We start from the raw sequence: 57,520 nt of genomic DNA on the forward strand, positions 1-57,520 counted from the left end.
ATGACGCCCAAAACTGCGCACTTTCGCGCAACGGGTCGGGTCCAGCAGTTCGCCGTGGAAGTACAGGTGCACGCCCGGTGCCAGGCCATGGCCCAAAGCAACCAGCGCACCGCTGAGGTTTTCCCAGGCATCGCTGTCGGTCACGCCGGCCGGCAGCATCGAACCGGTAAAACACACGCGGGCATGCAGGCCGAGCAATTGAAAACTCATGGCCGCCGCGCTGTAGGCGAGGGTGTCGGTGCCGTGCAGGATCAGCACGCTGTCGCAGCCTTGCACGTCCACGGCATCGACCACCGCTTCACGCAGTTGCTGCCAGTAAGTCGGGGTCATGTTGGCACTGTCGATCAGTGGGCTCATCTCGCGAAAACGCCACTGCGGTACGACGAGTTCAGGCTGGCTGTGCAGGTAGTCGCGCATCCGCGCTTCGAAACCGGACGCCGGGGCCAGGCCATGGGCGCTGGCTTGCATGCCGATGGTGCCGCCGGTATAGAGCACCATGACGTGCTGGGCGGCAGGGTAGGTCGAGGAATTCATGGGGACTCTCCGAAGAACGATGACATTCCTAATGTGGGAGCGGGCTTGCTCGCGAAGGCGGTGTGTCAGTCAAATCAATGTCAACTGATACACCGCTTTCGCTAGCAAGCCCGCCCCCACAGGGTACTTCGCACTTTAACCGATCAGCGTTGCGCTGCGGGTACGCCTTGCGGCTCAGCTTCGGCCTTGGTGGCGGCTGCTGGCGGGTTGGCGGGCCAGGCTTGCAGGTCCAGGTCCAGATCCGGGAACTTGCTCGAATCGAACACCGGAGTCTTGATGCCGGCAGCGCGCTGGTCATCGTAGTCACGCAGGATGCGCATGCCGACCTTGAACAGCAGGAACAGCGCGATCAGGTTGACGAACGCCAGCATTGTCATGGTGATGTCCGCGAAGGCGAACACCGTGCCGAGGTTTTCGATGGCACCCCAGAAGATCAACACCAGTACCAGTGCGCGATAGCCGATCAGCGCTGCGCGGTTTTCACCGATCATGAAGCGCAGGTTGCTCTCGCCCAGATAGTAGTTGTAGAGGATCGAGGTGAACACGAACAACGACAGGGCCACGGAGATGAAACTGCGACCCCAGTCACCGACCACAGCGGCCAGGGAGTTTTGGGTCAGGGCAATGCCGTCGCCTTCGAAGCCCGGGGTGTAGAAGCCCGAGAGCAGGATCAGCAACGCGGTGCAGGTGCAGATCACGAAGGTGTCGAGGAACACGCTGAACGCCTGAACCACGCCTTGAGCAACCGGGTGCTCGACCGACGCTACGGCGGCTACGTTTGGCGCACTGCCCAGGCCGGCTTCGTTGGCGAACACGCCACGCTTCACGCCCATGACGATGGCGCTGCCGATCAGGCCGCCGAACGCCTGGTCCAGACCGAAGGCGCTTTTGACGATGGTCATCAGCATCGCTGGAACGTGGTCGAATTGCAGCACGATCACGTAAATGGTCACGCCGATGTACACCAGGGTTTTCACCGGCACCAGCAGGTCAGCGACCTTGGCGATGCGCTTGATGCCACCGATGAACACCAGGCCCAGCAACACGGCCAGGGCCGCGCCGGTGTACGTCGGATCAAGGTCGAAGGCGTTTTTCAGCGAGTGGGTCACGGCGTGGGATTGCAGGCCGTTGAAGGCGAAACCGAAGGTGATCAGCAGCAGGAACGCCATGATCATCCCCAACCAGCGTTTCTGCAGGCCGTGCTGGATGTAATAGGACGGGCCGCCACGGTAGGTGCCGTCGGAGTCGCAGCGCTTATAGAGTTGGCCGAGGGAACATTCGAAGAAGCTGCTGGACATGCCGACCAGCGCGGTCACCCACATCCAGAACACCGCACCTGGCCCGCCGAGCGTCACGGCGATGCCGACACCGGCGATGTTGCCTGCACCGACGCGGCCCGCAAGGCTGAGCATCAGGGCCTGGAACGAACTGAGTTGACCGGCGCTGCTTTTGAGGCTGTCGCGGAACACCGCGAACATATGGAAGAAGTGGCGCAATTGAACGAAACGCGAGCGGATCGTGAAGTAGCTACCGAGCCCGACAATGAGCACGATCAGTACTTTCCCTGAGAGGAAGTCGTTGATGACTTCGAGCATGGATTATTCCTCGCTGTTTTTTGTTTAAGCAAATGCTGGAGGGGGAGAAAAATCGCGTTACACCAGCGGGCGCGGGGCACTGCAGGTGAGGCGAGGGTTCTTCCCGGTTCCATATCGCGGGTTGTTATTAGGTCGGGTTTCGCATGGGTTTGGGCCTCGTTACCGACGACCGCTCACGCGAAGAGGGGCGGCACTATACCTATCAGTGCGTTGCCCGTCTGCACGATTGTGGTGCAAGCGATGAAACGAAGCTTTGAAACACCCGACGTTACCGGCGTCGGGTTTATGCAGAAGCTGCTTTGCTGTGGGAGCGGGCTTGCTCGCGAAAGCGGTGTATCAGTCACATCCATTTTGAATGTGCCGCCGCCTTCGCGAGCAAGCCCGCTCCCACATGTTTCAGCTTCCAGACATTCGGTGTGTTGCCGTCAAAGAGTTAAAAAAAAGGGCTTGGGGAATAAATCCCCAAGCCCTCAAAAGGTGAGAGGTGTCTAGTCCCTCGACCTGGTGAGCGTGTGCAGCGTTTGATCAGGCCTTCAGCGGGACCAGACGCGGAGCAATCATGTTTTCCGGGCGCAGGATGTCGGCGAGCATTTCGTCGTCGAGCAAGCCTTCTTCGCGCACCAGTTCCAGCACGCCGCGGCCGCTTTCAAGGGCGATACGGGCGATGCGGGTGGCGTTTTCATAGCCGATGTACGGGTTCAGCGCGGTGACCAGGCCGATCGAATGCTCGACCAGTTCGCGGCAGCGCTCTTCGTTGGCGGTGATGCCGACGATGCAGTGCTCGCGCAGCATGTCCATGGCGCGTTGCAGCAGGCGGATCGAGTCGAAGATCTTGAACGCGATCAGCGGCTCCATCACGTTCAGTTGCAATTGGCCGCCTTCGGCCGCGATGGTCAGGGCCAGGTCGTTGCCGATGATCTGGAACGCCACCTGGTTAACCGCTTCCGGGATCACCGGGTTGACCTTGCCAGGCATGATCGAGCTGCCTGGCTGGCGCGCCGGCAGGTTGATTTCATTGATGCCGGTACGTGGGCCGCTGGACAGCAGACGCAGGTCGTTGCAGATCTTCGACAGCTTGACTGCGGTGCGCTTGAGCATGCCGGAGAACAGCACGAAGGCGCCCATGTCGGAGGTGGCTTCGATCAGGTCGGCTGCCGGAACCAGCGGTTGACCGCTGATCAGGGCCAGACGCTGCACGGCCAGGTGCTGGTAACGCGGGTCGGCGTTGATGCCGGTGCCGATCGCGGTGCCGCCCAGGTTTACTTCGGTCAGCAGTTCCGGGGCCAGCGTCTTCAGACGGGCCAGGTCTTCGCCCAGAGTAGTGGCGAAGGCACGGAATTCCTGGCCGAGGGTCATCGGCACGGCGTCTTGCAATTGGGTACGGCCCATTTTCAGGACGTGGGCGAATTCCTGGCCTTTTGCGGCGAACGCCTGGATCAGGCTGTCGAGGCTGGCCAGCAGTGCGTCATGACCCAACAGCAGACCCAGGCGGATCGCGGTCGGGTAGGCGTCGTTGGTCGACTGCGCCATGTTCACGTCGTTGTTCGGGTGCAGGTATTGGTATTCGCCCTTCTGGTGACCCATGGCCTCCAGCGCGATGTTGGCGATGACTTCGTTGGCATTCATGTTGGTCGAAGTGCCAGCGCCGCCCTGAATCATGTCTACCACGAACTCTTCGTGGAAATCGCCGCGGATCAGTCGTGCACAGGCTTCGCTGATGGCAGCGTGCTTGGCTTCGCTCAGATGACCCAGCTCGCGGTTGGCGTCAGCGGCGGCTTGTTTAACCATGGCCAGGCCGACAACCAGCTTCGGGTAATGCGAAATCGGAACGCCGGAGAGACGGAAGTTGTTCACCGCTCGCAGGGTCTGGATGCCGTAATACGCTTGAGCGGGTACTTCGAGTACGCCAAGCAGGTCTTTTTCTGTGCGGAATGATGCAGCGGAGGACATGATAGAAATCATCTCGATATGGACCCGGTCTGTGCCGGAACGCTGCAAATGCTAGGCTTGTGAACAATTTTGGGCCAATGCTGTTAAGCGCTGGCCTATGCACATTCGGCATAATGCCCATGTGACGCCGCGTGTGCAGCGAGCGTGTGACCTAAATTGGTGCGTGTCCGGGAGGACGTGATGAATCTGGAAAGCAAATGGCTGGAGGACTTTAGTGCCCTGGCCGCCACCCGCAGCTTCTCCCAGGCTGCGGAACGCCGCTTCGTGACCCAGCCTGCGTTTAGCCGGCGAATCCGCAGCCTGGAAGCCGCGCTGGGGTTACAACTGGTCAACCGCTCACGCACGCCGGTGGAGCTGACGGCGGCGGGGCAGTTGTTCCTCGTGACTGCGCGCACGGTGGTTGAACAACTGGGTGAGGTGCTGCGCCATCTGCATCACCTGGAAGGCGGGCAGGGCGAGGTGATGCAGGTGGCGGCCGCTCACTCGTTGGCGCTGGGATTCTTTCCGCGCTGGATCGCGCAGTTGCGTAACGAAGGCTTGAACATTGCCACGCGGCTGGTGGCCACCAACGTCGGCGATGCCGTGCATGCCTTGCGCGAGGGCGGTTGCGATCTGATGCTGGCGTTCTATGATCCGGACGCGGCGATGCAAATGGACCCGGAAATCTTTCCGTCCCTGCACCTCGGCCAGACTGAAATGCTGCCGGTCTGCGCGGCAGACGCCGAGGGCAAGCCACTGTTCGACCTGGAAGGCGAGGGCAGTGTGCCGTTGCTCGCCTACAGCGCCGGGGCGTTTCTTGGCCGTTCGGTGAACCTGCTGCTGCGCCAGCGCGCCCTGCGTTTTACGACTATCTATGAGACCGCGATGGCCGACAGCCTGAAAAGCATGGCGCTGGAAGGATTGGGGATTGCCTGGGTGCCGCAACTGAGCGTGCGCGCCGAACTGGCTCGCGGTGAACTGGTGGTCTGTGGCGGCCCGCAGTGGCATGTGCCGCTGGAGATTCGTTTGTATCGCTGCGCGTTGGTGCGCAAGGCGAATGTGCGATTACTCTGGCGCAAGCTCGAAGGTGGCGCCGCGCAAGGCACCTGAGCACACCGACTAACCCTGGGAGCGGGCTTGCTCGCGAAGGCGGAGTGTCAGTCGACATTAATGTGCCTGACACACCGCCTTCGCGAGCAAGCCCGCTCCCACAGGGGATCGGTGTTGTTTTGACTGACTCGCAGGTCAATAAAACCGGCACTTTGCGCCGTATGACAGATGGTCGTTTCGGGGGCTGTTTATCTGCTTCATTGAGGTATACTGCGCGGCCTTCGGCCGGTTCGTCCGGCCATTTTTCGTACAATCAAGCCACGCAAATTTGCGTGGCTTGTTGTTTTTTGACGCGCCTGCGGGCGCCCAGAGAGAAGAGGCACGACGATGAGTGCACTGGTTGGCGTGATCATGGGCTCCAAGTCCGATTGGTCCACCCTTAGCCACACCGCCGATATGCTGGAAAAGCTCGGCATCCCTTACGAGGTGAAAGTGGTCTCTGCCCACCGCACCCCGGACCTGCTGTTCCAGTACGCCGAAGAGGCCGAGGCGCGTGGCATCGAGGTGATCATCGCCGGTGCCGGTGGCGCGGCCCACTTGCCAGGCATGTGTGCGGCCAAGACCCACTTGCCGGTACTGGGCGTTCCGGTGCAGTCGTCGATGTTGTCCGGCGTCGACTCCCTGCTGTCCATCGTGCAGATGCCCGCGGGCATTCCGGTTGCCACCCTGGCCATCGGCAAGGCAGGCGCGATCAACGCAGCCTTGCTGTCGGCGAGTATCCTGGGCGCCAAGCACCCGCAGTTCCACGCGGTGCTGAAAACTTTCCGTGCTGAGCAGACAGACAGCGTCCTGGACAATCCAGACCCACGCATCGCCTGAGGTTGTTGACGATGAAGATCGGTGTAATCGGTGGCGGCCAGTTGGGCCGCATGTTGGCGCTGGCGGGCACTCCGCTGGGCATGAACTTCGCTTTCCTGGACCCGGCGCCGGATGCCTGTGCAGCCGCTTTGGGCGAGCATCTGCGGGCCGATTACGGCGATCAGGATCACCTGCGCCAACTGGCCGATGAAGTTGATCTGGTGACCTTCGAGTTCGAAAGCGTCCCGGCCGAAACCGTGGCCTTCCTGTCGCAGTTCGTCCCGGTCTATCCGAGCGCCGAAGCCCTGCGCATCGCTCGCGATCGCTGGTTCGAGAAAAGCATGTTCAAGGACCTGGGGATTCCCACCCCGGCGTTCGCCGACATCCAGTCGCAAGCTGATCTGGACGCTGCCGTGGCTTCGATCGGTCTGCCAGCCGTGTTGAAAACCCGCACGCTGGGTTACGACGGCAAGGGCCAGAAAGTCCTGCGTAAACCGGAAGACGTGGTCGGCACCTTCGCCGAACTCGGCAGCGTGGCCTGCCTGCTGGAAGGCTTCGTGCCGTTCACCGGCGAAGTCTCGTTGATCGCCGTGCGTGCTCGCGATGGTGAAACGAAGTTTTATCCACTGGTTCACAACACCCACGACAGCGGCATCCTCAAGCTGTCCGTGGCCAGCACCGATCACCCGCTGCAAGCCCTGGCGCAAGATTATTCCAGCCGTGTGCTCAAGCAACTGGAGTACGTCGGCGTGATGGCGTTCGAGTTCTTCGAAGTCGACGGCGGCCTCAAGGCCAACGAAATCGCCCCACGTGTGCATAACTCCGGGCACTGGACCACCGAAGGCGCCGAGTGCAGCCAGTTCGAAAACCACCTGCGGGCCGTTGCCGGTCTGCCGCTGGGTTCGACGGCCAAGATTGGCGAGAGCGCGATGCTCAACTTCATCGGCGTTGTTCCGCCGGTAGAGAAAGTGATCGCCATCGACGACTGCCATTTGCACCACTACGGCAAGGCGTTCAAGGCTGGTCGCAAGGTCGGTCACGCCAACCTGCGCTGTGCAGATCGCGAGACCCTGGCGGCGCAGATCCTCAAGGTCGAAGCGTTGATCGCCGAATAGTTTCATCTGGCAGCGGCGGAACCTTCAGTGTCCGCCGTTCTCTGATGGCAGGATGCCAAAGTCTGTCTAGGCTTTGGCATAGCCACTTCAATCAGAGGGAAATGCCATGGGAATTATCGGAACCATCTTTATCGGCTTGATCGTCGGCCTGCTGGCGCGGTTCCTGAAACCGGGCGATGACAGCATGGGTTGGATCATGACCATCCTGCTCGGTATCGGCGGTTCGCTGGCAGCCACCTACGGCGGCCAGGCTCTGGGCATTTACCAGGCTGGCCAGGGCGCGGGCTTCATCGGTGCGCTGGTGGGTGCCGTTGTCTTGCTGGTGATCTACGGCCTGATCAAGCGCAACTGATTCAAAGCGACAAAGTCCTCTCTGCTGCGCAGGCAGAGGGGGCTAGAATGCTCGCCATTCCACAGAACCTTCCTTTGCCGAGCACCTCCATGCGCCGTCTTCTGCTGACTATCCTTTTATTGGGCTCGGGCCTTGCCCATGCCGGCGAGTTGCCGGAAACCGACTGGCTGGAGCTGATGCCCAAGTCGGACCAGAAAGCCCTCGAGGCCATGCCCGAAATCGACCACAACACCCCCGAAGGCGATGGCACCTTTACTTCAAAGGGTGGCATGAAGCAGAGCAAGGGCTTGCCGGCGGTGATGTATTCGACCAAAACCGTGGCCTCGATGAACGACAAGAACATCCGCATCGGCGGTTACCCGGTGCCGCTGGAGTCCGACGCCAAGGGCCGCAGCACGCTGTTTTTCCTGGTGCCATACCCGGGCGCCTGCATCCACGTGCCGCCACCGCCGCCCAATCAGTTGGTGCTGGTGCGTTATCCGAAAGGGCTGAAACTGGACGATATCTACACACCGCTGTGGGTGACGGGCACGCTGAAGATCGAGAAGGTCAACAACGACCTGGCTGATCCGGCGTATGCGCTGGATGCGGCGAAAGTGCGGGTGGTGAAAGAGTCGGATTTGTAAGCGCCAGTAGGTCTGGCAAAGATCAAATGTGGGAGCGGGCTTGCTCGCGAAAGCGGTGTGTCATTCAACTTTAATGTCGACTGACAAAATGCCTTCGCGAGCAAGCCCGCTCCCACAGTGGTTTTGCGGCGTGGTTTACAGGGATTTGCTACCGATGCTGACGCCAAGGGTGTGGCTCGCACCCGCCGCCAGGTTCACCACATCATCCATCACATTCGCCGTTTCAATGCACAGCATGCGCTGCCAACCATCGTCGGCCATGTCGCTGAACGCCGCCGCCCGTTCGATCCACGGGTTCCAGATCACCGCCGTGCGCGAGCCGCTGCTGGTCAGCTCGATGCGCCGTTCCCAGGCCGCGTCGACAATGCTTAGCTTCGCCGGGGTATTGAGGTAGATACGGTCTGTCTCGCCAGTAAAAGCCAGATTCCCGGCCTGCGTGGCGGTGCTCCAGTCCTGGGTCGTATCGATGTAGCTCAAGCCGTCCAGCCCTTCGACCTGCACGTTGCGCACATCGCTGACGGCGAAGTAGCTGTGCAGCGCCTGGCTGATGGACACGGTTTCGGCGCCACGGTTATGGCTGGTCAGGCTGATGTGCAGTTGGTCATCCATACGAATGCTCAGCGTCAAATCCACCTGATGCGGCCAGCCCGGAAAACCACCTTCGGGGTAGGGCAGGAGGAATTCCACCTTCAGGCTTTCACCCTCAGCTTCGATGCCACCCAGTTCCCAATCCGTCGCCCGGACGAAACCATGGGCGGCGGCGGGTTCTTCGCTGACGCGCATGGCCTGGACGCTCTGCGGGTTGCGCGCAAAGTTGCCGAACCAGGGCCAGCACACCGGCACGCCGGCGCGGATGCTTTTGCCGGTCTTGAACACGGCCTCGTCGTTGAGCCAGATCAGCGGCGGTTGGCCAGCCAATTGGTAACTGAGGATGTGCGCGCCTTGCTGGGCCACCAGCAATTCGGCCTGACCGTGGCGGATGCGCCAGCAGTTCAGTTCATCCAGTTTGACGGCTTCAACGTTGGGCGTGCTCATGGGGACAACTCTCAATCAGGATCAATGACTGCAATGGACCGCAAAACCTGCGCCGTGTTTAACGTGCGCGGGGCGGAACCGAACGGGTGCGACCGCTGCCGTCGATGGCGACGAACACGAACACCGCTTCAGTCACCTTACGCCATTCGCTGGACAGCGGATCGTCGCTCCAGACCTCGACCATCATCTGGATCGAGCTGCGGCCGATTTCCAGGGCCTGGGTATAGAAGGAGAGCTGCGCGCCCACTGCCACCGGCACCAGGAACGCCATGCGGTCGATCGCAACGGTCGCCACGCGGCCACCGGCGACTTTGCTGGCCATTGCGGTGCCGGCCAAATCCATCTGCGCCACCAGCCAGCCGCCGAAAATATCGCCAAAGCCGTTGGTTTCACGTGGGAGTGCGGTGATTTGCAGGGCAAGGTCGCCTTGCGGGATTGGATCTTCTTGTTCGAGCTCTATCATGCCGGGGGTGCCTCTGACCCGTGACTCTACGTTGGTCTTTCAGGTGAATAGCCGTCTCAGAAAAAACGATTCAGCCCCGAACATACTACGTTCGTCACGTTTTTCTTAAGGCGCCTAAAGGGAAACTCTGCGAAATCGCCTGTGAAACCTGGCAGGCGTTTTCGCACAGCAACCCCTTACAAGCAGGTGCAAGGTTGCGAGTATATCGGTCGGTAGACTCCGAGACGACCGTCCGGTTCTCATTTCGACCGTCAAATACGCACCTCTATGTGCTTTTTCGAACAATTTGCTATCGTGCCGGACCTGCCCAAGCCTCCGCCAGCGTTGTTGGGGTTGCAGATCCGACTATAAGAGAAGCCCTTGCCATGACCACAGCGCCCTCGAGCACTGCGCAGCCAACGCAATCCGCACGTCCGTTGACCCGCAACGATTACAAGACTTTGTCGCTGTCCGCCCTGGGCGGCGCGCTGGAGTTTTACGACTTCATCATCTTTGTGTTTTTCGCCACAGTGGTCGGCAAGCTGTTCTTCCCGGCCGACATGCCCGAGTGGCTGCGCCTGATGCAGACCTTTGGCATCTTCGCCGCCGGCTACCTTGCGCGGCCATTGGGCGGCATCGTCATGGCGCACTTCGGCGACCTGCTGGGACGCAAGAAGATGTTCACCCTGAGCATTTTCATGATGGCCGTGCCGACCCTGATCATGGGCCTGCTGCCAACGTATGCGCAGATCGGCATGTGGGCGCCGATCCTGTTGCTGCTGATGCGGGTGATCCAGGGCGCGGCGATTGGCGGTGAAGTGCCCGGCGCCTGGGTCTTCGTTTCCGAACACGTACCCCAGCGGCACATCGGCTACGCCTGCGGCACCCTGACCAGCGGTCTGACGGCGGGCATTTTGCTGGGCTCGTTGGTGGCCACGGCGATCAACAGCATTTATACCCCGGTGGAAGTGGCGGATTACGCCTGGCGCATTCCGTTCCTGCTCGGCGGTGTGTTCGGCCTGTTCTCGGTCTACCTGCGCCGCTGGCTGCACGAAACCCCGGTGTTCGCCGAACTGCAACTGCGCAAGGCCCTGGCCGAAGAAGTGCCGCTGCGCGCGGTGCTGCGTGACCATCGCGGGGCGATCCTGATTTCCATGCTGCTGACCTGGCTGCTGTCCGCCGGCATCATCGTCGTTATCCTGATGACCCCGACCGTGCTGCAAACCGTTTACCACTTCTCGCCGACCACCGCGCTGCAGGCCAACAGCCTGGCCATCGTGTTCCTGAGCCTGGGTTGCGTGGCGTCCGGCGCGCTGGCTGACCGCTTCGGCGCCGGCCGGGTGTTCGTGTTCGGCAGTGCCGCGTTGCTGATCAGTTCGTGGACGTTCTATCACAGCCTGTTCAACCACCCGGACTGGTTGTTCCCGATGTACGCCGTCACCGGCCTGCTCGTCGGCACCATCGGCGCCGTGCCGTATGTGATGGTCAAGGCCTTCCCGGCGGTGGTGCGCTTCAGCGGCCTGTCGTTCTCCTACAACCTGGCCTACGCGATCTTCGGCGGCTTGACCCCGATGATCGTGACGTTGCTGCTCAAGGAAAGCCCGATGGGGCCTGCCTACTATGTGGCGATTATTTGCGGGGTGGGGATTCTGGTGGGTGCTTATCTTTGGAAGAAGGGGCGTTAAGCGAAGCCTGCGATGCTAAGGCTTTCTCCAGTGCGAAAGTCTTGCATCACATTCGCTTGAGGGGAGGCGTGCCCCGTGTTCGAGCATGTTGTCCAGCGCATCTGCGGCCTGCGTAGGCGGGATGACACCGTGCTCGACCATCAGATCCAGCAACCAAAGAGCTCCATGCACTTGCAACCCATCTCGTTGTGCCTGACGCCTTAGCTTGCCGTCGCCGGTCAGCAGGGGGCGACCTGACTCTTGCGCGAGCAAATAACAGGACACGTCGGCGAGTGAACTGTTGTTGTGCTCGATTTTTAAACTGAAAAGTCGGGCAACCCCTGCGCCATCGAAGGACTCGACAATCAAGCCATGAGCGAGCAACTCGTCGTGGGGGAAGTCTTCCAGTTCATGCAGCACGAAGTCCGTGCAGCACAACGTGAATGGCAATCTGAACATCTGCTCAAGCAGTCCGGCATTCCTGAAATCAATCCAGATATTCGTATCGCTGATGTAGATCAGACTCATGCACTCTCCAGCGAGCCCAGGAAATTAGGATCAAGCGCGCTCACTGGTTTGCGTAGTAGTTCTGCTGCACGGGATTTGGTAATCAGACCTTCCGCCAGCCCCCAGAACACCAGAGATTCGAAGCGTTGCGGTGGTTTGCATGGCATTGGCTCGGGTTCGGTCTTGCGCCAGCCATTTGCACTGAATTGAATGGTGAGGGATTTGTAGCCCCCGTCGCTAAGCAGGTTCAGATCCTTGAGGCGTCGCAGGGCTGCGTGCATCGAGATCCCGTATTGGCGCTTGGCGATGAGCAACTCGCGGGGATGGACGCGTGAGCGAGGGTGGCTACCGAAATCACTGGTGACACCTTTAGCCGGATAGAGGAATGCGCCAGCGAAGCGATGGCAGCAGTTTTCTTTATCACGCTCGGGCATGTCGTCGGGTAATTGCATCACCCAGTGCCCGAGTTCGTGGGCCGCAGTGAAGCGGATTCGTTCGCCTGGGCGCTCTGCGTTCAGGGCGATCAAAACGTGGCGGCCGTCGCCGGTAGCGGCACAGGCGCCATCGAAGTCATCCGGCCCTATGAGCATCGCGACCTTGATGCTGTGCTCTTCCAGTTGCTCGGTCAGGTTGGAAATGGGATCGCTACCAATTCCCCAGTATTCGCGCAGGGCCTCGGCGGCATGTTCGGCTTCCTCAATAGAGGATACGGCTAGCATTTGCGCCGGCGTGGCCGGAGTCTGAATATCCGCCGGGTCGAAGCATTCCTCCAAAGCAATGTAGCGTTCGAGATGTTCGCGAATCTGTTCTTCGACTTGAACCTGGCGATACTTCGGCATCTTCGCGAGTTTGCGAAACTCCAGGGGCGCCAGCGGCACAGGGTCCGCACGAAAGAAGTACTCGGGACTGACTTGCAGCACCTTGGCCATTTGCAGCAGGCGAGTGGAGTTTGGGGTACTTGACCCTTTCTCGTATTTACTCAGGCCTTGCTTGCTGATGTCGCCAAGCTGGAGCGCAAGGGCTTCCAGGGACATGCCTCGCAGGAGGCGAGCGCGGCGAATTCGGTCATTGATCATGGGTTCCTCTCGTGGTTGACAAGACTATCTTTTGATTATGATTTGTCAACCTTACTCTCGAGTCTTGGCGCTTTTGAGTTTCCAATGCTGGCCTTTCATCCAATTGTCATATTTCAGCCATAGAGTGTTCACACGGCCTACTGATACTTGGCCCCGACTTAACACACCCTATCTGCTAGGAGTAAGGCATGAAACTGAAGCGTTTGATGGCGGCAATGACTTTTGTCGCTGCTGGCGTTGCGACTGCCCACGCGGTAGCCGCTGGCGTTGACCCGTCAATTCCGGCTTACACCAAAGTCACTGGTGTCTCGGGCAACCTGTCCAGCGTTGGTTCCGATACTCTGGCCAACCTCATGACCCTGTGGGCTGAGAACTACAAAAAAGAATACCCGAACGTAAACATCCAGATTCAGGCCGCTGGCTCCGCCACTGCGCCACCTGCGTTGACTGAAGGCACCTCTAACCTGGGCCCGATGAGCCGCAAAATGAAGGACACCGAACTGGCTGCCTTCGAGCAGAAGTACGGCTACAAGCCAACCGCAATCCCGGTTGCCGTGGACGCCCTGGCTGTCTTCGTACACAAAGACAACCCGATCCAGCACCTGACCATGGAACAAGTTGACGCGATCTTCTCGTCCACTCGTCTGTGCGGCGCTAAAACCGACGTTAAAACCTGGGGCGACCTGGGTGTGACCGGTGACCTGGCCAACAAGCCGGTTCAACTGTTCGGTCGTAACTCGGTATCCGGCACCTACGGCTACTTCAAAGAAGAAGCCCTGTGCAAAGGCGACTACAAACCAAACGTCAACGAACAACCGGGTTCGGCTTCGGTCGTGCAGTCGATCAGCTCCTCGCTGAACGGCGTGGGTTACTCGGGTATCGGCTACAAGACGGCTAGCGTGAAAACCGTAGCGCTGTCGAAGAAAGGCAGCACTGACTACATCGAAGACACCGAAGAAAACGCACTGAACGGCAAATACCCGCTGTCGCGTTTCCTCTACGTGTACGTCAACAAAGCCCCGAACAAGCCTCTGGCCCCGCTGGAAGCCGAGTTCGTGAAACTGGTTCTGTCCAAACAGGGCCAGGAAGTTGTAGTGAAAGACGGCTACATCCCACTGCCGGCCAAGGTTGCTGCAAAAGCACTGGCTGACCTGGGTCTGCAAGAAGGCGGCGCTGAAGTCGCAAAAAAGTAAAACCCTAGGTCCGGGGCTCGCCCCGGACCTGTGTAGGAGCGAAGCTTGCTCGCGAAAGCGGTGGGTCAGCCAACAGTGATGTTGAATGTGCCGACGCCTTCGCGGGCAAGCCTCGCTCCTACAAATGCCGGTGAATACCGGCCCCCAAATTTCCGGTCCTCTGCCAGTTCCTACTGGCGGCGGATTTGTTGCGTCACTGCATTGTCATCTTTCTGTCATACAGGATCGCTAGGGTGTGCGCATGAATGATCTGGCCAATTCCACCATGACTAACAATCCCCCCAAGCGAATTGACTTCAATACGCCTGAGCTGCAACGCAAGCGCCGCATCCGCGCGCTCAAAGATCGCCTGACCCGCTGGTACGTGCTTGTTGGCGGCCTCGCCGTCCTCGGCGCGATCACGCTGATCTTCTTCTTCCTTGCCTACGTGGTCGCGCCACTGTTCCAGGGTGCCAGCCTGACCGCCAAGGACGCCATCACCCCGGCCTGGATGCAAGACGCCGGCAAGCCGCTGATGATCTCCCTGGAAGAACAGAACCAGGTCGCGATGCGGGTTTCCGACAAAGGCCAGGCGCTGTTCTTTGACATCGACAGTGGCGCCGAACTCAAGCGCGTCGATCTGCCGATCCCGGCCGGCACCACCGTGACTTCCATCGGCGAAGACCAGCCTGGTCATCCGTTGGTAGCCGTGGGCCTGTCCAACGGCCAGGCACTGGTGTTCCGCCACACCTATAAAGTCAGCTACCCCGATGGCAAGAAAACCATCTCGCCGGCTGTCGAATACCCGTATGGCGAAACCCCGATTGCGCTCAACGAAGCGGGCGGTGTGCTGGAACACATCAGCCTCAACGCCACCGACACCACGCTGATGCTGGTGGGCTCCACCGGTTCGCAACTCAATGTGATCTCGCTGAGCAGCGAAGAAAACATGATGACCGGTGAAGTCACCAACGAGCAGAAGCGTATCGATCTGCCGCAAATGACCGAGCCGGTGAAGAACATCTTCGTCGACCCGCGCCAACAGTGGTTGTACGTGATCAACGGGCGTGCCCAGGCCGATGTGTTCAGCCTGCGCGACAAGAGCCTCAACGGTCGCTACAAATTGCTCGAAAACGGCGACGCCGAAATTACCGCCAGTACCCAACTGGTGGGCGGCATCTCGCTGATCCTCGGTGACTCCAAGGGTGGCCTGGCCCAATGGTTCATGGCCCGCGACCCGGATGGCGAACTGCGCCTCAAGCAGATCCGCACCTTCCAGATGGGCACTACGCCGATCGTTGAAATCAGCGCCGAAGAACGTCGCAAAGGTTTTGTTGCCCTCGACGCCTCCGGCAAGCTTGGTGTGTTCCACAGCACCGCTCACCGCACTTTGCTGGTGGATCAGGTTGTGGAAGGCCAGGGCCTGTTCGGCCTGTCGCCACGCGCCAACCGCATCATCGTCGAAGCGGGCGGCAAGATTCAGCCGCTGCTGCTGGACAACCCGCACCCGGAAGTCTCGTGGAGCGCGTTGTGGAGCAAGGTCTGGTACGAGAACTACGACGAACCTAAATACGTCTGGCAATCGACCGCCGCCAACACTGACTTCGAACCGAAGATGAGTTTGTCGCCGCTGACCTTCGGTACGCTGAAAGCCGCGTTCTACGCCATGTTGCTGGCTGCACCGCTGGCCGTCGCTGCCGCGATCTACACCGCCTACTTCATGGCCCCGAGCTTGCGCCGCAAGGTCAAACCGGTGATCGAGCTGATGGAAGCGATGCCGACGGTGATCCTCGGTTTCTTCGCCGGCCTGTTCCTCGCACCGTATGTAGAAGGGCATTTGCCGGGCATCTTCAGCCTGTTGATGCTGTTGCCGATTGGCATTCTGGTGGCCGGTTTTGTCTTCAGCCGCCTGCCTGAGTCGATCCGCCTGAAAGTGCCGGACGGCTGGGAAAGCGCGATTCTGATCCCGGTGATTCTGTTCGTGGGCTGGTTGTCGCTGTACATGAGCCCGTACATGGAAACCTGGTTCTTCGGCGGCGACATGCGCATGTGGATCTCCCACGACCTGGGCATCACCTACGACCAGCGCAACGCTCTGGTGGTCGGTCTGGCCATGGGTTTCGCGGTGATCCCGAACATCTACTCCATCGCCGAAGACGCCGTGTTCAGCGTGCCTCGCGGCTTGACCCTCGGTTCCCTGGCCCTCGGCGCCACGCCGTGGCAGACCATGACCCGCGTGGTGATCCTCACCGCCAGCCCGGGCATCTTCTCGGCACTGATGATCGGCATGGGCCGCGCGGTCGGTGAAACGATGATCGTGCTGATGGCCACCGGTAACACCCCGGTCATGGAAATGAACCTGTTCGAAGGCCTGCGCACACTGGCCGCCAACGTCGCGGTGGAAATGCCGGAGTCGGAAGTCGGCGGCAGCCACTACCGCGTGCTGTTCCTCTCGGCGCTGGTGCTGCTGTTGTTCACCTTCGTCATGAACACCCTCGCGGAGCTGATTCGTCAGCGTCTGCGCAAGAAATACTCGTCGCTTTAAGAAAGGTAGAAGTCTGTGAAACAGAACTCCCTGAATGGATGGTTCAAGAGCGGCGCCCCCGGCGTCTGGATCAGCGGTGGCGCGGTGTCCATCGCGGTCATCATGACCATTGGCTTGCTGGCAGTGATTGCCGTGCGCGGCCTGGGTCACTTCTGGCCGGCGGACCTGATCCACGCCAGCTACGACGTCCCGGGCCAGGCCAATCACCTGGTGATCGGCGAAGTGGTGCAGAAAGAAGAAGTGCCCCGCGAGCGCCTGAAAAGCGCTGGCCTGCCGGTGCCTGATCAAGGCCCGGAGTTCATGACCCGCGAGCTGATCAAGGTCGGCAACCGTGACTTGAACGGCAACGACTTCACCTGGATCGTCGGCGAGTGGCTGACCAACCAGAAGACGCCACCCGAGCTGATGACTATTGAGCGTCGCGAGTGGGGCAACTTCTACGGTTACCTGGTCAACGTCAAACAGGACGGCAAGGTGATCGCCGAGGGCGAGGCTGCGTGGCCGGAGTTGCAGGCTCGTGTCGATCGCGTCAACAAACTCGCGGCACAGCTCAAGACCCTGGAGAAATCCGATATCGGCGCGATCAACGCCGGCCTGGAACGCATCCGTCTGCACGGTCGCAAGCTGGAACTGGCCGGTCAACTGGACGCCACCGCACAAGCGGACATGGACGCCGAAAAGGCTGAGCTGAATGCCCGCTATCAGGACATCGAAGCACGCCTGAGCGATCTGCATGCCCAGTTCAACCGCGACAGCCTCACAGCTCGGGATGCCAACGGTAAAGAGCTCGAAATCGGCATTGGCAAAGTGGTTCACGCCTACCAGCCGAACGCCATGGGCACCTTCACCAAGATCGGCTTCTACTTTGGCAAGGTCTGGGAATTCCTGTCGGACGACCCTCGCGAAGCGAACACCGAAGGCGGAATCTTCCCGGCGATTTTCGGCACCGTGATGATGACCCTGATCATGGCGATGATCGTGACCCCGTTCGGCGTGCTGGCAGCGGTGTACCTGCGTGAATACGCCAAGCAGAACGCGTTGACGCGGATTATCCGCATCGCCGTGAACAACCTGGCGGGGGTTCCGGCCATCGTTTACGGCGTGTTCGGCCTGGGCTTCTTCGTCTACGTACTCGGCGGTTCGCTGGACCGGATCTTCTTCCCCGAAGCCTTGCCGGCACCGACCTTCGGTACGCCGGGCCTGCTCTGGGCCTCGTTGACCCTGGCATTGCTGGCGGTGCCGGTGGTGATCGTGGCCACCGAAGAAGGCCTGGCGCGGATTCCTCGCACCGTGCGTGAAGGCTCGTTGGCGCTCGGCGCGACCAAGGCGGAAACGCTGTGGAAGATCGTGCTGCCAATGGCCAGCCCTGCGATGATGACCGGCATGATCCTCGCCGTGGCCCGCGCCGCCGGTGAAGTGGCGCCGCTGATGCTGGTGGGTGTGGTGAAACTGGCGCCGTCGCTGCCGGTGGACGGCAACTACCCGTACTTGCACCTTGACCAGAAGATCATGCACTTGGGCTTCCATATTTATGACGTCGGCTTCCAGAGCCCGAACGTCGAAGCGGCCCGACCGCTGGTTTACGCCACGGCGCTGTTGCTGGTGCTGGTGATCGCCACGTTGAACCTGTCGGCGGTCTACATCCGCAACCACCTGCGCGAGAAGTACAAAGCGCTGGATAGCTGATTTCCCTGTGGGAGCGGGCTTGCTCGCGAAAGCGGTGGGTCAGGCAACATTGATATTGAATGTGCCGACCCCTTCGCGAGCAAGCCCGCTCCCACACTAGATTGTGTATGGCCGCGAAAGCGGCGTTCCGAACCGAATTTGTTAGCACAGGGAGCCTCCCATGCAGCACGAAACACATACCCACGGCATCAACATGTCCGCCCTGGGCCGCGACAAGCAGAGCCTGAGTCTTGAGCAGGAAACCGTGGCCATTGAAGTGCCGGGCCTGAGTCTGTTCTACGGCGACAAACAAGCGCTGTACGACGTCAGCATGAACATTCCGAAACAGCGCGTGACCGCTTTCATCGGCCCGTCCGGCTGCGGCAAGTCCACGTTGCTGCGTACCTTCAACCGCATGAACGATCTGGTGGACGGTTGCCGCGTTGAAGGCGCAATCAACCTCTACGGCAACAACATCTACCGCAAGGGCGAAGACGTTGCCGAACTGCGTCGCCGCGTGGGCATGGTGTTCCAGAAGCCGAACCCGTTCCCGAAAACCATCTACGAAAACGTGGTCTACGGCCTGCGCATCCAGGGCATCAACAAAAAGCGCATCCTCGACGAAGCCGTCGAGTGGGCGTTGAAAGGCGCGGCGCTGTGGGATGAGGTCAAGGATCGTCTGCATGAATCGGCACTCGGTTTGTCCGGTGGTCAGCAGCAGCGTCTGGTGATCGCCCGCACCATCGCCGTAGAGCCGGAAGTGCTGCTGCTCGACGAACCGTGCTCGGCCCTCGACCCGATCTCCACGCTGAAAGTCGAAGAGCTGATCTACGAACTGAAATCCAAGTTCACCATCGTGATCGTGACCCACAACATGCAACAGGCCGCACGGGTTTCCGACTACACGGCGTTCATGTACATGGGCAAACTGGTGGAGTTCGGCGACACCGACACCTTGTTCACCAATCCGGCGAAGAAGCAGACCGAAGATTACATTACCGGTCGTTACGGCTAGGAAGCTGTTGTTGCTCACTGAACTGACGCTGCGGTCCACCGCACCTTACCGGACGCTCCAAGGACGCCAACATGATTAGTAAAGAAGGCCTTACCCACCACATCTCTGCACAGTTCAACGCCGAGCTCGAGGAAGTGCGCAGCCACCTCCTGGCCATGGGCGGGCTGGTGGAGAAGCAGGTCAATGACGCGGTGACTGCGCTGATCGAGGCCGACTCCGGCCTGGCCCAGCAGGTGCGCGACATCGACGACCAGATCAACCAGATGGAACGCAACATCGACGAAGAATGCCTGCGCATTCTGGCCCGTCGTCAGCCTGCGGCCTCTGACTTGCGCCTGATCATCAGCATTTCCAAGTCGGTGATCGACCTGGAACGCATCGGCGACGAATCCACCAAGATCGCCCGTCGCGCCATTCAGTTGTGCGAAGAAGGTGAAGCGCCACGCGGTTACGTCGAGGTGCGCCACATTGGCGACCAGGTGCGCAACATGGTTCGCGATGCGCTGGACGCGTTTGCCCGTTTCGACGCCGACCTGGCGTTGTCCGTGGCGCAGTACGACAAGATTATCGACCGCGAATACAAGACCGCCCTGCGCGAGCTGGCCACCTACATGATGGAAGACCCGCGCTCTATCTCGCGGGTCTTGAGCATCATTTGGGTGCTGCGTTCCCTGGAGCGCATCGGCGACCACGCGCGCAACATCTCGGAACTGGTGATTTACCTGGTGCGCGGCACCGACGTGCGGCACCTTGGCCTCAAACGCATGAAAGAAGAAGTTGAAGGCACAAGTGGCGAAACCGCTAATGTTCCGGGCAAAGCTGACGATAAGTAAGATTGCCTGAGAAAAGCGCCCGGCCTTTTGGCCGGGCGTTTTTGTTTGTGGTTTTTGAATGTGAAAGCAGCACCCGCGAACGAAAAGTCCCGGCGTGACTGAAGGTTTTTGGCAATGTGCCATCAGCAAAGCGGTATGCTTGCCGGGATTTTTTAAAGGGGTTGTGGATGAGTAAGGTCAGTGTGTTGGTCGTGGACGATGCGTCGTTCATTCGTGACCTGGTGAAGAAGTGCCTGCGCAACTACTTCCCGGGTATCCGGATCGAAGACGCGGTTAACGGCAAGAAGGCTCAGGCGATTCTGGCGCGTGAAGCGTTCGACCTGGTGTTGTGCGACTGGGAAATGCCGGAAATGTCAGGCCTGGAATTGCTGACCTGGTGCCGCGAGCAGGACAACCTCAAGACCATGCCGTTTGTGATGGTGACCAGCCGTGGCGACAAAGAGAACGTCGTCCAGGCGATCCAGGCCGGCGTTTCCGGCTACGTCAGCAAGCCGTTCACCAACGAGCAACTGCTGACCAAGGTTAAGCAGGCGCTGAACAAGGTCGGCAAGCTCGACACCTTGATGAACAGCGCCCCGACCAAAATGAACTCGGCGTTCGGCAACGATTCCCTGAGCGCATTGACCGGTGGCAAGGCTGAAGTCGTCGGTGCCGCCCCGGTCAACCCGTTCGCCAAACCTGTCGCCGCTGCGCCAGCCCCGGCGGCCGCGCCATCCCGTGGCCTGCTCAACAGCCCGCCAGTCAAGGCGCCGGCTGCTTCGGCCGCGCCTACCGGCGGTCGCGGCCAGGGCCAATTGCGCCTGTCGAGCGGCACCCAGCCGTGCGTGATCAAGGCCCTGAGCCTCAAAGAAGCGCTGCTGGTGGTCAAACGCACCGACATCCTGCCGCAAGTGCTCGAAAGCGCGGTGCTCGACCTGGAACAGGGCGACAACGCCGAAACCGCACGCCTAAACGGCTACCTGCACGCCATCGTCGCCCACGAGCAAAAACCGGACAGCGAATGGCTGCAACTGACCTTCCGCTTCGTCGATAAAGACGCACAGAAGCTCGACTACATCTCTCGCCTCATCGCCCGTGGCACCGCGCAGAAGCATTTCGTACCGGGCGCGTAATCTTCGTCGCCTGACAGTCAGTCTTCGCGGGCAAGCCCGCTCCCACAGTTGATTGGGGTTGACCACAAAATATGTGGCCACCCCCAAAACCCTGTGGGAGCGGCGGTGCGACGATTCGACTTGCCCGCGAAGGGGCCAAAACAATCCCCGCAAAAACAGCGCATAGCCCCTACGGCAAATATCTACAATTCTCGCCTTGATTTATATCGGTTTCGATATAGCCTGTTCCATAGCAGCCCTCTCTGCCATGCCTTGAAACAACCCCGTCCTATGTGCCTCGGTGGTGTCAATTACCCTTTTCCTGGTCAATAACAGGAGAAGTCGATGCCAAGACACAAGGACGTGGTGTTTATCGGGAGCGCGTTAAAGGATTTGAAATCGTTTCCGCTCGATGCGCGAAGAGCCGCCGGTTTTCAGTTGGATCTCTTGCAGCAGGGGGAAGAACCCTTCGACTGGCGGCCGATGAAAACGGTGGGTCGGGGTGTCAACGAAATCAGGATCACCGAGGAATCAGGGGCGTTTCGAGTGTTTTATGTGGTGAACCGGCCAGAGGCCATCTATGTGCTGCATGCCTTGCACAAGACCACCCGTAAAACCGAAACGCGTGATATCGAACTGGCACGCGCCAGATTGCAGGAGATCAATTAACGCTATGAAGGATCATCAAAACCCGCCCCAGCGGTTCGCCAGTATCTGGGATGCGCTGGAAGATACGCCTCAGGAAGCCGCGAATATGCGCCTGCGCTCCAAGCTGATGCTGGAGTTGTGCAATGTCATTCGCGGCTGGGAGCTTTCACAAAAGGAGGCAGCCAAACGCCTGAAAATAACCCAGCCAAGGCTTAATGATGTATTGAGCGGCAAGATCGACAAGTTCTCGCTGGATGCCTTGGTGAACTTGTCTGCTGCAGCGCAACTTGATGTGGATATCACATTCCACCCGATTACCCATGGCGTCACGCACAAACATCTTGTGCCGGGTGCTTAAGTTCCGCGTCGTCTGACAGTCCGCCTTCGCGGGCAAGCCTCGCTCCTACAGGTGTCGCGCCCATTGCGGACGACACATCTGTAGGAGCGAGGCTTGCCCGCGAAGGGGCCATCAAATTCGCCGCACATCAGATCGTTCCCACGCTCCGCGTGGGAATGCCTCACCGGACGCTCCGCGTCCGCTTCGTAGGGAACGCGGAGCGTCCCGGGCTGCATTCCCACGCGGAGCGTGGGGACGATCATTTGAAACATCTGCCGACGACCCAGGTCCATTGCACCTGCTAGGCTCCTTCCCAGGCCTTATTCGACAGACTCTTGCCCATGCTTGCGCGCCTGCTGTTTTTCTGTGGTCTTTTCATGGCCTCCACCTCGGCTGTGGCCATGACCATTTACAAATCCACCGATGCCAATGGCGTGGTCTCCTACAGCGACCGCCCCACGAAAGGCTCCCAGGTGTTCGTTTTTCGGGACCGGATGGTCGAGCACCTGGAGCGGCAGGTGTATCTGGACATCAAGAAGCAAAAGGGCGTGGACGTGGTGTTTGTGCGCAACGATCTGTATGCGCCGGTGGAGGTGGAGCTGAGTTTTGCCGGGTTGAGTAATGTGAAGGGCGCGCCGAGCCAGCCGATCCGTCGGGTCTTGCCGGCACGCAGCAACTCGCGCCTGGCGCTGCTCACGGCGATTACCGGGTGCAAGCCGTTGGTGTATACCCCGAGCTTCCAATATTCCATGGGCGACCCTTCAGGGGCCGCGCAGAGCTATCGATATCCCTTCCCGTGGCGCGGTGGTCCGTTTCGCTTGAGCCAGGGCGCCAACGGCCAATACAGCCACTTCGGCGCCAAGAACCGCTATGCCATGGACATCGCCATGCCCGAAGGCACGCCGATCATCGCGGCACGGGCCGGGATGGTGGTGAAGACCGAGAATGGCCAGAACGGCCGGGGTAATGATCCGTCGGGTAATTTCGTGCGGGTGCTGCACGATGACGGGACCATGGGCGTGTACCTGCACCTCAAGCAAGGCTCGGTGAGCGTGCGCGAAGGGCAGCGGGTGGGGGTGGGCAGTGCGTTGGCGCTGTCGGGCAACACTGGCAACAGCAGTGGGCCGCATTTGCACTTCGTGGTGCAGCGCAATACCGGGTTGGGGTTGGTGTCGATTCCGTACCAGTTCAATCAACCGGTGGGGATGTTGCCCAACTTTGCGTTGGGTAAGCAGTGAACGGTGCGCAATCCCTGTAGGAGCATAGCTTGCTCGCGATAGCGGTATGTCAGTTGCGATGATGTTGTATGTGCCGCCGTCATCGCGAGCAAGCTTTGCTCCCACAGGGGTGTGGCTTTAGTCGAGCATCAACACCTTGGCCAAAATGATCTTCGGCCCTTTCATCTTCTTGATGATGATCCGCAAACCTTCGACTTCCAGCACTTCTTCCTCTTCCGGCACCCGTTTCAGGGTTTCGTAGACCAGCCCGGCGAGGGTTTCGGCTTCGATGTGGTCCAGGTCGATGCCCAGCAGGCGTTCAACCTTGAACAACGGCGTGTCGCCACGCACCAGCAACTTGCCCGGCTGATACGCGAGGATCCCGCGCTCAGCCTTGCGGTGTTCGTCCTGGATATCGCCCACCAGCACTTCCAGCACGTCTTCCATGGTCAGGTAGCCGATGATGTTGCCGTCGGCTTCTTCGACCACGGCGAAGTGCGAGCCGCCCTTGCGGAATTGTTCCAGCAGTTGCGACAGCGGCATGTGCCGCGAGATGCGCTCCAGCGGGCGGGTCAGCTCGGCCAGGTTGAACGACTCGGGAATGTGGTCCAGAGCCGCCAGCTCCAGCAGCAGATCCTTGATGTGCAGCAGGCCGACGAACTCCTGGCGTTCGCTGTCGTACACCGGGTAACGGCTGAACTTGTGGCGACGGAACAGTGCAAGGATTTCCTTGAGCGGCGCGTTGAACTCCAGCGTCACCAGGTCTTCCCGGGAGTTGGCCCAGTCCACCACTTCCAGTTCGCCCATTTCCACCGCCGAAGCCAACACACGCATGCCTTGGTCGCTCGGGTCCTGGCCACGGCTGGAGTGCAGGATCAGTTTCAGTTCTTCACGGCTGTAATGGTGCTCGTGATGCGGGCCGGGTTCGCCCTGGCCGGCGATGCGCAGGATGGTGTTGGCGCTGGCGTTGAGCAGGTAAATCGCCGGGTACATGGCCCAGTAGAACAGGTACAGCGGCACGGCGGTCCAGAGCGACAGCAGCTCGGGTTTGCGGATCGCCCACGACTTGGGCGCCAGTTCACCGACCACGATGTGCAGGTACGAAATGACGAAGAACGCGGCGAAGAACGACACGCCTTTGATCACTTCGGCCGACTGCACGCCGACGGCTTCAAGGATCGGTTCGAGGATGTGCGCGAACGCCGGTTCACCGACCCAACCCAAGCCGAGGGAGGCGAGGGTGATACCCAACTGGCACGCCGAGAGGTAAGCATCGAGCTGACTGTGCACGGTGCGCAGGATGTGTCCGCGCCAGCCGTTTTTCTCAGCGATGGCCTCGACCCGGGTCGAGCGCAGTTTGACCATGGCAAATTCCGCCGCAACGAAAAATCCGTTGAGCAAAACCAGGATCAGAGCAAAAAGAATCATGCCGAAATCGGCGAAGAGTGTCGCGAGGGTCAAGCCAGGGGATGGGTCCATGATGGAGTTTTGCGGTTTCCGTGTATTCGAAAGGAAAGAAAAAAGTACGCCTGAAGCGCAGGCGCAAGTCAGCCAATGTAGCGGCTGACTGGGTGATTGCCTAGTGGCGCGTGCTCACCGGTATCAATCGGCGGCGCTGATGGCGCGGATTCTGCTGACCTGGGCCGGCGCAAAATGGCAGGTGAAGGTGCTGCCATGCCCCGGCACGCTGCTGATTTCCATCCGTGCGCGGTGGCGCAGCAGCACATGCTTGACGATCGCCAGGCCCAGCCCGGTGCCGCCGGTGTTGGAGTTGCGGCTGGAATCGACGCGGTAGAAGCGTTCGGTCAGGCGCGGCAGGTGTTTGCTGTCGATGCCGATCCCGGAATCCTGCACGCTGAGGTGCGCGCCCTGGTCGTCGCCCCACCAGCGGATGCGGATGTTGCCTTCGGCCGGGGTGTATTTCACCGCGTTGAACACCAGGTTGGAGAACGCGCTGCGCAATTCCGCTTCGCTGCCCTTGAGCAGAATCGTCGAGTCGGCCTCCAGGGTGATCTTCTGATTCTTTTGCGCGGACAACTGCTGAGCATCGCTCTTGATCGAGTTCAGCAGCCCATCGATGACGACGGGCTGGTTGTCCGACGGGTAATCGGTGGCTTCCAGTTTGGCCAACAGCAGCAAATCGTTGAGCAGGGTCTGCATGCGCCCACCCTGTTGCTGCATCTGCTGCAAGGCGCGGGTCCAGCGCGGGTTAACGTCTTCAACGTTGTCGAGCAAGGTTTCCAGGTAACCGCAAATCACGGTGAGTGGCGTGCGCAATTCGTGGGAGACGTTGGCGATGAAGTCTTTGCGCATCTGTTCCAACTGATGGATGCGCGTGACGTCGCGCACCAGCATCAAGTGTTCGTTGTTGCCGTAGCGGGTGATGTACAACTGAATGCGCAGGCGGTCGTTGGTCGGTGAAGGGATTTCCAGCGGTTCGGCGTAGCTGTCCTGTTCGAAGTATTCCTTGAAGCGCGGATGGCGCACCAGATTGGTCACCGGTTGGCCGCTGTCTTGTGGGGTCTTGAGGCCGAGCAGGGTTTCGGCGGCGCGGTTCCACCATTCCAGGTTGCCGTCGCTGTCGAGCATGATCACCGCGTCTTTGAGCGCGGCGGTGGACTCCTGGACCCGGTCGATCACCGCTTGCAGCCGCCCGCGCACCCGTTGGTCGCGGCGTTGCAGGTGATAGATGCTGTCGAACACTTCGCCCCACAGGCCATAGCCATCGGGCGGTGCTTCATCGGGTTTATGCAGGCGCAGCCATTCGTGCAGGCGCAGCAGTTGCTTGAGGGTCCAGGCCAGGTAGAGGCCCAGACCAGCGGCGAGGCTCCAGCCGTAGTAGCCGGAAATCAGGCCGATCACCAGGCAGGCGGTGACCAGCAACAGCATGTGGCGAATCAGGGTGCCATGCCAGTTTTGATTCACGGGGCGTCCTTAACGCAGCTTCAAGTTTCAAGCTGCAAGCTTCAAGTCAGAGCGGCTCGGCTGTTCCTTGCCGCTTGTAGCTCAACACTTGCAGCTGTTTTTATGCTTTGGTCGAAAAGCGATAGCCAGTGCCGCGCACGGTTTGTACCAGATTTTCGTAGGCATCGCCGAGGGCTTTGCGCAGGCGCCGGATGTGCACGTCGACGGTGCGTTCTTCGACATACACATTGCCGCCCCAGACCTGATCCAGCAACTGGCCGCGGGTGTAGGCGCGTTCCTGGTGGGTCATGAAGAATTGCAGCAGGCGGTATTCGGTCGGCCCCATCTCGGCGGGTTTGCCGTCGATGGTCACGCGGTGGCTGATGGGGTCCAGCAGCAGGCCGCCGACTTCGATCGGCGATTCGCCATCGGTGGGACCGGCGCGGCGCAGCACGGCTTTGAGGCGCGCCACCAGCTCACGGGGGGAGAATGGTTTGGTGATGTAGTCGTCGGCGCCCACTTCCAGGCCCTGGATCTTGTTGTCCTCTTCGCCCTTGGCGGTGAGCATGATGATCGGAATATCCCCGGTCAGCTCATCGCGCTTGAGGCGCCGGGCCAGTTCGATACCCGAGGTGCCGGGCAGCATCCAGTCCAGCAGGATCAGGTCCGGCTTGCGGTCGACGATGATGGCATGGGCCTGCTGGGAGTTTTCCGCCTCCAGGCAGTCATAGCCGGCCATTTCCAACGCAACGGCGATCATTTCGCGAATGGGCGCTTCGTCGTCGACGATCAGAATGCTCCTGCCAACCATGCCTTAATCCTCTTGTCATTTAACTGTCTTGCGCCGCATTAGATAACGGAATTATTGCAGTCGTGTGACAGTATTTTAGTCGAGCGGCGATTGTCATGAACCTGGACTAAGCTCTAATTCCGAATCCTGACAACCACAAGAGAAGGTTTCCATGACTCAATTCACGTTCTCCTTTAAGGCCCTGATGTTGGCCGCTGCCCTGGCTTTACCGACAATGGCCTTCGCTGCCGAACCCGCCATGATGAAAGACGGGATGATGGTCGATCACAAAGGCATGACCGTTTATACGTTCGATAAGGACGCTGGCGGCAAGTCCATGTGTAATGCGGATTGCGCCAAGAACTGGCCACCAATGATGGCTCCGGCGGGCGCCAAGGCAGAAGGTAAATGGACAGTCATCAAGCGCGATGACGGCATGATGCAATACGCCTACGACGGTAAACCGCTGTACACGTTTGTGAAGGACGAAAAACCTGGAGAAATGAAAGGCGACGGCATGAAAGACGTGTGGCACGTGGTTCACGAGCATAAGTAAGCGATTCGCGGATGCTGTAAAAAAGATCGCAGCCTCCGGCAGCTCCTACATTGAAATACGATCCATGTAGGAGCTGCCGAAGGCTGCGATCTTTTGCTTTTTCAACGCAATCCGTAATCCAGCACAATCCCCACAAAAATCGCCAACCCGGCCCAGTGGTTGTGCAGGAACGCCTTGAAGCAACGCATCCGGTCCTTGCCCCGGGTGTACCAGAACTCCCAGGCAAAGCAGCCCGCCGCCGCCAGCAAGCCAAGGTGGAACCAGCCTCCGAGCTGGAATTTCGACCCGGCCAACAGCAGGCAACCCAGCGCCAACCCTTGCAGGGTCAGGATGATCACCCGGTCGGCGTCACCAAACAGAATCGCCGTGGATTTGACCCCGATCTTCAAGTCATCGTCGCGGTCGGTCATCGCGTAATACGTGTCGTAACCCACCGTCCACAGCAGGTTGGCAATCCACAACAACCAGGCCTCGGCCGGCAATGAACCGGTCTCGGCGGTGAACGCCATGGGCATGCCCCAGGAAAACGCCGCGCCCAGCACCACTTGCGGGTAATAGGTGTAGCGCTTCATGAACGGGTAGCTGAATGCCAGGGCCAGGCCACCCAAAGACAGCCAAATCGTGGCGGCATTGGTGCACAGCACCAGCAGAAAACTCACGCCCATCAGCACCGCGAAGAACACCAGGGCTTCTTTGGAGCTGATCTTGCCGCTCACCAAGGGCCGCTGTTCAGTGCGTTTCACATGGCCGTCGACCTTGCGGTCGGCCCAGTCATTGATCACGCAACCGCCGGCGCGGGTCAGCACCACGCCAAGGACGAAAATCACCACGTTGGCCAGAGACGGCGAACCCTTGCCGGCAATCCACAACGCCCACAGGGTTGGCCACAGCAGCAGGTAAATGCCGATCGGCTTGTCCATGCGAGTCAGCTGAATGAAATCCCAGGCCCGGGGATTCAAGCGGTTCAAGGACTTGAGCAGGCTGGTGTACATCAGCAATTCTCCGGATGGGCACGGGCGGCGAGCCACAAGGTCGGCAGGAAAATCTCCGCCACCAGCACGCTCAATGCACCACGGTCGAAACGCGAGCGACGGCCCCACAACTCAGGTGCTCGGGCGTCCATCGGCAGCCATTCCTGAGGATAGTGGCAAACCTCGATAGCCTGGCGCTGGAACGCCCGGTCGCAAAACAGCAACTCGCCCAACGAGCGGCTGCCCAGTTCGTCCATGTGCAAGCCATCACCCTGCAACGCGCTGCGCGCCGCCACGCTGCGGGCGAACACCCAGGCCTGGCCATTGCCGCGCAGATACACCTCACGCACCCAACCTTCGCTGCCTTCGGCCAGGTCCAGCGCCGCGCATTCGTCGGCGCGCAACGCTTGCCAGCCTTCGAACAACGGCGTGACGCTGAAGCCGTCATTCGACAGACGGATCAGACGTCGGGTCAGGGAGCCTTCGTCGAACAGCCAGTCGAGGGTAGAGGCGTCGGGGAGGGGGGTGAGTTGACTTTGGGAGAGCCAGAACGGGGATTTTGAGTGCGGCACAGTGAGTCATTATTGGCAGCAAATGAGGCGGCGAGCTTACCATGGCGCTCAGGGATTTTGACTGAGCGACCCGCCCGTGTATCGAACAGGCTTGCATCTGCCCGGTTCGATCAGTACAAAACGCCCTGAGCCGGACGGCAACGCTTCACCCATCGACCGTTCGCGCCGGCAAACGCCTGAATACTTGAGGAAGTAACCCAATGAAAAAGTGGCAATGTGTGGTCTGCGGCCTGATCTATAACGAAGCCGAAGGCTGGCCGGATGACGGCATTGCAGCAGGCACCCTGTGGCAGGACGTGCCGGAAGACTGGCTGTGCCCGGACTGCGGCGTCGGCAAGGCAGATTTCGAAATGATTGAAATCGCCGCATAAACAACTTTCAGAGGAGTAAGGCATGAACGCACCTGTCGTGATCGTCGGCACCGGCCTGGCTGGCTACAACCTGGCCCGGGAGTTTCGCAAGCTCGATGGCGAAACCCCGCTGTTGCTGATTACCGCCGATGACGGGCGTTCTTACTCCAAGCCGATGCTCTCCACCGGTTTCGGTAAAAACAAGGACGCCGACGGCCTGAGCATGGCCGAACCGGGCGCCATGGCCGAGCAATTGAAGGCCGAAGTGCGCACCCACACCCGCATCAGCGGCATCGACCCGGGCCACAAGCGCCTGTGGATCGGCGAGGAAGCGGTGATCTATCGCGACCTGATCCTGGCCTGGGGCGCGGAAACCGTGCGGGTTCCGATTGAAGGCGACGGCGCGGACGCGGTGTTCCCGATCAATGATCTGGAAGACTACGCACGCTTTCGAGCTGCTGCTGCGGGCAAGCGCCGGGTATTGCTGCTCGGGGCCGGCCTGATTGGCTGTGAGTTCGCCAACGACCTGATCCTTGGCGGCTACGAAGTGCAACTGGTGGCGCCGTGCGAGCAGGTCATGCCGACCTTGCTGCACCCGGCGGCGGCCGCTGCGGTCCAGGCCGGGCTGGAAAGCCTCGGTGCACGCTTCCACCTCGGTCCGGTGCTCAATCGCCTGCAACGGGTGGCTGATGGGCTGGAAGCGCACCTGTCCGACGGGCAGGTCATCCCCTGCGATGTGGTGGTTTCGGCCATCGGCTTGCGTCCGCGCATCGACCTGGCGGCTGCGGCTGGGATACAGGTCAATCGCGGCGTGGTGGTCGATCGTCACCTGAAGACCTCCCACGCCAATATCTACGCCCTGGGCGACTGCGCCGAGGTCGATGGGCTGAATTTGTTGTACGTGATGCCCCTGATGAGTTGTGCGAGAGCGCTGGCCCAAACCCTGGCGGGCAACCCTACGGCGGTGAACTACGGCCCGATGCCGATCACCGTGAAAACCCCGGTCTGCCCACTGGTGGTGTCGCCGCCACCCCGGGGCGCCGAGGGTATCTGGACGGTCGAAGGGCAGGGCGCCGACATCAAGGCGCTGTGTCGCGATGGATCAGGCAAATTGCTTGGTTATGCCCTGACAGGCGCGGCGGTGATGGAGAAACTCGCGTTGAACAAAGAGCTTCCGGCCCTGCTGGCGTAAATACCGGTCGTTCTGTCGGATTCACCCCGCTTTTGCCCCTACAAAGGTCGCGCCGAGACTGGCGCGGCTCTTCCGTGCGTGCCATCCTCACTCCCGTCTGCCGCAGAGTAGAGCACCTGCGGCGCCTTGGGCGCTGTTCCAACGAGAACAGCACGGACATAACAACAAAAAACCGTCAAAGGGGCTTCACTAATGCGTAAACCAGAACTCGCCGCTGCAATCGCTGAAAAAGCAGACCTCACCAAAGAGCAGGCCAACCGCGTTCTCAACGCGGTTCTCGAAGAAATCACCGGCGCTCTGCACCGCAAGGACAGCGTCACGCTGGTGGGCTTCGGTACTTTCCTGCAACGCCACCGCGGTGCCCGCACCGGCAAAAACCCGCAAACCGGTGAGCCAGTCAAAATCAAGGCCAGCAACACTGTTGCGTTCAAGCCAGGCAAGTCATTGAAAGACAGCGTCAATCCATAATTGCGGCGAACTCCCTGAATCAAGGGGAGAACCGTATTGAAAAATGGGCATATCGATTGCGGTCGGATGCCCATTTTTTATGGGCGAGTTCTTCTGTTTATATGGAAAGTGCCTTGGACTGATTAATACATTCTAGAAACAATGTGATTTGCCAGAGTTGTCCTCCGACCTCCCATCGTCAATTCCACTATATAAAAGTGCCATCATTGCGATGGCACTTTTTTAGTTCCGTGTTGTCCCACCACGTTTTGTTCATAAATGTGTGTAACCTTTCAGACCTTTCCTACAGTTATCTTTTTTTATTCTTGTCATGCTTCGAGCCTGTCATTCGGGCCGAATCGTCAATGGTTGTTGGGAGATAACGGAACGGCTCTGGCTCAATGGTTCCGGGAAGGTGGCGTGGTAGATGAAATATTAAACTGACATCAGGGGAGCCCCTGAGAGATATAGGGAAATCTCCTACGTGAATCTCGGAACTGTTCGTCTTGTTGTTTAATCAGATGCTTGCTAGTGGCCATCATTGTGATTACGATGCGCCCACTTAAGAGCACGAACTCAATTGGATGAGACTCACCAAAGCTCTTTGATACTGTCCCCCGTCATTGGAACTCCAATAGACGTTCGACCGTAATCCTAAATAAAGGCCATGGATGTCCTACTCAAGCAAACTTTCCGCTCATTACCTTGAACTCGCAAAAGCCTCTGTTTCCAAAGAGAATTTTGCGGGCGAGGATGTTCGCTTTTCGAGCGAATATGAGGCCCTGGAAAGCGAGCTCGCCAAAGCCCAGTCGATGCACGAAGCCGGGCAGATCGACTGGCTGAAAATCCGTGAAAACAGCGAAAACCTGCTACGTACCCAATCCAAGGATTTGCGGGTCGGCGCCTGGCTGACCTGGGCTTTGTACCAGCGCGAATCCTTCCAGGGGCTGCTGGCGGGCCTGGGTTTGCTGCACCACTTGTCGGAAAACCACTGGGCTGAAGTTCACCCGCTCAAGGCGCGAACCCGCTCCGCGGCCATCAGTTGGCTGGTGCCGCGTCTTGAGCAGGTACTGAACGAAAACGTCGCGATCAAAGAGCAGTTGCCGATGTTCCGCCGCATGGTGGAACACCTTGAAGGTCTCGATGCCGCGTGCACCGAGCACCTGGGCGACGACGCGCCGTTGCTGCTGCCGATCTCCCGTCGCCTGAAAAACATGGTGCAACGCGCCGCTGACAACCAGCCCGAACCCGGTGTGGTGGGGGCCGCCGTGGCCCAGGTCAAGCAGGCCGCGACCCAGCTGTTCACCCCCGGCGCCCCGATCGACAACGAAAAAGAAGCCCACAAGGCCCTGCGCGCCCAGCAGGAAAACGCCCGTCCGTTGTGTGCCTGGTGGCTCAAGCAGAAAGCCACCGACCTGCGTGCCCTGCGCCTCAATCGCACATTGCTGTGGCTGCCCATCGACGCGGTGCCCGAGCGTAACGCCGAGCAGATCACCATGTTGCGCGGCCTGCCGGCGGACAAGCTCAAGGCCTATCAGGACCGTTACGACCAGGCCAAATACGCCGACCTGCTGGTGGAACTGGAGGCGAGCCTGGCGAAGGCGCCGTTCTGGTTCGATGGCCAACGAATGGTCTGGGAGTGCCTCCAGGGCCTGAACGCCGAGATGGCAATGCGCGAAGTGGAAATCCACTTCGCGCTTTTGATTCAGCGCCTGCCCGGCATCATCGAATTACGTTTCCATGACGGCGCGCCGTTTGCCGATCCGGCCACCCGCGCCTGGGTCAGCGCCCACGTCATGCCGCACCTGCAAAGCGCCAGTGCGCCGCGCAAGGTCGAAGTCGCTGACAACCAGCCGGCCTGGGAAGTGGCCCTGGAAGAAGTCCTGCCGATTTTGCGAAAGGACGGCCTCAAGGCCGCCGTGCAAATCCTCAAGCAGGGCCTGCAAGCCGCCCAAGGCGGGCGGGCGCGGTTTTTCTGGCAGTTCGCCCTGGCGCGGCTGTGTTTCATGGCCAAAAAGTACGAACTGGCCAGGACCCAACTCGAAACCCTCGACCAAACATTACAGGACTCAGGCCTGAACGCCTGGGAGCCCGATCTTGCGCTGGAAGTGCTGCATTTGCTGCATAGCTGCTGCGAGTTGTTGCCGCAGAACCATGCAGTGCGTGAACGCAAGGAAGAGATTTATCGCAGGCTGTGCCACCTCGATCTCGAAGTGGTACTCGAATAGGCCCCAGGGCCACAACCGCAAGGAGAAAAGCCATGGCCAAAGAAGGCTCGGTAGCCCCCAAGGAACGCATCAACGTCACCTTCAAACCTGCCACCGGTGGTGCCCAGGAAGAGATTGAACTGCCGTTGAAACTACTGGCAATCGGTGACTACACCCACCGCAAGGACGAACGCAAAGTCGAAGATCGCAAGCCGATCAGCATCGACAAAAACACCTTCGACGAAGTGCTGGCCAAGCAAGAGCTTAGCCTGACGTTGAACGTGCCGAACCGTCTTCAGGAAGAAGGCAGCACCGAAGAGCTGGGCGTGCAACTGCGCGTCAACTCGATGAAGGACTTCAACCCGGCCTCGCTGGTTGAGCAAGTGCCTGAGCTGAAAAAACTGATGGAACTGCGCGACGCGCTGGTGGCCCTCAAAGGTCCGCTGGGTAACGCGCCTGCGTTCCGCAAAGCCATCGAAGGCGTTCTCGCCGACGACGAATCCCGCGGTCGCGTACTGGGTGAGCTGGGCTTGAACGCCGCCGCCCAGGACGCCTGAGTCTCTATCAGCCAAGGAAGCCAACACAATGAGCACTAGCGCAGCACAGCAAAAGAGCAAAGAGAGCGGCGAATACAGCATTCTCGACAGCATCATCGCCGAGACCCGCCTGACGCCGGACGACGAAGCCTACGACATCGCCAAGCGCGGCGTTTCGGCCTTCATCGAAGAGCTGCTCAAGCCGCAGAACAACGGTGAGCCGGTCAAGAAGGCCATGGTCGACCGCATGATCGCCGAGATCGATGCCAAGCTCAGCCGCCAGATGGACGAAATCCTGCACCACCCGGACTTCCAGTCCCTGGAATCGTCGTGGCGTGGCCTGCAGTTGCTGGTCGATCGCACCAACTTCCGCGAAAACATCAAGATCGAAATCCTCAACGTCTCCAAAGACGACCTGCTGGACGATTTCGAAGATTCGCCGGAAGTGATGCAGTCGGGCCTGTACAAGCACATCTACACCGCTGAATACGGTCAGTTCGGTGGTCAGCCTGTGGGCGCGATCATCGCTAACTACTACATGTCCCCAAGCTCGCCGGACGTGAAACTGATGCAGTACGTGTCCAGCGTAGCCTGCATGTCCCACGCCCCGTTCATCGCGGCTGCCGGCCCAAAATTCTTCGGCCTGGAAAGCTTCACCGGCCTGCCGGACCTCAAGGATCTGAAAGATCACTTCGAAGGCCCGCAATTCGCCAAATGGCAGAGCTTCCGTGAGTCGGAAGACTCCCGTTACGTTGGCCTGACCGTGCCGCGTTTCCTGCTGCGCAACCCGTACGACCCGGAAGAAAACCCGGTCAAATCGTTCGTGTACAAAGAAACCGTCGCCAACAGCCACGAACACTATCTGTGGGGCAACACTGCCTACGCGTTCGGCACCAAGCTGACCGACAGTTTCGCCAAGTTCCGCTGGTGCCCGAACATCATCGGCCCGCAGAGCGGTGGCGCGGTTGAAGACTTGCCGTTGCACCACTTCGAAAGCATGGGCGAAATCGAAACCAAGATTCCTACCGAGGTTCTGGTTTCCGATCGTCGTGAATACGAACTGGCCGAGGAAGGCTTCATCTCCCTGACCATGCGCAAAGGCTCCGACAACGCGGCGTTCTTCTCCGCGAGCTCGGTGCAGAAGCCGAAGAACTTCGGCATCAGCGCAGAAGGCAAGGCTGCAGAGCTGAACTACAAGCTCGGCACCCAACTGCCGTACATGATGATCGTCAACCGCCTGGCTCACTACTTGAAAGTGCTGCAGCGCGAGCAACTCGGTTCGTGGAAAGAACGTACCGACCTCGAACTGGAACTCAACAAGTGGATCCGCCAGTACGTGGCCGACCAGGAAAACCCAAGCGCCGAAGTCCGTGGCCGTCGTCCACTGCGCGCTGCCCAGATCATCGTCAGCGATGTCGAAGGCGAGCCTGGCTGGTATCGCGTCAGCCTGAACGTGCGCCCGCACTTCAAGTACATGGGTGCCGATTTCACCCTGTCGCTGGTTGGCAAGCTGGACAAAGAGTAAGCGGAGCTAACTCATGACTGGATACGGCAGCCTTTTCGAACGCCTGGGTGGCGACGCGGACAAACGCGTCGGCTGGAGCCGCGAGGTCTCCGCCATGGCGTCCGTGGCTGCCCATCTGGCCAAGATGCTCAGCACCCGTGCGGGCAGCGTGCAAACGCTGTCCGATTACGGGCTACCCGATCTCAATGACATGCGTCTGAGCCTGCACGACTCCCTGAGTCAGGCCCGTCTGGCCATCGAAAATTTCATCGAAGCCTACGAGCCACGCCTGAGCAACGTGCATGTCATTTCCCTGCCGCGCGACCACGATCAGCTTCGCCTGTCCTTCAGCATCGAAGGCCTGCTGGAAGTTGATGGTTTCAAGCGTCAGGTCAGTTTCGCCGCGCGCCTGGATGGCAGCGGTCAAGTGAAGGTCACTTAAGGAGATTCGTATGTCCGGCAAACCCGCAGCACGCGTCACCGACCCCACCGCTTGCCCGCTCCCCGGCCACGCCACCAACCCGATCGCCGCCGGTTCCGGCGACGTGTTCTTCGACGGCCTCCCGGCCGCCCGCCAAGGCGATGCCTCGGCGTGTGGTGGCGCGATGGTCGGCGGGTTGGCGACGACGGTTTTGATTAATGGAAAAGCGGCGGCGACTGTGGATTCCGTTGGGACCCATGGCAATAAGGTTGTTGCCGGGTCCGGGACGGTGATTATTGGGAATTCGCATTCGGCGGTGCCGTTTGTGGCGCCGTTGCCGGTGGAAATTCAATGGCCGTTTAACGAGCATTTTGTGATCAATTGCCAGGAAACGGGGAAACCGTTGGCCGGGGTTGAGTACACGCTGAAAACCGCCTCTGGAAAGATCGTCAGTGGCGTTACCGGAGCGGACGGTAAGACTCAAACCGTGTTCTCGGCTACGGCGGAAAAAGTTGAATTGATTATTGAGCCGCAATCGGAAGTGGCAATTGCATAAATACTGGATTGGATTCGGGCAAGCGACGGCCGCGAGCAATTGATCTAATTATAGAAAGGGATGTTGAGATGGCGGGCACGGTAGTAACTACAAGCATGACACCGGCGAGTAACAAAACTGGCCAGTCCGCTACTGCTCCGCGAAAATTCGGCGTCTCCGATATTCCTGCTGCAATGAGAAAAATAAAATGGCCCGTTGCTGCTGCACTAATGGATTATTGGTTTGCTGGTAAACCTTGGCCCACCAAAGATGGCGGCATGTCTCCCGAAGTTAAAAGGCATGAGGCGCTTGCTCAAGAACCCTATGTTGAAACTTCAATTGTCAAGATGAGTTGGTTGACTGGTTTTGAGCGCGCAAATAAAGTCATTAAAGTTCTAAAATCATCCTGGAATAATGCCGCTGCTATAAAGCAGATGCAGGATAAGTACTTGCCGAAATTTCAAGGGAAGGCACCGGGTGTATATCCTTTGAAATTTGATGGTAATGCCAGAGCGGTTGAAGCATTTGGTTACGCCAATTCGAGAGCGGTTGAATTCGATCTGATCGATGAAACAGATGAGTTAAGAGCAGCGCTGGCTAACTTTAATCTCCGGGTCTTTGTTGAAGGTAAAGTTATCGTAGCTATTGACCGTATCCAGCTTTTCGTAGACCGCATTGGAATATATGTCGAGGACGCTTACGATTTTGTTGACTCTGCGGGTTTCAAACCAAGCCAGCCCTTGGGGTATTGGAATTTTGACGGTATAGCCGATCCGGTGTCAGCCAATGCCGCCAATATTGGCATGCAGCAAATGCAGAGCGACATGGCGAGAAATCCTTTTGCATCGGATGACTCAGCAAACAAAATGTACAAAGAGCTAGCCGAAGCACGCTATTACTATATTACTAACTCAAGTTTTGAGAGATATAGAAGGGAGCACGGCAAAGGCGGCGACTTTCAAGTGTTTTCAGATGTACTTTATGAAAACGTCCCTTTGGTGGTCATACATCTGTGGGAGAAAAAATAATGACAGTCATGGCTCAAAAAAAATGGATTGTACGAGGCGTGATTGTTGTGGCGGTATTCGCTGCCATGCTGATCTATTGTGTAAAAGCAATGTTGGACTATCCCTCGGATGTTTCTGTGGAAAGCCCTTCGGGACGTTATGTTATGCAGAACGTGCCAGTTGAGAAGATTTTTATGTTGGGTGGCATGGCATATTTGCGGGTCACGGACAAACAAAATCCACAGAAAGTTTACCGGACGCCCTTATATGATATGCAGTCCCTTGATATGCGTCCGTTTGAAAACGAACAAAGGGTCGGTATCTCCTGGATCGATTTCGATCAGCAGGCTAAAACCTTCACGATTTCGATGCCGCAGTGGAAAGAAAGTTGGCTGAATGTATTTATCAGTAATACGCCTTATACGAATCTGGAAAACGACTGATATGTTCGGTGCTTGCCTCGTCATTCATCCGCTGAGCAAAAGACTCGCTGTAGCCGTCGCGGTCGTGGCAATGGTTCTGACCTGGGCGACACCCGTGTTTTCGAATGCCCTGATGTTGCTGATGGACCGTATGAATTTTATCCCGGGTGAGTCGTCAATCTGGACTTTCAAGCCTTATGAGATCAATCAGGGGTCGAGCAACTACTGGCTCTATGGCGAGGATGCACGCAGCTACTACCACTTTGCCTATATCCCCAATGCACCTTATCGATCAATTTCCAAAAGCAATCAGTGCGCAGGTTTCGACAAACGGGATGTCCGCACCTGGTGCATACCATGAATCGACTCCTTATTCATGGGCCAATGATCAATCAGGGCCAACGCAGGTTCCTGAAAACAGCCCTCTGGGTCCCGATTTCCGTGCTCGTGGCTCTGCTTATTCTCGAGTGGGCACACGGCTATTCAGCGGTTTCAGGCTGGGAGCAATTTCTGACGATCTATGTCCTCGCCTTCGGCATCCCGGCCTATATCGCGTTCGCTACATGGGCAACACCCGCGCTGAGCAAAATGACCGAACAACAGATCCTGAAGAAAATCTGGCGTGCACCACTGACATTCATCCCGTTTTACGCCGCCCCTTGGGTGATTTGCGGGTTGGCTTTTGTGCTTTTGGGGAACCTCGCCGGGTTCCCGATGATGGTGGGCTGGCTGGCTTTTCTGGCGTACCTGCTCATCGCCGGCTATGTGGTTTCCGGTCTGACCGTCGCGCTGTATAGGACAGTTTTTTCATGAGATTCAATACCAGGCAGGTAACCCGTGTCCTTTAACCACTACTACCAAAGCGAACTCACCGCACTTCGCCAGTTGGGTCGTCGATTCGCCGAGCGTAGCCCGGCGTTGGCGCCTTTTCTGGGTCAGGCTGGGCGGGATCCGGACGTGGAGCGGTTGCTGGAGGGCTTTGCGTTCCTGACCGGGCGCCTGCGCCAGAAGCTCGATGACGAGTTGCCAGAGCTCAGCCATTCGCTGATGCACTTGCTGTGGCCCAACTACATGCGGCCGCTGCCGGCGTTCAGCATTTTGCAGTTTGATCCGCTGAAGCGTTCGGGTCCTGCACTGATGGTCGAGCGTGACACGCCGGTGGAAAGCGTGCCGATTGATGACGTGCGTTGCCGCTTCCGCACCTGCTACCCGACCGAAGTCTTGCCGCTCGATTTGGCCGCGCTGAATTACTCGGTGAAGGGCGACGGTTCTCTGTTGAGCCTGCGCCTGGAGATGAGCGCCGACGGTCACCTCGGCGAACTGGAGCTGAGCCGCTTGCGCCTGCACTTTGCCGGCGAGCGCTACATCAGCCAGATGTTGTACCTGAGCTTGCTGCGCAACCTGGAAGGTATCGAGCTGATTCCACTGGACGGCGCCGGCAAGCCGATCAACGGCGTCAACGGCATGCCGATGGCGTTCAAGATGCCCGGCGACCGCGTGCAGCCGGTGGGTTTTGCCGAAGAAGAAGCGTTGATCCCGTATCCGCTGAACACCTTCCGTGGCTACCGTTATCTGCAAGAGTATTTCGCCTTCCAGGACAAATTCCTGTTCGTCGATATCAATGGCCTGGACCTGCTCAAGGCACTGCCGGAAGACACCCTCAAACAAGTACGCGGTCTGGAGTTGCGCTTCGACATTCGCAAGAGCGGCATCCAGCGCCTGCGGCCGACCCTGGACAACGTGAAGCTCTACTGCACGCCCATCGTCAACCTGTTCAAGCACGACGCATTGCCGATCCGCCTCGACGGCAAACAGGATGAATACCTGCTGCTGCCAGCGGAATACGACCTGGAAAACTGCGGCGTGTTTTCCGTGGAAACCGTCACCGGTTGGAAGCCGGGCGGCCTCGGTTATCAGGAGTACGTGCCGTTCGAATCCTTTGAGCACGATCCGAGTTTCGACGTGCCCAACAGCCGTCCGCATTACAGCATCCGCCAGCGCTCGTCCTCGCTGCACAACGGCCTCGACACTTACCTGAGCTTCGGCATCCGCCACACCGAAGCCCACGAAACCCTGTCGATCGAGCTGATGTGCACCAACCAGAACCTGCCGCGCAAGCTCAAGCTCGGCGACATCAGCCAGGCCTGCGAAGAAACGCCGGAGTTCCTGAGTTTCCGCAACATCACCCCGGCCACGCCGAGTTATGCGCCGCCGCTGAACCGCGACTTCCTGTGGAAGCTGATCAGCAACATGTCGCTCAACTATTTGTCCCTGGCCGACGTCAATGCGTTGAAGGTGATTCTCGAAACCTACGACCTGCCGCGCTACTACGACCAACACGCGGAAAAAGTCAGCAAACGCCTGCTGGGCGGGCTCAAGTCGATCAAGCACCAACACGTCGACAGATTGCACCGAGGGTTGCCGGTACGCGGGTTGCGTACCGAGCTGACCATCGACCCGGAAGGGTATATCGGCGAGGGCGACCTGTTCGTTTTCGCTTCGGTTCTCAACGAGTTTTTCGCGCTTTACGCCAGTCTCAATTCGTACCACGAGCTGCGGGTAAAAAGCACACAGGGAGAGGTGTACCAATGGACACCACGTATGGGCCTTCAGCCGCTGCTTTAAGCGGACTGACCCGAGGAATACGCGAGTACTCGCTGTTTCAGGCCGTGCTGCTGGTGGTTGACCGGCTGCGCGAGGCCCACCCGCACCTGAGCCAGGACGATTTGTACGATCAGCTGGAATTCCAGGCCAATCCGAGCCTGGGTTTCCCTGGCAGTGACGTTGATCGCGTGGAGTTTTTCACCGAGCACGGGCACCTGCGCGCGCGGATGCGTTTCAACCTGATCGGCCTGGTCGGTTCCGGTTCGCCGCTGCCGGCGTTCTACGGCGAACAGGCCCTGGGCGACAGCGAAGACGGCAACCCGACGCGCAACTTCCTTGACCTGTTCCACCATCGCCTGCAACGGCTGATGCTGCCGATCTGGCGCAAGTATCGCTACCGCGCCAGTTTCGAGAGCGGCGCGCTTGACCCGTTTTCCGCGCAGCTATTCGCGCTGATCGGCCTGGGTGGCGAAGAGATCCGCAAGGCCCAGGAACTGAACTGGAAACGCCTGTTGCCGTACCTCGGCCTGCTCAGCTTGCGGGCGCACTCGGCGGCGCTGATTGAAGCGGTGCTGCGCTACTACTTCAAGCACGCCGAACTGACCATCGAACAGTGCATCGAACGCCGCGTGGAAATCCTCGACGAGCAGCGCAATCGCCTCGGCCGCGCTAACAGCATGCTCGGTGAAGACCTGGTGCTCGGCGAACACGTGCGCGACCGCAGCGGCAAATTCCGCATTCACATCCGCGAGCTCGACTGGCTGCGTTTTCACGAATTCCTGCCGATCGGTTTCGGCTACCAGCCGCTGTGCGCGCTGGTGCGGTTCACCCTGCGTGACCCGCTTGATTACGACATTCGCCTGGTGCTGCGCCAGGAAGAAATCCGCGAACTGCGAATCGGTGAGCAGAACGCCTGTCGCCTGGGGTGGACCAGTTGGCTGGGCCGCGAAAAAGCGGACGGCGTGGTCACCTTGGGCAGCAAAATTCATTAAGGACAGATGACTAAATGAGCAACGTAGACCTGCAACAACTGATTCAGGCGCTGGACGCCGAAACCCGTCGCGACCTGGAAAGTTCGGCCGAACGCTGCGTCGCCCGTGGCGGCAGCAAGATTCTTGTCGAAGACCTGCTGCTGGGCTTGCTGGAGCGCCCGAATGGCCTGCTCGCACGCGCACTGCAAGATGCCGAAGTGGATGCCGGTGAACTGAGTGCCGCGCTGCAATCCCGGGTCGAGCACAGCGCTTCGCGCAACCCGGTGTTCGCTCCGGAACTGGTGCAATGGCTGCAAGATGCCTTGCTGGTGGCCAACCTTGAATTGGGCCAGACCCAGGTCGAGCAAGCGGCGTTGATCCTCGCGCTGTTGCGCAACCCGATGCGCTACGCCGGCAGCCGCTACCAGGCGTTGTTGGCCAAGCTGAACATCGATCGCCTGAAAGAATTTGCCCTGTCCCAGAAAGAGCAACCGGCCACCGGCAAATCCGCCGTGCCGGGCGAATCCTTGCTGGAGCGTTTCACCCACAACCTGACCCAACAGGCCCGGGACGGCAAACTCGACCCGGTGCTGTGCCGCGATGGCGCGATCCGCCAGATGATCGACATCCTCGCCCGTCGTCGCAAAAACAACCCGATTGTGGTCGGTGAAGCCGGCGTCGGTAAAACCGCGATCGTCGAAGGCCTGGCCTCGCGCATCGCCGCCGGTGAAGTGCCGCAGGTTTTGAAAGGCGTTGAGTTGTTGTCGCTGGACATGGGCCTGTTGCAGGCCGGTGCCAGCGTCAAAGGTGAATTCGAGCGGCGCCTCAAAGGCGTGATCGACGAAGTCAAAGCCTCGCCAAAACCGATCATCATCTTCATCGACGAAGCCCATACCCTGATCGGCGCGGGCGGCAATGCCGGCGGTTCCGACGCGGCCAACCTGCTCAAGCCAGCCCTGGCCCGTGGCGAGTTGCGCACCATCGCTGCGACCACATGGGCGGAGTACAAAAAATACTTCGAGAAAGACCCGGCCCTGGCCCGTCGTTTCCAACCGGTGCAACTGCACGAACCGACCGTCAGCGAAGCGGTGACCATTCTGCGTGGCCTGGCCCAGGTCTACGAGAAGAGCCACGGCATCTACCTGCGTGATGACGCTGTGGTCGCCGCTGCCGAATTGTCGGCGCGTTACCTCGCCGGTCGGCAACTGCCGGACAAGGCCGTCGACGTACTCGACACTGCCTGCGCCCGGGTGCGCATCAGTCTCGCCGCCGCCCCGGAAAGCCTTGAGCGTCTGCGGGGTGAACTGGCCGAAGGTGGCCGTCAGCGTCAGGCTCTGCGCCGGGATGCCGAGGCCGGTCTGCTGATCGATCACGAAGCGCTGGACGCTTTGGAAGCGCGTCTGGAAGAAGCCGAAGACGAAAGCGTCGCGCTGGAAGCCCTGTGGACTGAACAGAAAGAACTGGCCGAGCGCCTGTTGGACCTGCGTCAGCAACTGGCCAAGGCCCGGGTCGCCGTAGCCGTCGAGCCAACCGTGACGGTTGAAGAAGACGCCGAAGGCACCGTGATCGAAACCCTTGAAGCGCCTGTCGACGAAACCCAAACCGTCGAAGCGCTGGAAGCCTCGCTCAACGAAACCCATAAAACCCTGACCGCGCTGCAAGTCAAAGAACGTCTGGTGAGCTTCGAAGTCTGCCCGCGTCTGGTGGCTGAAGTGATCAGCGCCTGGACCGGCGTGCCGTTGGCGCAATTGGCCCGCGAGCACAACGCCAAGGTTGCCAGTTTCGCCACCGACCTGCGCGTGCGCATCCGTGGCCAGGAACAAGCGGTTCACGCACTGGATCGCTCAATGCGCGCCACCGCCGCCGGCCTGAACAAACCCGATGCGCCGGTGGGCGTGTTCCTGCTGGTCGGCCCGAGCGGCGTCGGCAAGACCGAAACCGCATTGGCCCTCGCCGATTTGCTGTACGGCGGTGATCGTTTTATCACCACCATCAACATGTCCGAGTTCCAGGAGAAACACACCGTTTCGCGCCTGATCGGTGCGCCGCCAGGGTACGTCGGCTACGGCGAGGGCGGCATGCTCACTGAAGCCGTGCGGCAGAAGCCGTACTCCGTGGTGTTGCTCGATGAAGTCGAGAAAGCTGACCCGGACGTGCTCAACCTGTTCTACCAAATCTTCGACAAAGGCGTGGCCAACGACGGGGAAGGGCGCGAGATCGATTTCCGCAACACGTTGATCCTGATGACCTCGAACCTGGGCAGCGACCTGATCGCCGACCTCTGTGAAAACGGCGAACGGCCATCCGCCGAACTGCTCGAAGAAACCATTCGCCCGGTGCTGAGCAAACACTTCAAACCGGCATTGCTGGCGCGGATGCGCGTGATTCCTTACTTCCCGGTGGGCGGCCCGGTATTGCGCGAGCTGATCGAGATCAAACTCGGTCGTTTGGGCGAACGCTTGAACCGTCGTCAGTTGGAATTCACCTGGTGCCAGAACCTCGTCGATCACCTGTCCGAACGCTGCACCCAGAGCGACAGCGGCGCGCGCTTGATCGACCATTTGCTGGACCTGCACGTGCTGCCGTTGGTGGCGGACCGCTTGCTCGATGCGATGGCCACCGGCGAAAGCCTCAAGCGCGTTCACGCCACGCTCGACGGCAACGCCAGCGTGATCTGCGAGTTCGCCTGAGGTGGGTGTGATGTTCACTCAAGTGCCGCAACCACTGGTCTACGCCGAAGCCTTGCTGGCGCAGTTCGCCAGCCTGTCGCGGGCGGCGGACGGTGCTGCGTTGCTGGGTGACTTCGTGCGCGGTCTGGCCGAGCTCAGCGGTTGCGAGTTGACCCAGTTGTACCTGCTGGATGCGACCCACACCTGCCTGGGAATGAACGCCGAATGCCTCAACGGCATCCTGCAACCCCGGGAAGAAGCGAGCCTGCCGGCGGATTACAACGGTGAACAACTGCTGCAATTCGCCCTGTGCCAGAACCGCGTGGTGTGCCTGAGTGAATTGAGCGGCAGCCTGCACGAAACCTCGTTCCTGCCGAGCCAGGCAACGCCGTGGCAATCGCTGCTGTGCGTGCCGTTGGTCAATCAGCAGAAGGCCGTCGAAGGCTTGCTGCTGTGCGCCAGCCGCCGGCATATCGACCTGCAAGGCTTTGCCGATTCCCTCGGGCAGCTCGGTTCGTTCGTGCTGGGCCAATTGCACCTGCTGCAACGCCTGCGTCAGCCGACCAGCGATGCGCGACCGGCCAAAGTGGTGATTCCGAGCGCCAGCGGGTATGGCCTGATCGGCAAAAGCGCGGCCATGCGCCAGACGTATTCGTTGATCAGCAAAGTCCTGCACAGCCCTTACACCGTGCTGCTGCGCGGCGAAACCGGCACCGGCAAGGAAGTGGTGGCGCGGGCGATTCATGATTGCGGCCCACGGCGTTCCCAGGCGTTTATCGTGCAGAACTGCGCGGCATTCCCCGAAAACCTGCTGGAAAGCGAACTGTTCGGCTACCGCAAAGGCGCCTTCACCGGCGCTGATCGCGACCGCGCCGGGCTGTTCGATGCAGCCAATGGCGGCACCTTGTTGCTCGACGAAATCGGCGACATGCCGCTGTCCCTGCAAGCCAAATTGCTGCGGGTGTTGCAGGAAGGCGAGATTCGGCCGCTGGGTTCCAACGACACCCACAAGATCGACGTGCGCATCATCGCCGCGACTCACCGGGATCTGGCGGTGCTGGTCAGCGAAGGCAAATTCCGCGAGGACTTGTATTACCGCCTCGCGCAATTCCCGATCGAGTTGCCGGCCCTGCGTCAGCGCGAGGGCGACATCCTCGACCTGGCCCGGCACTTCGCGGAAAAAGCCTGCTCGTTCCTGCAACGGGACGCGGTGCGCTGGTCCGATGCGGCGCTGGATCACCTGTCCGGTTATGCCTTTCCCGGCAACGTGCGGGAACTCAAAGGTCTGGTCGAACGGGCGGTGCTGTTGTGCGAGGGCGGCGAGTTGCTGGCCGAGCATTTCTCCCTGCGCATGGAAGCCATGCCGGAAGACAGCAGCAGCCTGAACTTGCGCGAACGCCTGGAGCAGGTCGAACGCAGTCTGCTGCTCGATTGCCTGCGCAAAAACGACGGCAACCAGACCCTCGCCGCCCGCGAACTCGGGCTGCCGCGCCGCACCCTGCTGTATCGCCTCGGGCGCCTGAATATCAATCTGGGTGATTTCGATGGCTAGGCAAAACACCTTCGGCTTCACCTCATTCGCTTCTAACAGCGCCGCCCGCAAGGGTTGGCGCTTTGTACTTTGTCTACCCCTGGAGACCCTCTGATGCCTGTTCGTCACTGGCAAGCCGTCCTGCTGACCCTCGTCGTTCTATGCGGCCTCGGCGGCTGCAGCGGCAATTACAAATTCAACGACAACACCTATCGCCCATTGGGTGATCCGCAGGCGGTCAATCGCGGCAAGTGACCGCAAGGAGCATCATCATGGAACTGGTTTTCGAAATGCTGAACACCAAGCAGTTCGTGCCCACGGATTTGTGCCAGAAGACCTTCAAACAGGCCGGTGGCGTGATTGGCCGGGGCGAGGATTGCGACTGGATCATCCCTGACCGCAAGCGGCACCTGTCCAACCACCATGTGGACATCAGCTACCGCGAAGGCACGTTTTACCTGACCGACACCAGCAGCAACGGCGTCCAGGATGGGCAGAGCGGCGCGCGCCTGCGCAAGGGCGAAGCGGTGCGTATCGAACACGGCAGCACCTACGTGCTGGGCGATTTCGAAATCCGTGCGCGGCTGGTGCGCGACCCGGCGACCTTCGACGTCGAAGTCGGCCGTCCGCAGGCGGCCGGCAGCATCATCCCGGATGACGCGTTCCTCGACCTCGACCCGCTGAATGCCCTCGACCAGCAAGAGCGCGTGTACTCGGAAATCGACGAACTGATCTCCCCGCGCAACGCCCCCGAAGACACCCGTCAGCGCGCCGATTACGCGCGCATCGACATGGAAAGCCTGATGGTCCCGGAGCTGATCGAAGCCCCGGCCGAACCAACGCCAGCCCCGACGCCGAAACCCGTCGAGCGCCAGAGCGAAGGGTTCTGGGAGCACTTCGGTGCCGCTTTGGGCGTAGACCTCAAAGGCCTCGACCACGACGCCCGCGAAGCCCTGGCGCTGAACGCTGCGCGTCTGCTCAAGCAAAGCGTCGGTGGTTTGCAACAGAGCCTGCGCACGCGCAGCGAGCTGAAAAACGAGCTGCGCCTGGCTCAGACAATCGTCCAGGGCAACCAGAAGAATCCGCTGAAATTTGCAGTCGATGCCGGTGAGGCGTTGGGGATTTTGCTGCAGCCGAACAAACCGGGGCAGCTGTCCGCCGAGCAGGCGATCTCCCGTTCGTTCCGGGATTTGCAGGCGCATCAGGTGGCGTTGCTGACCGCCAGCCGCGCCGCCGTTCGCGGCACCCTGGAGCACTTCTCGCCCGAGCAATTGACCTTGCGATTCGAGCGCGACAACAAGCCGATCCTCGCCACCTCCGGCAGTCGCTGGAGAGCCTACGGCCGTTATCACCAGGCGATGCGTCAGGACGATGACTGGAGCGAACGCTTGATGGCTCGCGACTTTGCCCAGGCTTACGAAGAACAGATCCGCCTGATTTCCTCCCTTCACAATGACCACCAAGGATGATGCGCATGTCTCGCTGCTCGACCGCTTTTTTCAAGACGCTGACAGCGCTCACGGCCCTGGTGCTGCTGGCTGGCTGCTCGTCGCTGTCGCCATATTCCACCGTGACCAAACTCAACCTGAAGCTGACCGCCAGCGATCAACTGAACCCGGACCTCAACGGTCGTCCGTCGCCGATCGTCGTGCGCTTGTTCGAACTCAAGCATCCGGTGGCCTTCGAGAATGCTGACTTCTTCAGCCTGTACGAGCGCGCCAAGGAATCCCTGGCCCCGGACATGGTGGCCACCGAAGAGCTGGAATTGCGCCCGGGTGAAACCGTCGAGCTCAAGCTCAGCGTGGAAGAGGGCAGCCGCTACGTCGGCGTGCTCGCCGCCTACCGCGACCTGCCGGAAACCAAGTGGCGCTACACGGTGCAAGTCACCCCGGTGGAAGTCACCGAGGCTGACCTGACCCTCGACCAGTCCGGCATCCGCAACACCAATGAAACGCTCGCCAAGGCGGTTGACTGATCATGAACTCCCATAAAGTCATTTGGCAGGAAGGCATGCTGCTGCGTCCGCAGCACTTCCAGCACAACGATCGCTACTACGACCACCAGATGAAGACCCGCACCCAGTTGCTGGGCAGCTACACCTGGGGCTTCCTCAACCTGGACATCGACTTGCAGTTCCTCAACATGGGCAAACTGGTGATCAGCCAGGCCTCGGGGATTTTGCCGGACGGCAGCCTGTTCGAACTGGGCGGCAACACCGAGCCTTTGGCCCTGGACGTGCCGCCGAACACCGGCAACACGCCTATCTACCTGGCGCTGCCGCTGGTCACGGGCAACCACATCGAAGCCCGTCGCCCGGAGCAATCCGACGTGCTGGCGCGCTACACCGCGTACGAAGCGGAAGTCGCCGATTCCAACGCCGGCGACGACTCCGCCAGCCAGGTCAGCTGCGCCCGTCCGGACTTCCGCTTGTTGCTCGGCGAGCAGCAGAGCGACCAGGCCTACGTGAAGCTGAAGATCTGCGAAGTGCTCGACACCACGCCAGACGGCGTGATCAGCCTCGACCCGGACTTCGTGCCGACCTACATCCAGGCGCATTCGTCCAGCTACCTGCTGTCGTGCCTCAAAGAAGTCATCAGCATGCTCGGCCACCGGGGCGACACCATCGCCGACCGCATCCGTTCCAACGGCAAGGTCGGTGGTGCGGAAGTCGGCGACTTCATGATGCTGCAACTGATCAACCGCACCGAGCTGCTGCTGCGCCACTACCTCGGCCTGGAGCAGGTTCACCCGGAAGAGTTGTACCGCACGCTGCTGACCATGCTCGGTGATCTGGCGACCTTCTCCAGCGACAGCAAACGCCCGCGCCTGGACAGCCGTTACCAGCACAGCGACCAGGGCGCGAGCTTCCGCAAACTGATGGAAGCAATTCGTCAGGTGCTGTCGATGGTGCTCGAACAGCACGCCATCGAACTGGTGCTGCAAGCGCGTCAGTACGGGATCATCGTCTCGCCGTTGCACGACCACAAACTGCTGGGCTCGGCGTCGTTCGTGCTCGCGGCCAGTGCCAACTGCGATTCCGAAGAACTGCGCCACCGTTTGCCGGCGCACCTCAAGGTCGGCCCGGTGGAGCGCATCCGCCAACTGGTCAACCTGCATCTGCCAGGCATCAAGGTCAAACCGTTGCCGGTGGCCCCGCGGCAGATCGCGTTCCACTCCAACAAAACCTATTTCATCCTCGAACTCAGTTCCGAAGACCTGGCGCAACTCGAGCGCTCCGGCGGCTTCGCGTTCCACGTGTCCGGCGAATTTGCCGAGCTTGAACTGAAATTCTGGGCCATCAGGAACTGACCGATATGTTTAAGGACATGGAACACAACCAGGACGACAAAACCGTCCTGCTCGACCGCCAGGGCCACGGCCCTGCTTCGAGTCCGCTGACTGACTTCGCCGCGCCACCGCGCTTCGAACAGCTTGAAGAACGCATGATCTACGCCGCGCGGTTGCGCCCGGCGGAAGCGTTCAACATCAGCCTCAATTCCCTGGTGGCCGCGGCGTCCGACCTGTTGTCGGAAGTGGTACGCCTCAAGCACAGCGACACCCGCGAGGACATGTACGCGCTCAACGAGCGACTGACCTCCGCGCTGAAGCTGTTTGAAGTACGCGCCCTGCACAACGGCGCCGAAAGCAGCCAGGTGATGGCCGCCCGTTATGTGCTCTGCACCGTGGTCGACGAAGCCGTCGTCACCACGCCGTGGGGCAACGAAAGCGAGTGGTCGCAGATGAGCCTGCTTAGCAGCTTCCACAACGAAACCTTCGGCGGCGAGAAGTTCTTCCAGTTGCTGGATCGCCTGTCGAAAAACCCGGTCAAGCACCTGCCGATGCTGGAGCTGATGTACCTGTGCCTGTCCCTGGGCTTCGAAGGCAAGTACCGGGTGCAAGCCCGCGGCATGCTCGAGCTCGAAGGCATCCGCGACGCCTTGTATCGCCAGATTCGTCAACTGCGCGGCGACGTGCCACGTGAGCTGTCACCCCATTGGGAAGGCTTGAACGATCAGCGCCGCAGCCTGGTGCGCATCGTGCCAGCGTGGATGGTGGTGCTGTTTACCGTGGTCTGCCTGGTGGTGATGTATTCGGGTTTTGCCTGGGTATTGGGCGAGCAACGCGAAACCGTTCTGCAACCTTATCAGCAGCTAGATCCGGCCGCGGTCCAGCCGCAGTCGCAGCCGTAAACAGGGACGTGTGATGAAAAAGTTTTTCAAGAAAGTCGGCGCATTCTTGCGCAAGACCTGGGTCTGGACCTTGCTGGTGGTGCTGTTCCTCGCGCTGCTGGTGTGGTTCGTCGGGCCGCTGCTGGCAGTCGATGACTACAAGTTCTGGGAAGGTTCGACCTCCCGCCTGCTGACCATCAGTGTGCTGTTCCTGATCTGGGGCCTGACCATGGTCTTCGTCAGCTGGCGCGCCGGTGTGCGCAAGAAAGCCATCGAAGACACCGAAGACGGCCAGGATCGTATCCGCCGTGAAGAGCTGATCGACGAAGAGCAGAAAGAGTTGAAGGTGCGTTTCAAGGACGCGCTGAAAACCCTCAAGACTTCGAGCCTGTATCGCGGTCGCAGCGAGCGCTGGCGCAGTGATTTGCCCTGGTACTTGCTGATCGGTCCACAGGGCAGCGGCAAGACCAGTTTGCTGGACTTCTCGGGCCTTGAGTTCCCGATCAACAAGATCGACCGCAAACTGACCCGCGACACCCTCGGCACCCGTCACTGCGACTGGTACTTCGCCGACCACGGTGTGCTGATCGACACCGCTGGCCGCTACCTGACCCAGCCGGATGCCGAAGTCGATGGCAGCGCCTGGAGCACCTTGCTCGACCTGCTGCGCAAGCGCCGTCGCAACCGTCCGTTGAACGGCGTGCTGGTCACCATTCCGGTAGAAACCCTGCTGGGTGGCAGCGAGCAAGACCTCGACACCCTGGCGCGCCAGGTGCGTGCCCGCTTGCAGGACGTGCATCAGAAACTGCACGTCGATGTGCCGATTTATCTGGTACTCAGCAAGGCTGATCGACTGCTCGGTTTCGACGAGTTCTTCGATCAACTGAGCCGTGAAGAAAGCGATCAGGTACTCGGCACCAGTTTCCGCAAAGAGCAGAGCGGCACCGACGTGGCCGTGCTGCGCGCCGAGTTCGAAGAGCTGCTGCGTCGCCTGAACAGCCAAGTGATCATGCGCATGCACCAGGAGCGTGACACCCAGCGCCGTGGCCGCATCCTCGACTTCCCGCATCAACTGGGGCAAATCGGCGAGCGCCTGTGCCTGTTCGTCGACATGGCGTTCACCGGCAACCGCTACCAGCGCGTCAGCCAGTTGCGCGGTTTCTACCTGACCAGCGCCCCGCACCTGACCCAGGAAATGGACCAGACCACCGCCGGCATCGGCGCCAATCTGGGCATGAACGCCGGCGTGCTGCCGACCCTGCGCAGCGGCCGTTCGCGTTTCATCCACCATTTGCTCAGCCGCGTGATCTTCCCGGAAGCCGATCTGGCGGGCCTGGACAAGCGCGAACGCAGCCGCATCCACTGGGGCCAACGTGCGTTGTACGTGGGTGCACTGGCGGCATTGGCGCTGTTCGGCATCTTGTGGGCGGGCGGTTTCTCCGCCAACTATGAGCGTCTGGAAAACCTGCGTTCTTTGGCACAAAACTGGACGCAATCGCGCTCGGCGCTGAGCCCGCGCGATGACTCCATGGCTGTGCTCAAGACCCTCGACACCAGCTACGCGGCGACCCAGGTGTTCCCGAACAAGGGTGACGTGAGTTACCACGAGCGCGGCGGTTTGTATCAGGGCGAAGAGTCCAACCCGGTGGTTAAAGCGGCCTACGAGCGTGAGCTCGAAGCGCAACTGTTGCCACGGGTCGCGACCCTGCTGGAAGGGCAGATCCGCGCCAACATGCAGGACCGTGAGCGCTTGCTCAACAGCCTGCGTGCGTACCTGATGCTGAACATGAAGGATCGCCGCGATGCAGGCTGGCTCAAGGATTGGGTCGCCACTGACTGGTCCACGCGCTACGCCGGCAACACGGCGGTGCAGAACGGTTTGAACACGCACTTCGAGCGCTTGTTGCAGCAGCCGTTTATCTACCCGCTCAACGATCAACTGGTGGCCCAGGCGCGTCAGGTCTTGCGTAGCGAGTCCCTGGCTAACGTGGTTTACCGGATGCTGCGCGAGCAGGCCCGCAACCTGCCGGAATACCGTTTGAGCCAACACATCGGCCCCCAAGCGGCGATGTTTGTCGGCACCGACTACGTGATCCCGGGGTTCTACACGCAACAGGGTTATCAGCAGTACTTCTCGATCCAGGGCTCGGCGCTGGTCACCGATATCCTGCGCGACAACTGGGTGCTGGGCGAAGGCTCGGGCATCAGCGGCATGGACTTGCGTCGCCTGATGGTCGAACTGGAGCAACTGTACTTCCGCGACTACGCCAACTTCTGGAGCGAAGCCGTAGGCCAGGTTGCCCTGCCGGCGATCAGCGATTTCAGCGACGGCGCCGAGCAACTGGCGGGCCTGACCTCGGCCAACTCGCCGGTGCTGCAATTGCTGGTGGAAGTGCGCGAGAACACCCGGTTCCCGGCCGAAGCCGATCCGGTTGACCAAGCAGCGGATGCTGCGGGCGCACTGGCCGATCAGAAAGGCAAGTTGGGCAAACTCGGTAAACTCGCTTCTGCCGCTGCGGACAAAGCTTCGGACATGGCGGCGACGAAAAACCTGCCGGACACTGCGAAGAAATCCCTGCAACGTCGCTTCGAACCGCTGCACCGTCTGCTGGATGACAACAACGGCCCGGCCGCTGATTTGACCCCTGCCTTGCAAGCGCTCAACGACCTGCAACTGCAAGTCGCCAGCCTGGCCCGCGCCAGTTCGCCGGAGCAGGCTGCGTTTGAAATGGCCAAGACCCGCATGGGCGGCCAGCGTGATGCGCTGAGCAACCTGCGCAATGCCTCCAACCGTTTGCCGCGTCCGGTCAGTGTCTGGTTCAACGTGTTGGCCGAAGACACCTGGCGTCTGGTGCTCAACGATTCCTATCAGTACCTGAACCAGCGCTACCAGAGCGAGCTGTACAGCTTCTACGGCAAGGCGATCAACAAGCGGTATCCGTTCAGCGCCCACAGCACCAGCGACGTGGCGATCAGCGACTTCCGCGAGTTCTTCAAGGCCCAGGGCATCAATGACCGGTTCTTCGACACCTACATGCGTCCATTCGTCAGCGGCGATCCGGGCAACTACCGCATGCGCAGCGTCGATGGTCACAGCCTGCCGATCTCCAAGGTCTACCTCGACCAGATGGCGGCGGCGCAAACCATTCGCCAGAGCTTCTTCGCCGAAAACCCGGCCGAGCCGCAGGTGCAATTCAAACTGGAGCCGTACACCCTCGACCCGGCCGTCAGCCGTTCCGAGTTCAAGTTTGGCGACAAGACCATCGAATACCGTCACGGTCCGATCGTGCCGGTGTCGTTCAAATGGCCGACCGACGCTGAAGATGGTCGCACCAGCCTGGTCCTCGACAAAATGGTCGGTCGCCCGATCGGTATCGAGAAGAACACCGGCCCATGGTCGCTGTTCCGTCTGTTCGACCTGATGCAGACCGAGTACCTGAACGGTCGTGACGTGCTGGTGCTGAAAGCGGACGTGGGTGGCCTGCGCGCCAACTACCTGCTGTCGAGCCAGCGCACGCCGAACCCGTTCGACATGGGCGTGCTGCGCACCTTCCGTATGCCGGTGCAGCTCTGATGCTGGTTGCCACTCCCTGGCGCAGCGCTGCGCGTACCGATCCGGGCAAGGTTCGGGCGCGCAACGAGGATGCTTTTCTCGACTGTCCGCAGCAGGGGCTGTGGGTGGTCGCGGACGGCATGGGCGGTCATCAGGGTGGCGACATTGCCAGCCAGTTGATCGTCGCCAGCCTGGCGGAATTGCCGGTGCAAGACGACTTCGACGAACGACTCAAAGGCATTCGCCAGTGCTTGCACTGGATCAATCGCCGCTTGGGCCAGGAGTTGACCGTCACCGCCGGGCGCCACGACAGCATCATGGGCAGCACCGTGGTGGCGCTGCTGGTAGAAGGCAGTCGCGCGGCCTGCATCTGGGCCGGCGACAGCCGTTGCTACCTGTGGCGTGGGCAACGGTTGTATCAGCTGTCCAAGGACCATTCGCTGCAACAGCAACTGATCGACGAGCAAAACATGAGCATCGAAGACGCCCGCGCCCATCCCTCGGCCCATGCCCTGACCCGTGCGGTCGGGGCGGCGGATGTGCTGACCCTGGACGTGCTCGAACTCGAGGTTTACCCCGGCGATACGTTCCTGTTGTGCAGTGACGGTTTGTACCAAGGGCTGAGCAGCGATGCCTTGGGCAATGCCCTGAGCCTGACCGCGCCGCATGTTGCGCTGGAGCGTCTGTTCGACGGCGCCTTGCGTGGCTCGGCGCGGGACAACCTAACTGCCGTGGTGATCCGCCAATGACTGAACTCATGCGACCGCTCGACGACCTGTTGGTGAGCGAAGAGCAGGACAACAACCTGACCTACTTTGCGTTCGCCAAACCGCATCAGGCAGCACCCGCGCCGGCGCCGACCCGGGCCAGTGTCGGTGAGTTGCCGGATGTGCTGGCAGGCCGTTACCGCATCGAGCGTCTGCTCGGTGCCGGTGGCATGGGCGCGGTTTACCGCGCTCGGGACTTGCTGAACGAACAGTTCGGCGATCCCGACCCTTATATCGCGCTGAAAATCCTCAGCGAAGAATTTGCCGAATCGCCGGACGCCAGTGCCTTGCTCTACAGCGAGTTCGCCCTGACCCGACGCCTGCGCCACGACAACGTGCTGCGCTTCCACACCTTTGAAGTCGACACCGACTGCCAGCGTGCCTTCATCACCATGGAACTCATGCGTGGGCTGACCCTGGACAAATTACTCTGCGAGCGGCCCCTGGGCCTGCCGTGGAAAGAACTGCGCGACATCGCGCTGCCGCTGCTCGACGCGCTGGCCTACGCCCACGCTCGCGGCGTGCTGCACGGTGACTTGAAGCCGAGCAACGTGATGCTCAGCGAAGAAGGCGTGCGCCTGTTCGACTTCGGCCTCGGCCAGGCCGAAGAGGGCATCCTGCCGGGCCTGCCACACCTGAGCCGCAGCCGCTTCAATGCCTGGACCCCAGGCTACGCCGCCCCGGAACTGCTCGAAGGCCAGCCGCTGACCGCCCGCGCTGACGTCTACGGCGTGGCCTGCGTGCTCTACGAACTGGCGGGCGGCAAACACCCGTTCCGCCGCTTGCCCTCGACCCAGGCCCGCGATGAACGCCTGGAGCGCGAGCTGCACGCACCCCGCAACCTACCGAAACACTGCTGGCCAGCCCTGCGCAAAGCGCTGACCTTCAACCCGGCTAAACGCACCATCACGGCCGCCCAATTACTCAGCGCCATGGGCGCCACCTCGTCTTTGCTGCAACGCCTGCGACTGCGGGCGTAACGGATGACAACCGAACAGGGAGCAAACAATGTTCAACCCCGCTAACGAAACGCACTTCAGCCTCACGGTTGAAGATTACGTGGGCGACCTGCAAGTGCTGTCGTTCACCGGCACCGAAGGCATCAGCCAGCCGTATCGCTTCGACATTGAGCTGGTCAGCGAAAACCCCGACCTGGACCTGGAAAAACTCCTGCACAAACAGGCGTTCCTGGCGTTAGACCCGCAAGGCTCTGGCATCCACGGCCAGATCTACCGCGTGGCCCAGGGCGATGCCGGCAAACGCCTGACCCGCTACAAAATCTCCCTGGTGCCGCAACTGCAATACCTGCACCACCGCACCAACCAACGCATCTACCAACAGATGTCGGCGCCGAAAATCATCGCGCTGATCCTCGACGAGCACGGCATCAAGGGCAACGCCTACAGCTTCCAGCTCAGCGAAACCTGCCCGGACCGCGACTACTGCGTGCAGTACGACGAAACCGACCTGCACTTCGTCCAGCGCCTGTGCGAAGAAGAAGGCATCCACTACCACTTCCAGCACAGCGAAAAAGCTCATCTGTTGGTGTTCGGCGACGACCAAACGGTGTTCCCGAAACTCGGCCAACCCACCGCGTATGTGCAGGGCAGCGGCATGGTCGCGGACGAACCGGTGATCAAAGGCTTCAAACTGCGCCTGGAAACCCGCACCGGCCGCGTCACCCGTCGCGACTACGACTTCGAAAAGCCACGCCTGCAACTCGAAGCGGCGTACAAACCCGACGGCGAAAGCACCGAGCCGGACCTCGAAGACTACGACTACCCCGGCCGTTTCATCGACCGCGCCCGGGGCAAATTCCTCAGCCAACGCGCTCTGGAACGCCACCGCGCCGACTACCAGCAAGCGGAAGGCTGGGGCGACCAGACGCGTTTGGTGAGTGGCCATTTCCTGGAAATCTCCGACCACCCACGCACCGAGTGGAACGACCTCTGGCTGCTGACCGAAATCGTCCACGAAGGCAAACAGCCGCAAGTGCTGGAAGAATCGGTGCCCAGCGACACCACCGACAAAAAAGACGACTTCCACCAGGGCTACCGCAACCGCTTCCTGGCCACGCCATGGAACGTGTTCTACCGCCCGGCCCTGGAACACCCCAAACCCCGCGTCCTCGGCAGCCAAACCGCCATGGTCACCGGCCCCAAAGACGAAGAAATCCACTGCGACCAATACGGCCGCATCAAAGTCCAATTCCACTGGGACCGCGAAGGCCTGGCCGACGACAAAACCAGTTGCTGGATGCGCGTCTCGTCGAGCTGGGCCGGCGACCGCTACGGCGCCATCGCCATCCCACGCATCGGCATGGAAGTCCTCGTCACCTTCCTCGAAGGCGACCCCGATCAGCCGCTGGTAACCGGTTGCCTGTACCACAAGGAAAACCAGGTCCCCTACGAACTGCCGGCCAACAAAACCCGCACCGTATTCAAAACCCTCAGCTCACCGGGGGGCGGCGGGTTCAATGAACTGCGGATTGAAGACAAAAAAGGCGCGGAACAAATCTTCATCCACGCCCAGCGGGATTGGGATGAAAACATTGAGCACGACCAGAAGATCCGCGTCGGCAATGAGCGGCATGACACGGTGGAGAAAAACACCTACACCGAGTTGAAGGCGGAAGAACATCGCACGACGATTGCCGATCGCAAGAGTGAAGTGCGGATGGACGACCACCTGACGATTGGGCAGAACCAGCATGTGAAGTTGGGGACTGCGCAGTTGACCAGTGCGGGGCAGGAGATTCATCTGAAGGCTGGGGACAAGATTGTTATTGAGGCTGGGATGGAACTCACCGTTAAGGCGGGTGGGAGTTTTATCAAGCTGGATGCGGGTGGGATTACCGTTGTTGGGCCGGTGATCAAGATTAATGCGGGTGGGTCGGCGGGGAGTGGGACGGGGATCGGGATTAAACCGCCGGTGCTGCCGGGGGCTGCGGATCAGGATAAGGCGGGGAGTTTGATGGATCAGGCGTTGATGAATGCGCCGGAAGAACAGGTCAAACGCAAACCGCAACGAATGCTCAATTTTTCCGGCTAACAGACACCAACGGCGCTACACGCCTCCAGGGATCAGGATTCAGGTAATTAGTAATGACTGAGACAACAACAAGCAAAGTAGAGAAATGGTCGTATCCGCTGAAAATAGGAACTGCCGAAGCGACCGATCCGCAGCAGTTTTATAAGGCATTGGCGAAGGCTAAGGATGGTTACTACCCATTAGGTGCTAATGGTCTTTGGCATGGCGGCATTCACTTTGACGAAGACACCGGTTTGGCGAAGGATCTGACGGAGGTCAGATGCATTGCTGATGGTGAGGTTGTGGCTTATCGGATTGATGAGGCCTATCCCAAATCAGATTTCGGCTCGGCACAGTCCGTTTATTCGACTGGGTTTGTTTTGGTTAAGCACCGACTTGAAGTCCCCGCACCTCCTGCGCCGTCCCCTGCGCAGGGTGCAGCGCCAAGCGCTCCTCCAGCAGCGGGACCGAGCCTGACTTTTTATAGCTTGTACATGCACTTGCTG

General features: G+C 60.0%; 54 protein-coding genes (2 of these 54 running past the window's edge). 42 read left to right on the forward strand and 12 right to left on the reverse strand.

Annotated elements, in window-relative coordinates; all coding sequences use genetic code 11:
- From BK665_RS21440 to aspA, 3 genes are all read right to left on the reverse strand, one after another.
- A protein-coding gene (locus BK665_RS21440; RefSeq protein WP_123408629.1) for an asparaginase crosses the window boundary here: on the reverse strand, positions 1-534 show its 5' portion. The gene continues 471 nt to the left of window position 1, outside the view; only the first 534 of its 1,005 coding nucleotides appear in the window; the start codon lies at positions 532-534; the stop codon falls past the left edge of the window.
- 143 nt (positions 535-677) lie between these two features.
- Positions 678-2,129, reverse strand: a complete 1,452-nt coding sequence (locus BK665_RS21445) for an alanine/glycine:cation symporter family protein (protein ID WP_123408630.1) — start codon at positions 2,127-2,129, stop codon at positions 678-680.
- A gap of 525 nt (positions 2,130-2,654) precedes the next feature.
- Positions 2,655-4,079 (reverse strand): aspartate ammonia-lyase, encoded by a 1,425-nt coding sequence (gene aspA / locus BK665_RS21450; protein ID WP_111448231.1) that lies wholly within the window; start codon positions 4,077-4,079, stop codon positions 2,655-2,657.
- A gap of 180 nt (positions 4,080-4,259) precedes the next feature.
- Between aspA and BK665_RS21455 the strand changes: the two genes are divergently transcribed.
- The 5 genes from BK665_RS21455 to BK665_RS21480 all read left to right on the forward strand — a co-directional run bounded on the left by BK665_RS21455 (position 4,260) and on the right by BK665_RS21480 (position 8,059).
- Positions 4,260-5,168: a LysR substrate-binding domain-containing protein gene (locus tag BK665_RS21455; protein WP_123408631.1), complete on the forward strand. Its 909-nt coding sequence runs from the start codon at positions 4,260-4,262 to the stop codon at positions 5,166-5,168.
- Positions 5,169-5,495: 327 nt separating this feature from the next.
- Entirely contained in the window at positions 5,496-5,987 is a 492-nt protein-coding gene (purE, locus tag BK665_RS21465) for a 5-(carboxyamino)imidazole ribonucleotide mutase (protein WP_019694319.1), read from the forward strand.
- Positions 5,988-5,998: 11 nt separating this feature from the next.
- A complete protein-coding gene (locus tag BK665_RS21470; protein ID WP_123408633.1) occupies positions 5,999-7,081 on the forward strand; it encodes a 5-(carboxyamino)imidazole ribonucleotide synthase in 1,083 nt (360 codons plus the stop codon).
- A gap of 106 nt (positions 7,082-7,187) precedes the next feature.
- Positions 7,188-7,433 carry a GlsB/YeaQ/YmgE family stress response membrane protein gene (locus BK665_RS21475; RefSeq protein WP_003196372.1) on the forward strand — a complete coding sequence of 82 codons (246 nt, stop codon included), beginning with the start codon at positions 7,188-7,190 and terminating at the stop codon, positions 7,431-7,433.
- An 89-nt stretch (positions 7,434-7,522) separates the two neighbouring features.
- Entirely contained in the window at positions 7,523-8,059 is a 537-nt protein-coding gene (locus BK665_RS21480) for a DUF3299 domain-containing protein (RefSeq protein WP_123408689.1), read from the forward strand.
- A 135-nt stretch (positions 8,060-8,194) separates the two neighbouring features.
- Here BK665_RS21480 and BK665_RS21485 read toward each other — a convergent pair whose 3' ends face one another.
- Positions 8,195-9,094 carry a D-hexose-6-phosphate mutarotase gene (locus BK665_RS21485; RefSeq protein ID WP_123408634.1) on the reverse strand — a complete coding sequence of 300 codons (900 nt, stop codon included), beginning with the start codon at positions 9,092-9,094 and terminating at the stop codon, positions 8,195-8,197.
- Positions 9,095-9,152: 58 nt separating this feature from the next.
- A complete protein-coding gene (locus BK665_RS21490) occupies positions 9,153-9,557 on the reverse strand; it encodes an acyl-CoA thioesterase (RefSeq protein WP_007896491.1) in 405 nt (134 codons plus the stop codon).
- 365 nt (positions 9,558-9,922) lie between these two features.
- Between BK665_RS21490 and BK665_RS21495 the strand changes: the two genes are divergently transcribed.
- Positions 9,923-11,221 carry an MFS transporter gene (locus tag BK665_RS21495; RefSeq protein WP_123408635.1) on the forward strand — a complete coding sequence of 433 codons (1,299 nt, stop codon included), beginning with the start codon at positions 9,923-9,925 and terminating at the stop codon, positions 11,219-11,221.
- A 15-nt stretch (positions 11,222-11,236) separates the two neighbouring features.
- Here BK665_RS21495 and BK665_RS21500 read toward each other — a convergent pair whose 3' ends face one another.
- Entirely contained in the window at positions 11,237-11,728 is a 492-nt protein-coding gene (locus BK665_RS21500) for a PIN domain-containing protein (protein WP_123408636.1), read from the reverse strand.
- Positions 11,725-12,783: a helix-turn-helix domain-containing protein gene (locus BK665_RS21505; RefSeq protein ID WP_123408637.1), complete on the reverse strand. Its 1,059-nt coding sequence runs from the start codon at positions 12,781-12,783 to the stop codon at positions 11,725-11,727. The genes BK665_RS21500 and BK665_RS21505 overlap by 4 nt, the downstream gene beginning before the upstream one ends.
- Positions 12,784-12,971: 188 nt before the next feature.
- Here BK665_RS21505 and BK665_RS21510 point away from each other — a divergent pair, with 188 nt between their 5' ends.
- The 9 genes from BK665_RS21510 (at position 12,972) to BK665_RS21550 (ending at position 23,327) form a co-directional block, all read left to right on the forward strand.
- Positions 12,972-13,976 (forward strand): phosphate ABC transporter substrate-binding protein PstS, encoded by a 1,005-nt coding sequence (locus tag BK665_RS21510; RefSeq protein WP_123408638.1) that lies wholly within the window; start codon positions 12,972-12,974, stop codon positions 13,974-13,976.
- A gap of 241 nt (positions 13,977-14,217) precedes the next feature.
- Positions 14,218-16,500 (forward strand): ABC transporter permease subunit, encoded by a 2,283-nt coding sequence (locus tag BK665_RS21515; protein WP_123408639.1) that lies wholly within the window; start codon positions 14,218-14,220, stop codon positions 16,498-16,500.
- Between the two features lie 15 nt (positions 16,501-16,515).
- Positions 16,516-18,186 carry a phosphate ABC transporter permease PstA gene (gene pstA, locus BK665_RS21520; RefSeq protein WP_123408640.1) on the forward strand — a complete coding sequence of 557 codons (1,671 nt, stop codon included), beginning with the start codon at positions 16,516-16,518 and terminating at the stop codon, positions 18,184-18,186.
- A gap of 160 nt (positions 18,187-18,346) precedes the next feature.
- Positions 18,347-19,180, forward strand: coding sequence for a phosphate ABC transporter ATP-binding protein PstB (pstB, locus tag BK665_RS21525; protein WP_007942698.1), 834 nt, complete (start codon positions 18,347-18,349; stop codon positions 19,178-19,180).
- Between the two features lie 71 nt (positions 19,181-19,251).
- Positions 19,252-20,013 (forward strand): phosphate signaling complex protein PhoU, encoded by a 762-nt coding sequence (gene phoU, locus BK665_RS21530; RefSeq protein ID WP_123408641.1) that lies wholly within the window; start codon positions 19,252-19,254, stop codon positions 20,011-20,013.
- A gap of 167 nt (positions 20,014-20,180) precedes the next feature.
- Positions 20,181-21,125: a response regulator gene (locus BK665_RS21535; RefSeq protein WP_123408642.1), complete on the forward strand. Its 945-nt coding sequence runs from the start codon at positions 20,181-20,183 to the stop codon at positions 21,123-21,125.
- A gap of 324 nt (positions 21,126-21,449) precedes the next feature.
- Complete coding sequence (locus BK665_RS21540; RefSeq protein ID WP_123408643.1) at positions 21,450-21,773, forward strand: type II toxin-antitoxin system RelE/ParE family toxin; 324 nt, start codon at positions 21,450-21,452, stop codon at positions 21,771-21,773.
- Positions 21,774-21,777: 4 nt separating this feature from the next.
- The gene (locus tag BK665_RS21545) at positions 21,778-22,110 is read left to right on the forward strand and encodes a helix-turn-helix domain-containing protein (protein ID WP_123408644.1); all 333 of its coding nucleotides are present in this window, start codon (positions 21,778-21,780) and stop codon (positions 22,108-22,110) included.
- A gap of 320 nt (positions 22,111-22,430) precedes the next feature.
- Positions 22,431-23,327 (forward strand): peptidoglycan DD-metalloendopeptidase family protein, encoded by an 897-nt coding sequence (locus tag BK665_RS21550; protein WP_123408645.1) that lies wholly within the window; start codon positions 22,431-22,433, stop codon positions 23,325-23,327.
- A gap of 117 nt (positions 23,328-23,444) precedes the next feature.
- On the opposite strand, the gene BK665_RS21555 is transcribed toward BK665_RS21550, so the two are convergent.
- The 3 genes from BK665_RS21555 to phoB form a co-directional block, all read right to left on the reverse strand.
- Positions 23,445-24,785 carry a hemolysin family protein gene (locus BK665_RS21555; RefSeq protein ID WP_054048336.1) on the reverse strand — a complete coding sequence of 447 codons (1,341 nt, stop codon included), beginning with the start codon at positions 24,783-24,785 and terminating at the stop codon, positions 23,445-23,447.
- 123 nt (positions 24,786-24,908) lie between these two features.
- Complete coding sequence (gene phoR, locus BK665_RS21560; protein ID WP_259699648.1) at positions 24,909-26,195, reverse strand: phosphate regulon sensor histidine kinase PhoR; 1,287 nt, start codon at positions 26,193-26,195, stop codon at positions 24,909-24,911.
- A 136-nt stretch (positions 26,196-26,331) separates the two neighbouring features.
- Entirely contained in the window at positions 26,332-27,021 is a 690-nt protein-coding gene (phoB, locus tag BK665_RS21565; protein ID WP_008007735.1) for a phosphate regulon transcriptional regulator PhoB, read from the reverse strand.
- A gap of 151 nt (positions 27,022-27,172) precedes the next feature.
- On the opposite strand from phoB, the gene BK665_RS21570 reads away from it, so the two are divergent.
- Positions 27,173-27,556, forward strand: coding sequence for a COG4315 family predicted lipoprotein (locus BK665_RS21570; RefSeq protein ID WP_123408647.1), 384 nt, complete (start codon positions 27,173-27,175; stop codon positions 27,554-27,556).
- A 101-nt stretch (positions 27,557-27,657) separates the two neighbouring features.
- Here BK665_RS21570 and ubiA read toward each other — a convergent pair whose 3' ends face one another.
- Together ubiA and BK665_RS21580 are read right to left on the reverse strand one after the other, a co-directional pair.
- Positions 27,658-28,548 carry a 4-hydroxybenzoate octaprenyltransferase gene (gene ubiA, locus BK665_RS21575; RefSeq protein ID WP_123408648.1) on the reverse strand — a complete coding sequence of 297 codons (891 nt, stop codon included), beginning with the start codon at positions 28,546-28,548 and terminating at the stop codon, positions 27,658-27,660.
- On the reverse strand, positions 28,548-29,099 hold the full coding sequence (locus tag BK665_RS21580) for a chorismate--pyruvate lyase family protein (RefSeq protein WP_123408649.1): 552 nt from the start codon (positions 29,097-29,099) through the stop codon (positions 28,548-28,550). Before BK665_RS21580 ends, ubiA begins: the two co-directional genes overlap by 1 nt.
- Before the next feature lie 200 nt (positions 29,100-29,299).
- Between BK665_RS21580 and BK665_RS21585 the strand changes: the two genes are divergently transcribed.
- The 26 genes from BK665_RS21585 to BK665_RS21710 all read left to right on the forward strand — a co-directional run.
- Complete coding sequence (locus tag BK665_RS21585; RefSeq protein ID WP_123408650.1) at positions 29,300-29,470, forward strand: rubredoxin; 171 nt, start codon at positions 29,300-29,302, stop codon at positions 29,468-29,470.
- 22 nt (positions 29,471-29,492) lie between these two features.
- The gene (locus BK665_RS21590) at positions 29,493-30,641 is read left to right on the forward strand and encodes an NAD(P)/FAD-dependent oxidoreductase (protein ID WP_123408651.1); all 1,149 of its coding nucleotides are present in this window, start codon (positions 29,493-29,495) and stop codon (positions 30,639-30,641) included.
- A 192-nt stretch (positions 30,642-30,833) separates the two neighbouring features.
- Positions 30,834-31,109, forward strand: a complete 276-nt coding sequence (locus tag BK665_RS21595; protein WP_003213368.1) for an HU family DNA-binding protein — start codon at positions 30,834-30,836, stop codon at positions 31,107-31,109.
- 650 nt (positions 31,110-31,759) lie between these two features.
- Entirely contained in the window at positions 31,760-33,316 is a 1,557-nt protein-coding gene (tssA, locus tag BK665_RS21600) for a type VI secretion system protein TssA (RefSeq protein WP_123408652.1), read from the forward strand.
- Between the two features lie 32 nt (positions 33,317-33,348).
- Positions 33,349-33,852: a type VI secretion system contractile sheath small subunit gene (gene tssB / locus BK665_RS21605; protein ID WP_123408653.1), complete on the forward strand. Its 504-nt coding sequence runs from the start codon at positions 33,349-33,351 to the stop codon at positions 33,850-33,852.
- 28 nt (positions 33,853-33,880) lie between these two features.
- Positions 33,881-35,356: a type VI secretion system contractile sheath large subunit gene (tssC, locus tag BK665_RS21610; RefSeq protein WP_123408654.1), complete on the forward strand. Its 1,476-nt coding sequence runs from the start codon at positions 33,881-33,883 to the stop codon at positions 35,354-35,356.
- Between the two features lie 13 nt (positions 35,357-35,369).
- Complete coding sequence (tssE, locus tag BK665_RS21615; protein WP_123408655.1) at positions 35,370-35,777, forward strand: type VI secretion system baseplate subunit TssE; 408 nt, start codon at positions 35,370-35,372, stop codon at positions 35,775-35,777.
- 10 nt (positions 35,778-35,787) lie between these two features.
- Entirely contained in the window at positions 35,788-36,312 is a 525-nt protein-coding gene (locus BK665_RS21620) for a PAAR domain-containing protein (RefSeq protein ID WP_123408656.1), read from the forward strand.
- 68 nt (positions 36,313-36,380) lie between these two features.
- Positions 36,381-37,319: a DUF6402 family protein gene (locus BK665_RS21625; RefSeq protein WP_148053245.1), complete on the forward strand. Its 939-nt coding sequence runs from the start codon at positions 36,381-36,383 to the stop codon at positions 37,317-37,319.
- Positions 37,319-37,741 (forward strand): hypothetical protein, encoded by a 423-nt coding sequence (locus BK665_RS21630; protein ID WP_123408658.1) that lies wholly within the window; start codon positions 37,319-37,321, stop codon positions 37,739-37,741. The genes BK665_RS21625 and BK665_RS21630 overlap by 1 nt, the downstream gene beginning before the upstream one ends.
- A 70-nt stretch (positions 37,742-37,811) precedes the next feature.
- Positions 37,812-38,081, forward strand: coding sequence for a hypothetical protein (locus BK665_RS21635; protein WP_259699649.1), 270 nt, complete (start codon positions 37,812-37,814; stop codon positions 38,079-38,081).
- A complete protein-coding gene (locus BK665_RS21640; protein ID WP_259699646.1) occupies positions 38,078-38,533 on the forward strand; it encodes a hypothetical protein in 456 nt (151 codons plus the stop codon). Before BK665_RS21635 ends, BK665_RS21640 begins: the two co-directional genes overlap by 4 nt.
- A 24-nt stretch (positions 38,534-38,557) precedes the next feature.
- Positions 38,558-40,345: a type VI secretion system baseplate subunit TssF gene (gene tssF / locus BK665_RS21645; protein ID WP_123408660.1), complete on the forward strand. Its 1,788-nt coding sequence runs from the start codon at positions 38,558-38,560 to the stop codon at positions 40,343-40,345.
- Positions 40,309-41,316 (forward strand): type VI secretion system baseplate subunit TssG, encoded by a 1,008-nt coding sequence (gene tssG / locus BK665_RS21650; RefSeq protein WP_123408661.1) that lies wholly within the window; start codon positions 40,309-40,311, stop codon positions 41,314-41,316. The genes tssF and tssG overlap by 37 nt, the downstream gene beginning before the upstream one ends.
- A gap of 14 nt (positions 41,317-41,330) precedes the next feature.
- Positions 41,331-43,985: a type VI secretion system ATPase TssH gene (tssH, locus tag BK665_RS21655; protein ID WP_123408662.1), complete on the forward strand. Its 2,655-nt coding sequence runs from the start codon at positions 41,331-41,333 to the stop codon at positions 43,983-43,985.
- Between the two features lie 10 nt (positions 43,986-43,995).
- The gene (locus BK665_RS21660) at positions 43,996-45,516 is read left to right on the forward strand and encodes a sigma-54 interaction domain-containing protein (protein WP_123408663.1); all 1,521 of its coding nucleotides are present in this window, start codon (positions 43,996-43,998) and stop codon (positions 45,514-45,516) included.
- A 93-nt stretch (positions 45,517-45,609) separates the two neighbouring features.
- Positions 45,610-45,750: a type VI secretion protein gene (locus BK665_RS21665; protein WP_092276060.1), complete on the forward strand. Its 141-nt coding sequence runs from the start codon at positions 45,610-45,612 to the stop codon at positions 45,748-45,750.
- 17 nt (positions 45,751-45,767) lie between these two features.
- Positions 45,768-46,964 (forward strand): type VI secretion system-associated FHA domain protein TagH, encoded by a 1,197-nt coding sequence (tagH, locus tag BK665_RS21670; protein ID WP_123408664.1) that lies wholly within the window; start codon positions 45,768-45,770, stop codon positions 46,962-46,964.
- A gap of 5 nt (positions 46,965-46,969) precedes the next feature.
- Positions 46,970-47,470: a type VI secretion system lipoprotein TssJ gene (gene tssJ / locus BK665_RS21675; protein WP_123408665.1), complete on the forward strand. Its 501-nt coding sequence runs from the start codon at positions 46,970-46,972 to the stop codon at positions 47,468-47,470.
- A gap of 2 nt (positions 47,471-47,472) precedes the next feature.
- Complete coding sequence (tssK, locus tag BK665_RS21680) at positions 47,473-48,804, forward strand: type VI secretion system baseplate subunit TssK (RefSeq protein WP_123408666.1); 1,332 nt, start codon at positions 47,473-47,475, stop codon at positions 48,802-48,804.
- Between the two features lie 5 nt (positions 48,805-48,809).
- Positions 48,810-49,685 carry a type IVB secretion system protein IcmH/DotU gene (icmH, locus tag BK665_RS21685; protein ID WP_123408667.1) on the forward strand — a complete coding sequence of 292 codons (876 nt, stop codon included), beginning with the start codon at positions 48,810-48,812 and terminating at the stop codon, positions 49,683-49,685.
- Between the two features lie 13 nt (positions 49,686-49,698).
- Entirely contained in the window at positions 49,699-53,238 is a 3,540-nt protein-coding gene (gene tssM, locus BK665_RS21690) for a type VI secretion system membrane subunit TssM (protein WP_123408668.1), read from the forward strand.
- Positions 53,238-53,966 carry a PP2C family protein-serine/threonine phosphatase gene (locus BK665_RS21695; RefSeq protein ID WP_123408669.1) on the forward strand — a complete coding sequence of 243 codons (729 nt, stop codon included), beginning with the start codon at positions 53,238-53,240 and terminating at the stop codon, positions 53,964-53,966. The genes tssM and BK665_RS21695 overlap by 1 nt, the downstream gene beginning before the upstream one ends.
- Entirely contained in the window at positions 53,963-54,964 is a 1,002-nt protein-coding gene (locus BK665_RS21700) for a serine/threonine-protein kinase (RefSeq protein WP_185076596.1), read from the forward strand. Before BK665_RS21695 ends, BK665_RS21700 begins: the two co-directional genes overlap by 4 nt.
- Before the next feature lie 28 nt (positions 54,965-54,992).
- Positions 54,993-57,035 carry a type VI secretion system Vgr family protein gene (locus tag BK665_RS21705; RefSeq protein ID WP_123408670.1) on the forward strand — a complete coding sequence of 681 codons (2,043 nt, stop codon included), beginning with the start codon at positions 54,993-54,995 and terminating at the stop codon, positions 57,033-57,035.
- A 53-nt stretch (positions 57,036-57,088) separates the two neighbouring features.
- Positions 57,089-57,520, forward strand: the 5' end (the start) of a protein-coding gene (locus tag BK665_RS21710) for a hypothetical protein (protein WP_123408671.1). The gene runs 2,301 nt beyond the window's last position; the window shows 432 of its 2,733 coding nt (coding positions 1-432); it begins with the start codon at positions 57,089-57,091; its stop codon lies off the right edge, out of view.

The sequence above is a fragment of the Pseudomonas frederiksbergensis genome, from assembly GCF_003732665.1.
In the GTDB taxonomy this organism is placed as follows: Bacteria; Pseudomonadota; Gammaproteobacteria; order Pseudomonadales; family Pseudomonadaceae; genus Aquipseudomonas; species Aquipseudomonas frederiksbergensis_G.

Coding starts and splice junctions, on each gene's coding strand:
- BK665_RS21445 (WP_123408630.1), bottom strand. CDS start 2,129: ATGCTCGAAGTCATCAACGACTTCCTCTCAGGGAAAGTACTGATCGTG.
- aspA (WP_111448231.1), bottom strand. CDS start 4,079: ATGTCCTCCGCTGCATCATTCCGCACAGAAAAAGACCTGCTTGGCGTA.
- BK665_RS21455 (WP_123408631.1), top strand. CDS start 4,260: ATGAATCTGGAAAGCAAATGGCTGGAGGACTTTAGTGCCCTGGCCGCC.
- purE (WP_019694319.1), top strand. CDS start 5,496: ATGAGTGCACTGGTTGGCGTGATCATGGGCTCCAAGTCCGATTGGTCC.
- BK665_RS21470 (WP_123408633.1), top strand. CDS start 5,999: ATGAAGATCGGTGTAATCGGTGGCGGCCAGTTGGGCCGCATGTTGGCG.
- BK665_RS21475 (WP_003196372.1), top strand. CDS start 7,188: ATGGGAATTATCGGAACCATCTTTATCGGCTTGATCGTCGGCCTGCTG.
- BK665_RS21480 (WP_123408689.1), top strand. CDS start 7,523: ATGCGCCGTCTTCTGCTGACTATCCTTTTATTGGGCTCGGGCCTTGCC.
- BK665_RS21485 (WP_123408634.1), bottom strand. CDS start 9,094: ATGAGCACGCCCAACGTTGAAGCCGTCAAACTGGATGAACTGAACTGC.
- BK665_RS21490 (WP_007896491.1), bottom strand. CDS start 9,557: ATGATAGAGCTCGAACAAGAAGATCCAATCCCGCAAGGCGACCTTGCC.
- BK665_RS21495 (WP_123408635.1), top strand. CDS start 9,923: ATGACCACAGCGCCCTCGAGCACTGCGCAGCCAACGCAATCCGCACGT.
- BK665_RS21500 (WP_123408636.1), bottom strand. CDS start 11,728: ATGAGTCTGATCTACATCAGCGATACGAATATCTGGATTGATTTCAGG.
- BK665_RS21505 (WP_123408637.1), bottom strand. CDS start 12,783: ATGATCAATGACCGAATTCGCCGCGCTCGCCTCCTGCGAGGCATGTCC.
- BK665_RS21510 (WP_123408638.1), top strand. CDS start 12,972: ATGAAACTGAAGCGTTTGATGGCGGCAATGACTTTTGTCGCTGCTGGC.
- BK665_RS21515 (WP_123408639.1), top strand. CDS start 14,218: ATGAATGATCTGGCCAATTCCACCATGACTAACAATCCCCCCAAGCGA.
- pstB (WP_007942698.1), top strand. CDS start 18,347: ATGCAGCACGAAACACATACCCACGGCATCAACATGTCCGCCCTGGGC.
- phoU (WP_123408641.1), top strand. CDS start 19,252: ATGATTAGTAAAGAAGGCCTTACCCACCACATCTCTGCACAGTTCAAC.
- BK665_RS21535 (WP_123408642.1), top strand. CDS start 20,181: ATGAGTAAGGTCAGTGTGTTGGTCGTGGACGATGCGTCGTTCATTCGT.
- BK665_RS21540 (WP_123408643.1), top strand. CDS start 21,450: ATGCCAAGACACAAGGACGTGGTGTTTATCGGGAGCGCGTTAAAGGAT.
- BK665_RS21545 (WP_123408644.1), top strand. CDS start 21,778: ATGAAGGATCATCAAAACCCGCCCCAGCGGTTCGCCAGTATCTGGGAT.
- BK665_RS21550 (WP_123408645.1), top strand. CDS start 22,431: ATGCTTGCGCGCCTGCTGTTTTTCTGTGGTCTTTTCATGGCCTCCACC.
- BK665_RS21555 (WP_054048336.1), bottom strand. CDS start 24,785: ATGGACCCATCCCCTGGCTTGACCCTCGCGACACTCTTCGCCGATTTC.
- phoR (WP_259699648.1), bottom strand. CDS start 26,195: ATGCTGTTGCTGGTCACCGCCTGCCTGGTGATCGGCCTGATTTCCGGC.
- phoB (WP_008007735.1), bottom strand. CDS start 27,021: ATGGTTGGCAGGAGCATTCTGATCGTCGACGACGAAGCGCCCATTCGC.
- BK665_RS21570 (WP_123408647.1), top strand. CDS start 27,173: ATGACTCAATTCACGTTCTCCTTTAAGGCCCTGATGTTGGCCGCTGCC.
- ubiA (WP_123408648.1), bottom strand. CDS start 28,548: ATGTACACCAGCCTGCTCAAGTCCTTGAACCGCTTGAATCCCCGGGCC.
- BK665_RS21585 (WP_123408650.1), top strand. CDS start 29,300: ATGAAAAAGTGGCAATGTGTGGTCTGCGGCCTGATCTATAACGAAGCC.
- BK665_RS21590 (WP_123408651.1), top strand. CDS start 29,493: ATGAACGCACCTGTCGTGATCGTCGGCACCGGCCTGGCTGGCTACAAC.
- BK665_RS21595 (WP_003213368.1), top strand. CDS start 30,834: ATGCGTAAACCAGAACTCGCCGCTGCAATCGCTGAAAAAGCAGACCTC.
- tssA (WP_123408652.1), top strand. CDS start 31,760: ATGTCCTACTCAAGCAAACTTTCCGCTCATTACCTTGAACTCGCAAAA.
- tssB (WP_123408653.1), top strand. CDS start 33,349: ATGGCCAAAGAAGGCTCGGTAGCCCCCAAGGAACGCATCAACGTCACC.
- tssC (WP_123408654.1), top strand. CDS start 33,881: ATGAGCACTAGCGCAGCACAGCAAAAGAGCAAAGAGAGCGGCGAATAC.
- tssE (WP_123408655.1), top strand. CDS start 35,370: ATGACTGGATACGGCAGCCTTTTCGAACGCCTGGGTGGCGACGCGGAC.
- BK665_RS21620 (WP_123408656.1), top strand. CDS start 35,788: ATGTCCGGCAAACCCGCAGCACGCGTCACCGACCCCACCGCTTGCCCG.
- BK665_RS21625 (WP_148053245.1), top strand. CDS start 36,381: ATGGCGGGCACGGTAGTAACTACAAGCATGACACCGGCGAGTAACAAA.
- BK665_RS21630 (WP_123408658.1), top strand. CDS start 37,319: ATGACAGTCATGGCTCAAAAAAAATGGATTGTACGAGGCGTGATTGTT.
- BK665_RS21635 (WP_259699649.1), top strand. CDS start 37,812: ATGGTTCTGACCTGGGCGACACCCGTGTTTTCGAATGCCCTGATGTTG.
- BK665_RS21640 (WP_259699646.1), top strand. CDS start 38,078: ATGAATCGACTCCTTATTCATGGGCCAATGATCAATCAGGGCCAACGC.
- tssG (WP_123408661.1), top strand. CDS start 40,309: ATGGACACCACGTATGGGCCTTCAGCCGCTGCTTTAAGCGGACTGACC.
- tssH (WP_123408662.1), top strand. CDS start 41,331: ATGAGCAACGTAGACCTGCAACAACTGATTCAGGCGCTGGACGCCGAA.
- BK665_RS21660 (WP_123408663.1), top strand. CDS start 43,996: ATGTTCACTCAAGTGCCGCAACCACTGGTCTACGCCGAAGCCTTGCTG.
- BK665_RS21665 (WP_092276060.1), top strand. CDS start 45,610: ATGCCTGTTCGTCACTGGCAAGCCGTCCTGCTGACCCTCGTCGTTCTA.
- tagH (WP_123408664.1), top strand. CDS start 45,768: ATGGAACTGGTTTTCGAAATGCTGAACACCAAGCAGTTCGTGCCCACG.
- tssJ (WP_123408665.1), top strand. CDS start 46,970: ATGTCTCGCTGCTCGACCGCTTTTTTCAAGACGCTGACAGCGCTCACG.
- tssK (WP_123408666.1), top strand. CDS start 47,473: ATGAACTCCCATAAAGTCATTTGGCAGGAAGGCATGCTGCTGCGTCCG.
- icmH (WP_123408667.1), top strand. CDS start 48,810: ATGTTTAAGGACATGGAACACAACCAGGACGACAAAACCGTCCTGCTC.
- tssM (WP_123408668.1), top strand. CDS start 49,699: ATGAAAAAGTTTTTCAAGAAAGTCGGCGCATTCTTGCGCAAGACCTGG.
- BK665_RS21695 (WP_123408669.1), top strand. CDS start 53,238: ATGCTGGTTGCCACTCCCTGGCGCAGCGCTGCGCGTACCGATCCGGGC.
- BK665_RS21700 (WP_185076596.1), top strand. CDS start 53,963: ATGACTGAACTCATGCGACCGCTCGACGACCTGTTGGTGAGCGAAGAG.
- BK665_RS21705 (WP_123408670.1), top strand. CDS start 54,993: ATGTTCAACCCCGCTAACGAAACGCACTTCAGCCTCACGGTTGAAGAT.